We start from the raw sequence: 42,609 nt of genomic DNA, 5'->3' as shown, positions 1-42,609 counted from the left end.
TAGTAAACTCTTAACTTATGTTAGATGGGAACGGATGGAAATATACGATATTTATTACAATACTGGATCAAGACTTAAATACACAAATACAGGAAAAAGCAGCCAATAACAATATGGATAGATAATTAGCATAAAAAGGATTTAGGTACAATTTTAAAAAAAGAGTTTATTTAAATGATAATATCCGATAGAATTTCTGATATTTCAGCTCTTTAATAAAGCGATTTTCAATAATGTCTAACAATATCTTGAATAACGTTATAAGGGGTGTGATTGTATGGAAGACAAATCGAACTATTTATTGAATCCTTTTCAAATAGATATTGATCCTATGGAAAAATTGCTGTTAATCAATTTTGAAAAAGATCCCGATGATACGTATCTTGGATTCGAACCGCAAGTATTCGAAGAGGGAGAAAACGGCAGGGGACATCTGATACTTGGATGGAGAAAAGATGGTAAGGTTGATGTCTATCATCAGCCGACTTTAAAACTGGATCCAAAAAAATACGATATTGCCGGTAAGGGACTAGCCAATATGATAGAAAGAGAATTAACTGGTGCCTACTATGAAGTGAATAATGAGGGGGTTCAAGCTTTTTACCAATTCAAGGATATTTTTGACAGAGAGATTTTAATTGAAATCAAAGAATTTAACAAAAGTAAACGTAAGCCGTTCAGTCTGCTCGCTCCAATGGGAGAAGCAGCAGAAAATCCGTCAGCACTTCCGTTGATTTTACTTTATGATTTTTACTTTGTCCGAAAAAAGCAGACTGATATCCGCATCTCTATAAATGGTAGATCACATAAACCTGATGAATTGCCAGTGCCGATGGATGGAAGACGGATGCTTTACTCTCGATACAGTCCCAAGCCACTTATAGTGAAAATCAATCCTGAGAAAAATGAAGAAATCAAACTACTAAAAACCACCCATTTGGAAAAAAAGATAAAAACAAATGACTGTGACATTGAAATGAAGTGGACCGATTATCTACCGTCCATTAAAACAATCACACGCAGAAATCCTGTCTATCCTGTTACTCTGACATTTGATCCGTCCTTCCCAAATATTATAACGCTTGAGGATAAGGATGTTATAGAAGGCGAGTTTGCGATCACGGCCCATCCGTCTTCCGGAAGCATAGGCGGTATTTATAAAGTTGAGAAAAAGGGAAGCGTCACGCAGGTTAAATTGCATCCTTCCAATGGATGGATGCCGATTCCTAAGAAAATGTCTTTGAAATTTTTATATAGTGTTGGGAAGATTTTTAAAAACTGGCCTAAAACATATGAATGGACAGGATATATTAAAGAAAATGAACAGCAACTTTTTTTCATCGAGTCTGAGTGGAAGAGAATAAATGAAAATAAATTCTATAAAAAAGACTAACTATGAGTGTTTAACTGTATCAAAGAATATCTCAGCCTATTAACTTTAATTATTAACTATAAACAGATAATGCGAGGAGTAGTACTATGGAGAAAATATTATTTGGTATCGTTGGATGGAACATTGCTGAAACGACAAGAATGATAGAAATTGCAAAGGTTCTAAAAGACAAGTATGAGTGTCATTTTTTCGCATACGGCGGGCAATTTGAGTCGCTGGTTGAAGAAGCGGGATTCACACTTCACCACCTTGAACCCGTCGAAGATGAAGAAAAAATCGAACACTTATGGAAAGTCGATCGTGGAGAAACATTCAAGCAACCCTGGACATATGCGGAACTGGTTCACAGAATCAATAATGAGATCCAGCTTATCGCAATACTTCAACCCAAAGCAGCATTTCTGGGTTCTGTTTTAACTTTTTCTATATCTTGTCGATTGACCAATACAAAACTTTTCAACGTGATTCCTTTAGCCTTATCACGCCCTTATTTAAAAGCTGGTCTTCCAATCAGTCCTTTTTATCCTAAGTGGCTGAATAAATTTGCTGCAGTGGTGCTTTTGAATGTTCCACTTTTGTTAACAAACTTCCGAAAAGTTGCTAGAGATTTTGAATTAAATAAACCGAAAAGTATTTTTGAATTTTGGGAAGGCGATATCAATATTGTGGCTGAAACACAGAAACTGAGCTTATTAAAGAAGCTGCCAGATAATTGGTATTTCTCAGGTCCTCTGTTTGCTCATCTTGATAAGGAAATACCAAACGAAGTTGAGAAACTGCTTGCTGAATCAAATAAAACGAAAATATTCTTTGCCATGGGAAGTTCAGCGAATAGGACTGTTTTATTGAATGTGCTCCGGGCATTTGAAAACTTGGATGTGGTGGTTATTGCCCCTATCAAGTCTCACCTCAAAGAAGGAGATCATGTACCTGGAAATGTCTATGTGACAGATTGGCTACCAGCTCTAGAAGTGACAGGGAAAGTTGACATGGCCGTAATACATGGGGGACAAGGAACCGTTCAAACCACGGTAACCGCTGGTGTTCCTTTCGTGGGAATAGGAATGCAGCCGGAACAGGAATTGAACATTCTACTTTACAAAGATTTTGGTAATGCCATACAATTAAACAAGAAAAAAATAAATGCTATGGGACTTCAGGAAGCTATAAATGAAATCAGAGACAATAAATGCTATCAAGAAAAGGCTACAGAAGCTAAAACTATTTTAGAACGAGTCAATACAACGGAAATTATTCGAAGGATTGTTGAAGAGAACATTTAAAAAAAAGCTACACGGTTCAGTATCGGTTAACTTTATTGAAATCACAAGTAGCTTTCACTTGTGATAGCAAGCTGAAAATTCATTGAGTGACTGTAATAATCAAATACAGTAAGAGGCGAAGAGAAAAAGGAGGAATTAGCATATGAATGTTAAAAAACCTCTTAAGCCAATGCCATTATGGGAGTCCTTGTTATTTTTTGGTATACCCACTGCTATTTTTTGCTTCAGTATCTATATAGTTATGCCCTTATTGGGCGAGGCTGGAGTAAACCCGATATCAAATTATTCTGTAACCTTAATGGGACCCGTTTGTTTATTATTCATTGCATCGTTTGTAGCGCTAAAAATGGATGGCTACAAGTTGAATTGGAAGACAATCAGGGAGAGATTCCGACTGGCGCCTTTAAGAAAAATGGAATGGTTATGGACGATTGGATTGTCCTTATTCATGGTCTTTGGAAATTTTCTTTTATTGCCTACTCAGAAATGGCTGCTTGATACTGTCAGATTTAATCCTCCTGACTACCTGCCGTCTACGCTGGATCCTCGAGTAATAATAAATGGCATACCGTCCGAATTTGAGATGACACCTATAGTGATACTAATTGTCTTTCAATTATTCTTTTTATTCTTTAATATCTTTGGAGAAGAGTTTTGGTGGAGAGGTTATATACTACCAAGGCAAGAATTAGCTCACGGTCAATATACTTGGGCTATTCACGGGCTCTTGTGGACGTTATTTCATGTCTTTTGGTGGTGGAACCTAATCTCTCTCCTGCCAGGCGCACTAGCTGCAGCGTTTGTGGCACAAAAGTTCCATAACACCACGATTATCATTGTGGCTCATTTGGTTGTAAATACACTGGGTGGGACCATTGTGATGCTTTTAAATAGCTGAAATCAAATGTATCAATCCATAGTAATGATGACAAAAACAAAGCGATATGTGATATAGCAGTGTAGTAATCCAGATGGTATACATCTGTCTTTAAATAACTTTGACTTTAGAATTCAGTACACCTATAATTCGAGTTGAATGGAATAATCATTAAAATTTACATTAAATATTAGAATGAAAAGGAGTGTTTTGCATGTCAGACAATAGATTTTTGGAGAATGTAATCAACAGGGAGGTAGAGACAAAATAATTTGTTGTAATAACCTCTCATAAGTTGCTTATAAAAAAGCTTAGGAGGAAAATAATTGAGTGAAATAGACATGGAAAACTTAGGTCTTGATGCAAAATTCGTGAAAGAGGCCACTTCATATATAAATCTCTATATCGGAAGAGTGATTTCTCAATCTAAAGACGTATATAAAGTTGCAACAGAGAATGTTGATCTGTTGGCACAAATTTCCGGAAAGTTTCGTTATGATGTGGTTGATTCGTCTGATTACCCGGCAGTAGGCGATTTTGTCATGCTTGACCGAAATGAAGATGCCAGTGGGAACGCAATTATTCACAAAGTGCTAACGAGAAAAAGTGCCTTTATCAGAAAAGCTTCGGGAACATCGCATGACGAACAAATCATAGCTGCAAACATTGATACTGTTTTTATTTGTATGTCGTTAAACAAGGATTTTAATCTGCGAAGAATAGAGCGTTATCTTGGCATTACCTGGGATAGCGGAGCAACTCCGGTAATCGTGCTAACAAAAGCTGATTTGTGTGATAACCTCAAACAAAAACTCTTAAAGTTAGAAACCGTTACCTGTGGAGTTGATGTGCTGGTCACATCTAGTGTCGATGTTGATGGACATTCATCTGTCCAAAAGTATTTTGGCGTTGGAAAAACCGTCGCCTTTTTAGGTTCGTCGGGTGTTGGAAAATCGACGTTAATTAACAAACTGACAGGTAAAAATACCATTAAAACAAATGAACTTAGAAATGACGATAAAGGTAGGCATACGACTACCCGTCGAGAAATTATCATACTCCCAAACGGCGGAGTAGTTATTGACACTCCGGGAATGAGAGAGATAGGTCTTGAAAGTGCTAATTTATCGAGAACTTTTTCCGATATTGATACATTAGCAGCTGAATGTAAATTCAATGACTGCTCACATATGAGTGAACCAGGCTGTGCAGTGAAAAAAGCTATTCGTGAAGGTGAACTTACTGAGGAAAGATTTGCCAGCTATTTAAAATTAAAAAAAGAGGCAAAGTACGAGGGGTTAAATGCTAAGCAAATTGAAACAGAAAAGTTAAATGAGATGTTTAAAGAAGTAGGCGGTATGAAAAAAGCTAGAAAGTTTATTGAAAAGGGTAATAGAGAAAGATGATTAAATAAAAACGAACTGGGAAGTTAGATCGTCACATCTAACTTCCCAGTCTTTTATTATATAAAACAATAAAAATGAGTCTCGTTAGACGATAGAGTGAGTTGTTGTAAAGCTGAGATTAGTAATAAATTCATCTTCACATTTTTCTGTAGTCGGTTGACAAACGAAAGAAAGAGCCTTAAAATATAGTTAGCCAAACTAACTATATGGCTGTATGATTGGAGGCTGAAATGAATAATATGCTTATAGATAGTGCGGATATAATAAGTCTGTTTTGTCGGTTGCAATTGACTACGAAACCCGACATTCCCATTAGATCTAGCGAGATGGGTGTGCTTATTTTCATACAAAAACAAGAGTCTGCAGCGACGCCAATGAATATCAGCCAGTTTTTTAAAATCACCAAACCTTCGGTAACCTCTATGGTAAATGCACTTGTGAAAAAAGAGTATGTATTAAAGGAACAGTCAGTGGCGGATAAAAGAAGCTATGTTTTGAATATAACGGGTAAAGGGAATAAACTTGTTGAATCAACGTTCAATGACTATTATAAGTCGATTGAATTGCTTCGAGACAATATGGGTAAAGATAAATTTCATCAGTTCATTGAATCAATGCAGTTAGCCAATGATATATTGGAAAAGGGGAAGTAAATGAAAAGTTTAGTTACAGGCGCATCTGGCAATGTTGGAAGATACGTTGTTGAAGAATTAAGAAACATGGGCGAAGAGGTTGTTGCTGCAGGAACTGATGAATCTAAACTTTTTAAATTGTTTGGAAACGAAATCGATACCGTGATTTTGGATTTCAAAAAGCCGGAAACATTCAAAAATGCATTACAGAATGTTGACAGAGTATTCCTGATGAGACCGCCACATCTCGGAAACCCGGAAGATTTATATCCATTCATAGATCATATGAAATCATGCGACGTTAAGTTGGTGTGTTTCCTTTCTTTAATGGGCATCGAAAAGAATCCGATTCCGCCTCATCATAAGATCGAAAAGCTTATTGAGAGATCAGGGATTCCCTATTCACATATAAGACCGGGCTTTTTTATGCAAAATCTGTCCGGTGTTCATTCCAAGGAGATAATAGAAAACAATGAAATATTAATTCCTGCCGGTAAGAGCAAGACGAGTTTTATTGATGCTAAAGATATCGGTTTATCGGTAGCAACTGTTTTACATGAAGCTGAGAAGTATAAAAATACGACTTATACTATAACCGGACCAGAGTCGCTCAGTTATTTCGATATAGCAGAAATATTAAGTCAAGCGACTGAGAGGAATATCATATATAGGAATCCAAGTTTTATAAAGTATTGGCTGTATTATGTCAATATAAGAGGGCTGGATAAACAATACGTGAATGTAACGATAGCCCTTTATTTTATGACAAGGATGGGGGCTTCAAAAATGGTAACAAACGAATTTGAACAGTTAACTGGCAGACCGCCACACTCATTTAAAGAATTTGCAGCTGATAATATCGACTCCTTTATGGATGGAAAAGAAAAGTAATAGTCAAATAAGTGATTTCGTGTTTATGCTGACGGGAATAATTCAGCTTTCACAGATACGGTAGTAACGATCAAGAAAAAAATGAAATAAAACAAGTAGGTGTCTACATGAGGGTATTCATTGCCATAGAGATTGACGAGCAAACAAAAAGACAGCTGAACAGCACACAAGATATGATAAAAAACTATGTGAACAAAGGGAACTTCACTACAAAGAATAATTTTCATGTAACACTGCGGTATATTGGAGACGTTGACCAGGAAGAAATAAACGGACTGAAACAGGCCATCGATGAAACAACTTCAAAAGCGAAAAAATTTACATTGTGTCTAGATACTTTAGGACATTTCCCCAGAAAAAAAAAGAAATTATTTGGGCAGGAGTGAAGGGACAGTTAGATTCTTTAAACGAGCTCAAGCGAGACCTGGAGGGTGAACTGGAAAAAGCAGGATTCACAAAAGAAGAGCGTGAATATAAGCCACATATCACACTGGTACGCCAGGCATCATTAGACAAACCGTTTGAAATCGTCAAAGAAGAAGTGAGTGTGCCTCATTCAGAAATAATAGCCGGAAGTATTTCTTTAATGGAAAGTACACGAATCGACGGTGAATTGGTTTATAGAGCAATCTATAATAAATCAATATAAGAATTCAGAGTAGAAATAATAAGGCTTTCGGTTTTAATATATAACTTTAAACGCAAAAAAGGCGCTAGTTTAAACTAGCGCCTTTTTTAAATGTTTACTTACTGAGGTTGCATGACTCCTCCGAAAGCCAACCAGGCTAATACTGATTTTGCTACAAGGCTTAAAACGATATAACCCTTTTCTCCATAAAGGTAATTGTTCCATTTACCTATTTTTTTATATTGTAAGATCATATTGATTGGAAACAGGTTGAAAAAGGCAAAATAGCTGCCTGCAAGGGCATAAACAAACCAGGGCACTTCTGCCGGGTTTGAGTTACCGAATGCATAAAGTAGGATGACGACCCACGGAGCCAAACCGGCAACACTGCCGAAAACAAACGGTTTCCAATTCGTTTTTTCCGTATACTGATTTATTTCTTCCATGTCTAACCCGAATAGATTCATGGAAGCATTTGCTGCTACAATTAAAATAAGTGCCCCGATATCGTAGACTCCAAATAAGAGTGCAATGAGTACAATCATCAATGAAGAGCTGATCGAGTATTCGTACCAACGGAATTTATTGATCCCCTTTTTTAAATCACGGTTATAAATAGGATTTCCCCATGGACTAATAATTATGAAATGAGCAAGAGCAGAAATAAATAAGAATAAAGAGACCGCTATACCAAATGGAACGTCGAAAAGTTGATTGGTTTCGGTGACGAGTCGCATTTGTGTTTCATCAAACATGAGGAAATTGGACATCACGGGTATTGTGAAATCCGCTATCCTTTCAATAAAAATGGCAAAACCTAACATTAAGAATCCTTGTACAAGATGTAAAAATCCCATCACTGTATTAAATTTTTTCAGTGACTTAAGGGTTGTTTCTTTGGACATAATGAACACCTTCCTTTCATATAATATGATACAATAGTATGGAAATATCTTTCGGACTTGTTTTGACGCATCCCCCCCTCTACTAAACTGTCAAAATGAAATTATGGTGAGTATTATAAACAGTAGTACATTTTATTATTAAATATATTCTATCACAAAAGGATATTTAAGTCTTTTTTATGCAACTGAATATGTATTAAAAGTTATCCATTCACAAAATCCAGAATAATCTGTGCTATATTAGTAATGACTAGTATCATTTCAAATGCCTCTCAAATCAATAATATACCGTTGAAGATACACTGAACTTGAAACACCCAATCTGCTTAAGGAGCGAAAAGAAGATGTTGAACGTATTTGAGGAATTAACACTTCCAAATGGAACGCGAATTAAAAATCGGTTTCTAAAATCTGCGATGAGTGAGATAATGGCGAATCGTCAAAATCAACCGACCGAATTACATAACAAGTTATATCAAGCTTGGGCCAGAGGTGGTTCAGGTATTGTGGTCACAGGAAACGTCATGGTAGACCGAAAGGCTTTAGGCGAACCAGGTAATGTCGTTATTGAAGATGAGCGAGATCTTGACAGGCTGAAGCAATGGGCCCAAGCAGGAAGTGAAAATAATACACAGCTATGGATGCAGATCAATCATCCTGGTAGACAATCACCTCGGTCTCTTTCAAAAGAACCTGTGGCCCCTAGTGCGATTCGATTGAGTAATTATTCCAAGCAATTATTTAGTAAGCCAAGAGCGCTAACTACAGAAGAAATAAAAGAACTGGTAGAGCGATTCATCAAAACAGCACAAATTGCAAAAAAAGCGGGGTTTAAAGGAGTCCAAATACATGGCGCCCATGGCTATCTGGTCAGTCAATTTTTGTCTTCTCATGCAAACCAGCGAATAGATGAATATGGCGGATCACTGGAAAATCGAATGAGATTTTTAGTTGAGATATACACGGGAATGAGAAGGATGTTAGGTCCAGATTTTCCTATAAGCATAAAGATGAATGCTTCTGATTTTAATGATGGCGGTTTTAGTGAAGCAGAATCACTTCAAGTGGCAGAGAAGTTGACCGATTTAGGGATCGATTTAATTGAAATTTCTGGTGGGAATTACGAAAATCCCAAGATGTTTAAAGAGACGGAAGAAGGAAAAGAAGAAATATTTTTTATAAATTATGCAGAGAGATTAAAAGCATTAATCGATATACCTGTGGTCGTCACGGGCGGGTTCAGGTCATTAAATAGTATGGAAGAAGCGTTACTTCAGAATAAAACATCCATGATTGGTTTGGCTCGTCCGTTGGCGTTAATGCCAAATTTGCCTAATCAAATGTTTACAGGAGAACTAAGAAATGTTGATACACCGAGGTTAACGACGGGGAGTAAATTCTTGGATGAAAAAGTCGGATCTCTCGTAGGAATCAGTTACTATGAACAGCAAATGTTACGTATTGCAGAAGGGAAAGAAGTTAAACAGCATCGTAACGCCTGGCGTCCGCTTTTTCATACTCTGAAATCACATGGATTGAATGGTCTATTACCTAGACGCTAAAAAAGCGAAACAATAATAAATGATCGGACTGACATTTCATCTTCCTTTATTAATAATGTACATTTCAAAAAGCAGGCTTCAATTGACAATCATTTTTGGTATGATAGACTTATTTCAAAATAAACACAGCATTGTATGGAGGAAAAATAATTGGTGATAGCAATATTAACACTCATAGTATTAATTTTAGTTAATGGTTTTTTCGCAGCATCCGAGTTGGCATTTGTTAACTTGAATGATAATAAAGTTAAACGTCTGGCAGATAACGGAGATAAAAAAGCCCAGAAATTATATAATCTCATTTCTAGACCAAGTCTGTTCTTGAGTACGATTCAGATAGGTATCACGCTCGCCGGATTTCTATCCAGTGCGTTTGCTGCTGATTTTTTTGCTGATCCAATGGCACAAGCTCTGAATGATTTAGGCGTGCCCCTTTCAATAAACACGCTAAGTACAATTTCAGTCGTGCTGATCACTGTGATACTATCTTATTTCACCTTAGTTTTTGGTGAACTGGTACCCAAACAACTGGCCATGCAAAAAGCCGAAGCCATTGCTAACATCGCTGTGGGTCCAGTGTCACTGCTGGCAAAAATAAGTGCACCTATTGTCAGATTTTTGACCTTTTCAATTAAACTCATCTTTAAATTGTTCGGTGCCGATCCAAATGCCGAAAATGAAGAGGCAACTGAAGAAGATATAAGGTTGCTGGTTGATCTGGGTCGGGAAAGAGGAACGATTCACCCAGGGGAAAGAGTGATGATTGAGAATATATTCGAATTTAATGATACGACAGCTTCTAACATAATCACGCACCGGACAGATATGGTTGTCTTAGCAGTTGATTCAAGCTTGGATGACATCCTTAAGCTAGTTAATAAGTATCAGTACACACGTTTTCCCGTTTATGAAGAACATATTGACAACATTGTTGGAGTATTGCATGTGAAAGATTTATTTCAATATATGAGAAAAGATAATGGTGCATCATTTATACTTAAGGACGTCATGCGTTCCCCTCATTTCGTACAGGATTCGCAGACCATCGATAAATTATTTGCAATAATGCGTAAAGAGAATACGCACTTGGCTATAGTACTGGATGAATTTGCTGGTACCCAAGGACTGATTACGCTTGAAGATGTCATCGAAGAAATCGTAGGCGAAATTACGAGTGAAAGTATTGAACCAGGAGTCCATGATGACGAAATGAAAAAGCTATCTGATAATCAATACAGGGTAATTGGGACTTACCGACTGCGTGATTTAGAACATATGTTCAATATGAGTTTTCCAACGGATGAGTTTGATACTGTTAGAGGGTTTTTGATCAATGAATTAGGACATGTTCCCATGAAAGAAGATAAAGCTAAAGTTAGGTATCAGCATCTGACGTTTGAAGTGGAAGATATCAACGAAAACCGTATCGAAACGGTATTGATTACAGTAGGCGAGTCGAATGAATAAAACACTCTAAAATATAATGATAGATAGCAATTCTTTCTCAAAGAGCTGAACTAACTTATGAGTTCAGCTCTTTTGTTCATATAATTTTTTTTTTTAGACTTGTTATGTTAATACTTAAAACAAATAAGTGTATTAAGTATCAGGGTAATCAATTATAAGTTTTTTTCATTGATGGTGGAATGATCGGAGGTATAAAATGTAACGACCTTTAAAAATTGAAGTATTGTTATGTAACATGTGTGTGGTATTGGTGTAACTAGTCATTAAAAGTCCTGTTATTTGGTATAGTGCTGAATGGAGGTTGTAAATCATGTCACTGCTAAAACGAGTGCTACTCAGTCTGGTTGTACTTTTGGGAGTAATTGTAGCAAGTTCTATAGTAGCCAACACTCTCTTTAAACGAAATGTAAGAGCTGAAGTCGAACAACTTTTTGATAATGTAGACAATAAAAGTGAAGTTGTTACAGAAGAAGACATCATCGATTTACCAACAAGTGTACAAAAGTGGCTTCAATATAGCGGTGTTATCGGAAGAGAAAAAATAGTCTCTGGCCGTTTAAAACAGCAAGCAGAAATGAGAATGGAAGCTGATGGTCAATGGATGGCAGTTGAGGCGAAGCAATACTTCACTTCTAAAGAACCTGGATTTATTTGGAGTGCCACGATTAAAGCAGCGCCGTTCATTCACATTGCAGGTAGAGATAAATATTTGAACGGGAAAGGCAGTATGTTGATCAAGCCGATGTCTTTATTCACTGTTGCAGATTCGAAAGGCGAAGAAATCGATCAAGGCACGTTACTCAGATATCTTGCAGAAACAGTGTGGTTTCCTTCTGCTGTATTAAATGACTATATCAGCTGGAAAGAAATAGATGATAATAACGCGAAAGCTACGATGACTTATGGTGAGATATCTACGTCAGGCGTCTTTACCTTTAATCAAATGGGAGAAGTTATAAATTTCGAAGCAGAACGTTATGGTGATTTTAATGGCGAATTCAGTTTAGAAACTTGGTCGATTTCCATGAGTGAATACAAAGCATTTGAAGGAATTAAAGTACCCACTGAAGGAAAGATCACTTGGAGATTAGACGAAGGAGATTTTAACTGGTTTAATTTTGAAGTGTTGGAAATTGAGTATAATAATCCAACGATATATTAAATGAGTGTTGTTGATTATAATGAAAAATCAGTGAACTCACCCTTGATTTATGAAAATCATTAGGCTTCATAGAAAAGTATTTCCATCCAATTCGTGTTAGTTATATAATCAAACAATGATTAATGGTAGGATAAATGAGAGATAGTAATTTAATTGAAAATATTGCCTTCAGAATGCTCAAGTTAAAGGTAATGACTAAAGAGGAGAAAATGATAATGGATGGAACAAACCGTGCAGATATCGCACCAGGTAAAAAAGTGAAAGTCGTACAGAAACAGGATCAGCGTTCAGGCAAATTAACTGAAGGCGTCGTCAAAGATATTTTGACCAATTCCAAGTCGCATCACCATGGAATAAAAGTAAGACTTGAAAGTGGGATCGTCGGCAGAGTGAAAGAAGTGCTGAATTAAATAATTGTACAAAAAGCATCTGTTATTTAAATGACAGGTGCTTTTTTGGTGTAGAATAGAGGCATATAAGAAGTCTCAAGAGGATCATCTACTAAGCAATTCATTGTTTCAACAAATACCTAAGGAGAATGCGTATGAGTGATAGACTAAATTAACCTTGGCTGCAGCAGTTGAACTATGACCCGATCCCCCTTTTGTTGAAGAGTGCTAATGAATGCTTAAAGTTGAAAACTATCAATACCTTATTGGAAGAAGAAGTCAGTTTCGAATCATGCTGGACTTCAAGAGAAGTTTTACAATTAGTGAAAAAGCAGCAACCTGAAGGGTATTGGAAGTATCCGCAAAACCGAAAGAACATACAAATGGATAATTTAGACCAATACCAGACATACCGCAATTTGGGGAAGTTAGTTGAGATGTACAATCTTGATCGGTCTCATTCAGCAATTCAAAAAGCATCGGACTATTTTTTTTCGGTTCAAACAGCCAAAGGGCATTTCCGAGGGATATATGATAAACAGTGTACACCAAATTATACCGCGGGTATTGCAGAGTTACTTATTAAAGCAGGATTTAAAGAGAATCCTAGAATCCTAGAATCATTGTGGCATTGGAATGGTTACTAAATAATCGTCAAAATGACGGAGGCTAGGCACTTCCTTTCAGAACTAGAAAACATAATATTGGGGTCTCTTATGACTATCATGAAACGATTCAGCCCGATTTCAATCAACCCTCATCTTACATGGTCACGGGTGTGGTATTGCGTGCATTTGCGGTACATCCTTTATTCAGAGAAAGACAGGACGTTAAGGAAGCTGGAGCATTAGTCAGTGCTTATATTTTTAAAAGAGACGTATACCCAGATAGGCAAGATAAAAAACATTGGACACAATTTGTTTACCCGTTTTGTTATACGGACCTGATATCTGTACTGTACTCTTTATCCCTATTGGGTTGTTCACCGTTGCAGCCTGACATTGAAAAAGGACTGCAATGGCTTATTGACGGACAGCTGGAATCTGGTTCGTGGGATTTGAAAATCACTGCTGGTCGAGACAGAGAAACGCTGCAACTTTATTTGGATTTAGCTATTTGCAAACTTTTTAAACAGTTTTCATTAAATTGATTCACCAAATAAATCAGAGAAAGCAGGGATAATAATGATAATCAATTATGAATTATTAGAAGAAGATTTTCTTGAATTTAATTTACATCATATTGAAGAATCTCCCTCTCAGAAAAAAATATACTGGGTCTTACGCATTTTGCTGCCGCTTTTGTGTGCAGTGGCTATTTATTCGGTGGGTGCAGCTTTATTTGATCAATCATCGGTATATTGGTCTATACTAGCGATAGGATTCTTTATCATGTGGGTGATCTACTACCCCACGCAACATAAAAAAATCCTTTTAAATCAAACCAGAAAACTTTTGTCAGAAGGAGACAATTCCTCATTATTTGGTAAGAAGACGATGACGATTAAAGAGGATGTCGTAACTGTGACTGGTGAAGATGAACAAGTACAAATAAAAAGAGAAAACATTAACACTATAAAACAGTACGAAGAGCTGATATTACTTTATAATAGCAGCGTTTCAGCTATAATTATTCCAACGAGAAATTTAACGCCGCATGAAATAGAACAACTAACAAATCTGAAATCACAAAATAAACAGTGAGTACAATAATTAGATAGTCATGATTTTTCCGTATTTAAATAACATAATAATGGGCTGAATCAGCTTAGAAAGGTTGAAAAAAATTGAAAATCAAGTATATTTCTTGGAAAAAATGGCTATTAAGCTTGTTTATTGTAGTTGTTTTAATAATTATTTCCGGATACATTTTTTTGAGAATGAACACCTATAAAGCTATGCCAGAAGCGACAGCTCTACTTGAAGAGGATAACGTCACTCAAGACGAGCGGTGGATCACCATCACACCTAAAGAAATTGAAGGCCACATTGTTTTATATCAAGGAGGGTTAGTGGAGACAGAAGCCTATCTTCCTTTAGCTAACGAATTAAGTGACGAGGGATATCAGGTCTTTATACCGCAAATGCCTCTCAATTTAGCTATACTTGATATTGATGCCATTGACAAAATTAAAGTGGCTTATCCGTCAGAGAAGGAGTGGTGGCTGGCCGGACATTCTCTAGGTGGCGCGAGTGCTTCTATCTATGCAAAAGAAAATTATGAAGAAATTGAAGGATTGATTTTTCTGGCTGCTTATCCGAGTGATAACAGCGACTTATCTGCGTTACTGCTCTCTGTACTATCCATCACAGGTTCAAATGATGCCATTTTAAATTTAGATCAGTACGAACAGACAAAAGACTTATTGCCTGAGGACACAACTTATGTGACGATAGATGGAGGAAATCATTCCAATTTCGGTCATTATGGATTCCAAGCAGGTGATATGGAGAGTGATCTTTCTCGAGAAGGACAACAGGATGAAATCGTTCATTATATCAGTGATTTTTTAAATAATAAGAGGTGAATAAAATGAATAAAGAGTTTGAAATGAGAAGAACGCTATCTACAGATGAAAAATCAGAACTGTTAGCTGTTTTAAAAACACGTTTTGATAAAAATATGAAGCGGCATAAAAATATGGAATGGCATGACGTTCTAGATAAATTGGAATCAAACGAACAGGCTTTAATTTCCCTACAAGCTATGGAACAGACCAAAGGGGAACCCGATGTTATTGAAAGTGGATCTGATTCTGTTGAAATACTATTTATTGATTGTTCTGAACAAACACCCTCAGGCCGTAGAAAAGTGTGTTATGATGATTTAGCTTTAGAATCCAGAAAAAAATATCCACCCGAAGCGAGTGCTGTAACAATGGCTAAAGAAATAGGGGTTGAACTGCTTGATGAAACGCAATATAGAACACTTCAAAAGTTGGGTGAATTTGATACCAAAACATCGAGTTGGATTCAAACACCAGAAAAAATCAGAAAGTTAGGAGGCGCACTATTTTGTGATAGGCGTTATGATAGTGTGTTTGTTTATCATAATGGTGCAGAATCGTATTATGCCTCAAGAGGATTCAGAGGAAGCTTGAAGGTCTGAAAAGTCTGAAACGTTCAAAAATATTGTTACAAATTTGTTTGTTATTATACAAAAGTAATTGAAACATGTTAAAATATATGAGAGATTTACCTTAAGAAAGATTAGCGAAGGAGATTTATGAATGACTTTTAAAAAATGGATGGTGACGACTAGTCTTGTATCAAGTGTTTTATTGTTGAATGCTTGCGGACAGACTTCTGAAGAGGAACCATCACCTGATGAAACAGCTCAAGAAGAAGTTAATCAAAACGAAGAGTCACAAACGACTGAAGAACCTGATGACGAAGATCAGATTGAAAATGATGAAGACTCAAATGGTTCGAATGCTTCAGATAACGAAGATGGCGAGCCATCTGACTCAGTAGACAACGGAAGACCACAACTTGACCTAGAAGAGGATGTCTTGGAACCCGCTAGTTTTTCAGTTTTAGTAAATAAACAGTACAGTCTACCTGAAGATTATGTACCGGACAACTTAGTCACAGTAGAAGTACCGACAGTACTTCCAAATCCTGAAATAAAACAGATGAGACAGGTTGCTGCAGACGCGCTCAAAGAAATGTTTGATACAGCAGAAACTTCCGGTATTATTCTTCATGCGCGGTCAGGTTACCGCTCATATCAGACACAAGTTCAATTGTTTAATAATTACGTTAACAATCACGGTGAAGAAGCAGCGAACAAATACAGTGCCCGACCAGGTGAAAGTGAACACCAAACGGGACTGGTCATGGATGTTACCAGTGAAAGTGTAGGCCTTCAGTTAACTGAAGAATTTGGTAACACTGAAGAAGGTACTTGGGTTAGGGATAACGCGCATGAGTTCGGCTTTATTATCCGTTATTTGGAGGGTAAAGAAGATATAACGGGATATGTTTTTGAACCATGGCACATTCGTTATCTTGGTCCTGAATTAGCAACAGATGTTTACGAGAGTGGACTTTCTTATGAAGAATATTTAATCGATAGGGGGATAAACATTGAGATCTAATAATAGAAGAAACAAAAAAAATACTACAATGATTCTTGCGATTATTGCTTTAGTTGTTATATTAATGGGAGCCGGCATTTATGTATGGGCTAATCCGTTCCAAAATGATCAGGAAACAGCGGAGACAAATGAGGAAATGGAAGGAGATTCAGGAAATACTACTGAAAAAGAACCAAACAAGGATGGAGAAACAGCTGAATCTGATTCAGATGAACAAGCTGAACAAGAGGCTGAAGAGACTTTCATCGATATCCGTATTTCCGCAGTAGGGGACGTAATGGGTCACCTGAGCCAACTTATCGCTGCTCACGATGCTCAAACGGATACGTATGATTTTAATTCGGTTTTTGAAGATGTGAAACCTTTTATTGAAGAAGCGGATTTGGCACTTGCTAATTTGGAAACCACATTGGCTGGACCGTCGGTACCATACAATGGGTATCCGATGTTTAACGCGCCTGATGAATTGGCAGATGCGCTCAAATACGCTGGGTTTGATACCATAGTTACATCTAATAATCATAGTTTGGATACACGAGACGAAGGTTTGAGAAGAACGGCTGAAGTTATTAAAGGTAAAGGTATGGATGTAGTTGGAACGTATGAATCAGCACCGGATCCAGACGAACGTTTTTTAATTAAAGATGTAAAAGGAATAAAAGTTGCCATCCTTGCGTACACTGAACACACAAATGGACTGGATGCACAATATTCTGCTGAAGAAGTTCATTCGATGATAAATATTATTGATGAAGCACAAATGGTAAAAGATATCGAAAATGCTAAAGCACATGATCCGGATATAATCGTTGCTTATACACATTGGGGAAATGAATACACAAGAGATCCTAATGAGGTTCAAACGACAAATGCAGAGATTCTTGCCCGTGAAGGTGTAGATATCATCTTTGGTGGTCACCCGCATGTGATTCATGAAGCTGAATTTATTGAAGTGGATGGCAACGAAGCCTTTGTGATTTATTCCCTAGGTAACATTTACTCAAATCAACGTAAAGAGACGTTGGGTGAAGGATTTGAACCCACAGAAGATGGGGTTATCACCAGCGTGGATATTCAAAAAAATGAACAGACCGGAGAAACAACCATAAAAAGTGTCGATTTTGTTCCAACTTGGATGTATCGCCACAGCGATACTGGTGGAGCTCCTTACACTTACCGTATATTACCTATCGAATCACACTTGGAAGATACCACAATCCAAGAATCGTATAAAGAGCGTATGAGAAAGTCATATGAAGAAACAATGGAAAGAATAAATATGCCGAATTCAGAAAATGAGTAAAGTGTTATGGAATATTTAATTTAATATTTTAAAAAGGTGGAAGCAGGAAAGTATCTGTTTCCACCTTTTCTATTGCCTCGCTTCATTTATTGAGTTTTCCTCTGTACTTTATTGTGGGAGAAGTGGACGATGCGCCGGGCGTTATCATAGTAGGTATGATGTTTATTTCTGCACCAACAGTCATTGCAGTATTTGCGGCAGTCCTTCAGAAATTAATGGGAAATGCGCTTGAAATTAAACGGGACAATGACTTAACGATATAAGGAGGTTGCTATGGCCATACAAGTGAATTTGGATATCATGTTAGCTAAAAGAAAGATGAGCGTTACTGAACTTTCGGATAAAGTTGGGATTACAATGGTTAATATCTCCATCTTGAAAACAGGAAAAGCAAAAGCCATAAGGTTTTCAACGCTGGATAAAATCTGTCGAGTTCTTAGCTGCCAACCTGGTGACATTCTCGCGTATACTGATAAAGGTGAGAACCAAGAGTAATTGATTGTCTATGGTTACGTATAATTGTTATAAATGAAGCTCAAACAATTCAGTCTAAGCACATTTACTTAATATAGAATGGATCATAGAACTGTAAACGAAAACATAAAGGAGAAATAATCATGTCAAATAACAAGAAAAACTTAACAATCATTCAAATGAATGATACGCATGCTTACTTTAACTTACATCCTGAATGGTTTTTTGAAGAAGGTCAATTTGTATATCGAAATGCTGGAGGGTATGCCCGTATCGCGACACTTTTAAAAGAAATACGCAATGAAAGCCCCAATGACGTATTGTTCTGTGATAATGGGCACACCTTAAACGGGACGATGCCAGCAGTAAGAACAGAGGGGGCTGCAGTCATTCCCATCATCAATGAACTGGGTATTGATGCTATGGCATTACACTGGGAGTTTGGATATGGACCTGAAACGTTAGTTGAAAAATCAAAAGAGTTGAATTTCCCACTGTTAGCGAATAACGTGTATAAAATAGAAAATGAAGAGCTTCTGTTTCCACCTTTTAAAGTTAAAGAATATGAAAATTTGAAAATAGGCATAATAGGGATTGCATCTAATATCGTTGATAAAACCATGCCGGCATCGTTTAGTGAAGGTGTCAGATTCACGTTAGGCAAAGACGAATTACCGGGAATAATCGAGACACTTAGAGAACAGGAACAGGTTGATCTTGTGGTGCTCGTTTCACATTTGGGTTTTCCTCAAGATATGAAATTAGTATCAGAAGTAGCAGGCATAGATGTTTGTTTAAGTGGACACACGCACAATCGTTTAACTGAACCTGTTGTCCAGGGGGAAACAATAGTGATACAATCAGGTTGTCATGGTTCGTTTCTTGGTCGTCTTGATTTAGAGATAACTGATGGTAAAATAACGCAGGTTGAACATGAATTGATCGAAGTCTCAGAAGATATTAAACCGGATGCTCGAATATCTGAAATCATTGACCAAGAACTCTTACCTTTTAAAGAAGAGATGGAAACTATTGTAGGTGAAACGAAAACGGCCTTGAACCGTGCAACGATGCTTGAGTCGACGATGGATAATTTTCTTTTAACTGCCATTCTTGAAAGTACAGGAGCAGAAATGGCATTTTCAAACGGATGGCGATACGGAGCACCGATCGTTCCGGGACAAGTGACACTCAATGATTTGTATAATATTGTACCGATGAACCCCCCCGTTATGACTGCAGAAATAACTGGTCAGGAACTTTTGGATATGATAGAAGAAAATTTGGAGCGTTCAGTTTATTCAGATGCTTATCAACAAATGGGCGGATTCATTAAACGTGCGTTAGGCTTGAAAGTATTTCTGAAAATAGAAAATCCTAAAGGACAAAGAATCCAATCCTTATTTGTCAAAGATGAACCGGTTGACAGAACAAAAAGCTATCAGGTTGCTTACATTACGTCCCAAGGAGTTGGGTCTGAATACGGTCAGAATAAGAAGGAATCATCTATACATGCTGTGCAGAGTATGAAAGATTATTTGGAAAAATACAATCCGATTTCAATAGACTACTATAAAACGTATGAACTTTTATAGGAATGAATGGAGAAAAAAATGTTTGATGAAGTAAATGGAATAAATAGCGTACTCTTAGCAATGATCGGATGTATAAATATCTTTACATTTAGCATTTATTACGTAGACAAACGTCGTGCAATAAAAAGGAAATATCGAATTTCAGAAAAAGCATTGCTAATGTCTTCTTTTCTTTTTGGAGGAATCGGCGCCTGGCTGGGCATGACTTTATTTAGACATAAAACGCAGCAAGCTTTATTTAAATATAGCTTGCCTGTGGCTGCAATAATAACACTCGGTGTGATTTACTTGATTGTAAGACAAAGCATTTCCTCGTTTTTTTAGAAATAATGTTGAATAACACTCTAATTTGTTAATTATGATGGGGGTAGAGTGGTGTTTTTTATTACAATCAATGTGGTAACCTGCAAGGCGAAAATTGATTTAGTAATAGAAGCATATCGCTACGACATATATATTATGAAATATGTTTACATTGTCATTAGAATACAGGTGGACGCTGACTACTTATGTGCTATTTACGTTTGAGAAGAGTTTCTAAAAGCATAGAAAATTTTAAAATAAGAAATTACTGGGAACACAGATAAAAAAACCAGCCTCTTTCGAAAGTCGAAAGAGGTGGTTTTTAGTTTTCAGTAAATATTGTTTATTCAAATACGAACCATAAGAAATTAAATTTGAGCCGATTTCCTGGAAAAGCTAAAAAGTATGATGGATTAAAATTGACCAATATTGATTTTTTTATCTATCAGGGGATCCGGAAGTGGTTTGCCAAACAGGTAGCCTTGAAACAATTCATACCCTTGATGCTTTAACCAGTGAAAATCAGCAATGTCTTCAATACCTTCGGCTAAACATAGGCCTCCATAACTGTGAGCTTTCTCTAAAAACGATTTAGCTATTAGTTGTTTTTCTTTGGAATGACTGACCCCTTGGGCAAAAGCCATATCTAATTTAATGAATGGCGGTTCTAATTCTCCTAACAAATCAAGCGTATTATAACCGGAACCCACGTCATCTAGGGCATAGCTAAAACCATTTTTTTTATAGTAGCGAAGGATTGATTTTAAATGCTCGATATCATCAACTTTTTCAGTCTCCACGACTTCAAATACAAAACGGTCACTCGTTATATTCAAACTGTGTGCCAAGTCTGTCGTGGCTCTCAGACAGTATTCGGGTTGATAAATAGCGGTAGGTATAAAATTGATGAAGGCTTTTTGATTGCCATAAAGGCGTTTGATCTGTTTAACGGCCTGCATGCGACATAACCGGTCGAGCGCAAATGTCCGTCCTCGTAATTTAGCTGCCGGAAAAATTATATCCGGATATATAATAGCTTCTTCTTTATCAAAAAAACGTGCCAGTAACTCATAACCGTATATTTCTCCTGTTTGAGTGATGATAGGCTGAAAGTACATTTTTATACTTTTCTCTTTTATAAGTTCATCCAGCCATGATGTTTTTCTGTAGTCATCAAACGTATCCAGTGACGACCATTCTTTGTGAAGGGGGGCAAAAGTTACACCGGATGTAAGATTCATTTCTCTCAAAAAATCAACCATATCATTGCTGGCAGCTTCAGATGTATGTAAGATATTTTCTTTCCAGATATATGAAGACGTATCATGAGAAAATTCTTTAGTAATTAAACTTTTCAATTGTTTTGGAATGTTAAAGGTTAACTCACGTTTATGTATAGTACAATTTAAACAGTCCATGCTCATCCTCCGTTGTTATATTTAACCATCTAATAGGAACAGTTATAGAAACATAAAAGAAGTGTTCTAGAATCATTCTAGAACACTTCTTATTAAATTTAAGCTACTTTTTTACTATTTTTTTCTTCCTGTAACCATATTCCAAATGAAAACAATGAGTGCAATGACGAGCAGAATATGGATAATTCCACCACCGATTTCAAAAACCAAACCTAGAACCCAGAAAAGAACTAATATTCCAATAAGTGTCCACAACATAATAAAACCTCCTTAAACTTTGATAATTTTATTATAGCAAATTATTATTGAATCGCTTAATGATATGCATTGAATAAATAGTTCTAATTATTCGTTTGAAAAGATTGAGAATGGTAAACTTAGATTATAATAGAAGACTGAAGAGGAGTAAATCATGAATATAGGATATGCATGTATAACAAAAGGTTTAGTTGAAACTAATTACAAAACGTGTCGCAAGATAAACGCAACTGAAGAGAATCTGAAACTGCTGATTGAACATAACTTAAATGTGTTAGAGAAAATGATTGAGTACAATAATCAAGTAGGTATTAGACTATTTCGGATCAGTTCAGATATCATTCCGTTCGGATCAGACTCTGCAGTGAATAATTTAGATTGGCCAACTCTGTTCGAACCCTTATTTACTCGGATTGGAGAAAAAATCAGGCGATATGGTATTCGGGTTTCGATGCATCCTGGTCAGTACACGGTACTGAATTCTCCAATAATAGGAGTGGTGGAGCGAGCGATTGATGATTTGAATTACCATACACTATTCTTAGATTTATTAGGAGTTGGTTCAGAAAGTAAGATCATCTTGCACGTCGGTGGCGTATATAACGATAAAGAAGCTGCCATAGATAGATTTATCCAGGTGTATGAAAAACTTGACCAAAAAATTAAAGACCGGCTCATTATTGAGAATGATGATCGTTCTTATACCATCAAAGATGTATTGGATATCAGTAAAAGAACAGGCGCACCGGTCGTATATGACAACTTGCATCATGCATTAAATAGTGAGGGTGAAACGTATCCTGATTCTTACTGGATAAATTTAGCAAAAAAAACGTGGCAAAAGAAAGATGGACGTCCCAAAGTTCATTATTCACAGCAACAACTCATTGGGAGGGAAGGGTCTCATTCACAATTTATCCGAATCGATGAATTTATGACTTTCTATCGGGATGTAGAGCCGTGTGAGGTTGATATCATGTTGGAAGTTAAAGATAAAAATTTATCAGCAGTAAAGTGCCTATTAGCGACAACAACTGATCCAAAGATGAGTGACTTGGAAAAAGAATGGGCAAAATACAAGTACACGGTACTAGAACGGTCACCAGCGATTTATGACAGCATAAGAGAACTACTGAAAGACAAGTCATCATATCCGGTTATTCCATTTTATCGGTTGATTGAAGCGGCTCTTGACCAAGATCTCAATATTAGTACGGCAATAAATAGTTTGGAACATGTTTGGGGATATGTTGATCAAGAAGTTACAGACAAAGAAAAAGAAAAATATCAAGATTATAAATCGAATTTGATGGAAGACATAAAATACTTAGAGAGAGTTAAGCGCTTCTTATATAAGTTAGCATTAAAGTATGAAGTAGATTATTTAATATACTCTTTATATTTTGAATTATAGAATTTTGAGGAGGTTGTCATGATGAGAGGTAAAAAGCAATTAGGTATTATTTATAGCCTGTGGTTCATTTTAATGTTGGTCGTCAATTATATTACTGCAACAGATGTGGGAATGGTTGCTGATCAGGATCCTGCAATAATCCAACCTGCTGGATACGTATTTTCGATATGGGGCATTATTTACCTACTATTATTCGTCTGGATCGTACGCTTGATTTTTTCTAAGCATAATAAAAATCGCATATACGAAAGTGTACATTATTGGCCCATTGCTAATTTTATTTTGAATGGGTTATGGATCATCGCTTTCACAGAGGGTTGGTACTTAGCTTCAGTTATAATAATAATCGCTTTACTCATTACTTTGATTTTTATTTATAAAAATATTTCCCGCGTTTCTTCTCACTGGTTTGATCGTTTACCCTTCTCTATTTATTTTGGCTGGGTAACGGTAGCAACACTCGTCAACATCATGACGTGGATAAATGAGATGGGTATCGAGGAAGTATTTGGATTTGATGAATATCAGTTGACGCTTGCTTTACTCATTATGGGGACAATGATCGCGGTATTTGTTTCACTGATCAATCGAGACTGGTTATACCCGCTGGTGTTTGCCTGGGCGTATACGGGCATCATTGTAGAGACCGATTATCAGTTGTTCTGGCTAACGGTTGTATGTGGAGCAAGTATTTTTTTCCATCTTTTAGTATCAGTTCTTACGGGAATCAAACGAATTAGACAGTGAAATGAGTAGTCCGAAATCTTCAGTTATAGCTTGGAGCAGTATTGATTATACTGTATCTATAAGTGAAGATTTTTTCTTTTTGCTTAATTAGTTTTTCAGTTAAGAATAATTAAATAAATGGTATAATGATTCAAGAATCGTTTGGAAGGATGAAAAGTTTGGAGATTAGTTTGAAAAAGTTACCTGGAATTGGATTGTCTGGAATCATTGCTATAATTGCACTTTACATAGAAACGATATTACCCGGTCACTATATTGGGGCGACTGTAATTGCCATGTTTTTAGGTATTTTTTTTCGTACAGTCTATTATAATGAAGAAGTATTGCAAGAAGGTGTGCAGTATACCTCAAAGAAAATATTGAAAGGTGCAATTATATTACTAGGCGCTTCTCTTAATTTTTCTATTATACTAGAAGTTGGAAGTCAGACCCTTTTAGTCTTGTTGTTTACTCTGTTTACGGCTTTTGGTGGAGGACACGTATTAGGGAAATTATTTAAAATCAACTGGAAGCTCAGTAATATGATTGCTGCCGGAACGGCCATCTGTGGAGGGTCAGCTATCGCTGCGATGGCTCCGGTAATTGAAGCAGAAGATGCAGATGTGTCTTATGCTATCTCTTCTACCTTTTTGTTTGATATGTTGATGATAATCTTGTATCCGATCTTCGGTCGTTTATTGTTACTTAGCGATACTTTTTTCGGTTACTGGGCTGGAACATCTATTAACGATACATCGAGTGTCGTCGCTGCCAGCTTTGCTTTCTCTGAAGTAGCCGGTGAAGTCGCAACGATGGTAAAACTGACACGAACGTTAGCTATTATCCCGACTGTTTTAATCTTTTCAACTATATATTACAGAAACAAACGCAAAAAACCTGATCTTAGAAAGGCTAAAGTCTCTCTTTCGGGTTTAATTCCCTGGTTTATAGTGGTTTTCGCATTGATGGCTTTACTAAATTCAATAGGCATAATCAGCCCGAGTGTTGCTGGAGTAATGAAAACTATCAGTCGTTTTCTGATGGTTGTGGCTTTAGCCGCAATTGGTCTAAAAACGAACATGGCAGTTTTTGTTAAAACCGGTTGGAAACCTTTTATACATGGTTTCATATTATCCTCTTTGGTCGTCATCGTCTCTTATGTTGTTGTTCTATTTATCATTGGGTAATAGAGTGTTTTGAGAAGGAGAGAATATAAATGAAAAAAACAGTTAAAATCATTGGTATTTTACTAATCAGTGTCTTTATGCTTTGGTTTTTACTCTTTTTATTCCCTTTATCTTCAAAAAGTAGTCATGCTTTTTTTGAAGATAAAGAAGGTCCCTTAGTGATTGCTCATCGAGGGGGGAAAGCAATCGCTCCTGAAAATACTTTAGCAGCCTTTAGAAATGCTGCAGAGCTGGATGTAGATATTCTGGAGTATGATGTACATATCACTGCCGATGGACATCTGGTAGTGATTCATGATGACACCGTAGATCGAACGACCAACGGTTCAGGAAGAGTCAATGAAATGACTCTTGAAGAAATAAAAGCTTTGGATGCAGGGTACCAGTTTAAAGATGCGAAAGGCGATTTTGTCTTTCGCAACTCAGGGGTTAAAATACCAACAGTACAAGAAGTCTTTTCAGAATTTAATGATAAAAAACATTTAATTGAAATTAAGGATTCCAACGATCCAGTTATGTATGGTGATTTAATTGATGAAATGTGGAACGAGATTCAAAAGTTTGATATGAAAGATAAAGTATTGATTGCTAGTTTTGATCATGATATAAACCTGAGATTCCAGGATGTTTCCAATGGCGAAGTAGCCATTGGCGCAGGGGAAGAAGAGACGAGACAATTCGTCACAATGCATAAGGCTTTTCTTAATGCGCTTTATAGACCGAAAGCAGCAGCTTTTCAGCTGCCAACTGAACAGGAAGGTTTTAACTTAGCTGATTGGAAATTGATCCGAGGGGCAAATAGCCGTGGCATGCACGTCTACTATTGGACGATCAATGAAGAAGATATGATGGAAAAACTGATTGATCTTGGTGCTGATGGAATCATGACAGATAACCCTCGGTTACTCTTGGATGTCTTATCAAACAACTAATATTAATTGACTTTTAAAATCAAGTTACAGAAAGGAACATTTTAATGGAGTTCACATTATTTGAGACAAGTGACGTGCATGGGTATCTTTATCCTACTGATTATCAGTCACGCAAGCATGAGCAGGAACAAGGCTTATTTAAAATAGCCACTCTACTAAAAAGAGAACGTCAAGCGACAACAGGGCCAAGTCTTACTATAGAGAACGGTGATATTATTCAAGGATCACCGTTTACTCATTACTTAGTTAAACATAAAAAATCGGCTAAATATTTAACGGATGCAGTCAATCAACTGAATTTTGATGTTGGAATAATTGGAAATCATGAATTTAACTATGGGTTAGATTACCTCAACTCAGCAGTGGAAACCTCAAAGTATCCTTTTTTATGTGCCAATATAGTAAAAAGTGATGGCAGTTTAGCTTTCGGCCAAGCATATAAAATATTTGTACAGGATGGAATCAAGGTGGCTATATTGGGGTTGACGACGCAATATATACCTAATTGGGAACACCCCGAAAATTATAAAGGGTTAACCTTCTTATCAGCGACAGAAACGGCAAAGAAATATATACCCGAGTTAAGAGAACAAGCTGACATCGTTGTCGTCAGTTATCACGGAGGATTTGAAAAAGATTTTAAAACTGGTAAAGAGACAGAAGTACAGACAGGAGAAAATGAAGGCTATAAAATATTAGAAGAAGTTGAAGGCATTGATGTCTTACTTACCGGTCATCAGCACCGCTTGATAGCTGAAGTCGTCAAGAATACTGCCGTAATCATGCCCGGTCACAAGGGAGAGTATTTAGGTAAAGTTGTGATAGAACTTGAGAAAAATAACGACACTGTCACAATCAAAAAAATGAAACCTGAACTTCTTTCAGTCGATGGGGTACCCGTTGATGAAAAATTGTCCAATCAATTAAAATGGTTGAATGATGAAGTAGAAGAGTGGCTAGACCAGCCTGTCGGGCAGGTTAAAGGGGACATGCAAATATTCGATGTAGAAAAAGCAAGACGAGAAGAACATCCTTATATTGAGTTTATCAACCGTGTTCAGATGTATTATACTAAATGTGATATATCGGGTACTGCTCTTTTCAATAATACGGTTAATGGGTTTGATGAATCAGTATCGTTGAGAGATGTGGTGCTTAATTATATTTATCCAAATACTTTAGCCGTTCTCAAGGTAACAGGTGAAGACTTAAAAAATGCTATAGAACGATCAGCAACGTATTTCAAAGTAAAAGATGACAACCAAATAACCATTAATCCTGAATTTATGAATCCCAAACCTCAAATGTATAATTACGATATGTATGAAGGCATCGACTATACGATAGATGTCGCTCAGCCTGAAGGAGAAAGAGTGGTGGAATTTAAATATCAGGGTAAAGATATTTTGCCCAATGATGAACTGGAAATTGTAATCAACCAATACCGAGCGGTGGGTGGAGGCGATTACGGTATGTTTGATGCAACAAAGATCATTCGGGAAGTGACGATCCCAATGAGTGAACTTATCGGTGACTATTTTGCACAATTTTCACCGATTGTAGCTGAAGTGAATAACAACTTTAAAATTATTTCTACAAAATAAGAAAAGACGGATTTCTATGAATCATAGAAATCCGTCTTTTCACATTTGTTCTTCGTTGAATTGATTGATCAAACCATCAGGTTCGACATGAACGTCTGTATGCATGACATCAAATTTTTCATAAAGCAGTTTTTCGATAGTCTCGGTTATATCATGGCTTTCTTGTACCGTCATGTTACGATCAACTAAGATAGTGACATCCACATAAGTATTAGCCCCATACATGCGAGCTTTTATGGAAGCAACGTTTTTAACTTCTGGTATCATCTGTATTTTAGTCTTATACAAAGATAACTGTTTGTCTTTAAATCCGTCAGATAATAAAAAGGTACTTTCTTTAAAAATATCAATACCTGTTTTAACTATAATGAGAGCGACTATGGAAGCCATGACAGTATCTAACCAGACCAAGCCAAAAGAGGCACCTAAAATGGCAATGGCTGTTGCTATACTCGTCAGGCTGTCGGCTAGATTATCTTGAGCCACAGCTCTTAATCCAGTACTTTTAGCTTCTTTTGATAATAACAGATTGTAGCGGTAAAGAAAGAGCAATACTATTGCACTAATTATGGCAATGACAGCAGCGAGTTGATTGGGTGCTACCAATTCACCTCTATATAGACGAACAATACTGCTTTGAAAAACTTGGAATCCGACAAATAACATGATAAATGACGTAATTAAACTGGCAATGGGTTCCGCTTTCCAATGCCCATAAGGGTGATTGGCATCAGCCGGTATCCTTGCGGTTTTTAAACCGAATAGGACAGTAACAGAAGAAAAAACATCCGTTAAGTTATTCAGTCCATCGGCGGATAAAGATGTTGATCGCAGGAAAAAACCGACGGCTATTTTTACTATAGCTAGTATCACATAGACACCAATCGAGACTTTTGCACCTTTTTCTGCTATTAGGACACGGTTAATTTGACTTTTCAAGACATCCCTACTTTTTTTTATTGCATTCATAGATTTACAGTATACTTATTGATTTTAAAAGAATAAAGATGAAAATACAATAAAAAACTGTGATTGAAGATCAATCTTAATATGTCCCTAATTATTAAAGAAGTTGTACTTGGTGAAGAAAAGAAGATCCCTTACCAATTGTTCACATCTTTTCGTTCACCTTTAAAATTATTCTGTTTTTCATGTCTTGAAGCTAATACAGTTTCGACATCTGATATGGACACTCCGGTTTGATAGAGTAGAACACCGAGATGATATAAGACGTCAGCTGCTTCGTTAGCGACTTCTTCTTTGTTGTTATTCTTCGCTCCTATAACGACTTCAAAAGCTTCTTCACCGAATTTTTTTGCTATCTTATCGATGCCTTCGCTTAGAAGATAATTTGTGTAAGATTTCTCTTCACCTGAACCGTCCCGAGCTTGTATCGACGCTTCAATATCTTTCAATGTAAAAGAGGGGCCGAGATTGAAACAGCTCTTTGACCCCGTATGGCAAGTAGGACCAACAGGGTCGATCATAACGAGCAAGGCGTCTTGATCACAGTCTAAATACATGTCTTTGACGAATTGAACATTACCGCTTGTTTCACCTTTTTTCCATAACCGATTTTTTGAACGAGAAAAAAACCAGACCACTTCGTCCTTTTTCGTCTGTTCAAAAGCCTCTTCGTTCATGTAGCCTACCATACGGACATCTTTCGTTGTGTAATGCTGTAGAATTACCGGAAGTAATCCTTTTGAAAAATCTGGTTGTAGTGAATTGTATTTAGACATGGCGCATAGGCACCCCTTTTAACTGACATAAGTTTTTGACTTCTTGAATCGAAACATCTTCATCATGGAAAATAGAGGCAGCAAGTCCTGCTGAAACATCTGTATCCAAGAAAAGATCCGCAAAATGCTGAGCATTTCCTGCTCCACCCGAAGCAATAACTGGTATATTCACTGTTTCTTTAATTTTTGAAAGCAATACATGATCGAATCCCTGCTGCATGCCGTCATAATCCATACTGGTAATTAATAATTCTCCTGCGCCACGAGATTCCACTTCTTTTACCCAATCCAATGTTTTTATATCTGTTTTCTTTTTGCCTCCATGTGTGTAGCAATACCAGTCTTGTTCCGCTCCCACCCATTTCGCATCCACTGCGATACAGATACACTGGGAACCGAACTTTTCACTGGTTTCGTTGATCAATGAAGGGTTTTTTAAGGCTGCTGAATTCAGACTCACTTTATCTGCACCCGCATTTAATACGGCTGAGATATCTTCTGAAGATTTCAATCCGCCACCGATAGTCATCGGGATAAAAAGTTCTTTGGCGGTTTTTCTGATCACATCAAGCATCAAGGCGTTGCCCGTATCTGTTGCTGAAATATCGAGAAAGACTAACTCGTCGGCGCCTAATGTATTATAGCGTTTAGCTAATTCAACGGGGTCTCCAATTTCACGGAGTCCTTTAAACTGAATACCTTTAACCACAATGCCATCTCTGACATCGAGACAAGGAATGATACGTTTTTTAATCATTTGATACCCTCCCAAAAAGCATCCGTATTAGCCGCTTTTCCGACAATAGCTGCTTTTACGCCGGCCTGTTCTAATGTTTTTATATCTTCTAAACTGCGTATGCCACCTGAGGCAGTGATCGGATGAGGGGTAAGACCCACTAGTTTTTTTGTCAGTTCGAAGTTAGGACCCTGCATTTTACCGTCTTTGGAAATGTCGGTGTAAATAATGCCGCCTAAGTCTAGAGAAGCTGTTTCTGCAGCAACATCATAAATGGTTTTTCCAACTGATTCTGTCCAACCGTTGACTGCGACCTCTTCTTTTTTTGCGTCCAGGCCTAAATAAACTTTGCCTGGGTAGAGAGTGGTTATTTTCTTGAGCCAAGCGCTATCTTGTAAGCCGCGTGTGCCAACGATGACGTATGACGCACCGCTCGAAAGATAATAGTCGATCGTTTCTGTTGAACGAATACCGCCGCCAATTTCGACGGGATAGGTACTGGACGCAATCAACTCTTTGATAAATGTTTTTTCTGTCGGTTTCTGATGAAGTGCACCCATCAAATCAACAATATGGATGCGTGTTACTTCCTTGAATTGATTGTAAAAAGCAATGGCTTCTTTAGGAGAACGTCTCATGACTTCCTTCGAAGCGTAAACACCTTCGGTCAATCGCACGCTTTGGTTATCAATTAAATCTATTGCTGGCCAAATTTCTATCACAGATTGAACCCACCTTTTATCGCTTGATTTAGTATTTGCAGTCCCAGGTTTCCGCTTTTTTCAGGGTGAAACTGAATACCGATTAAATTTTCTTTCTGGACAATAGCTACCACTGGTTCTTCATAAGTTGCTGTAGCAACAATATTTTCTTCTGTATGAACTTTATATGAATGAATAAAATAAACGTCGCCCTGCAGAGAGGGAAGTGGGGCGTCTAGCTGATTCCAGCCTAAATGAGGTACCGGAAGAGATCCGGTTATTTTTTTAACTGTTCCAGGTAAATAACTAAGTCCATCTACATTTCCTTCTTCACTCTTTTCAAAAAGAAGTTGCATACCTAAACAAATACCAATGAAGGGTTTCTTGTCTTTCAATTCATTTAATACAGGTAATAAATCAAGTTCTGATAGACGATTCATCGCATCTTTAAAATGACCGACACCAGGGAGTATGATCGTGTCTGCCTCATTGAGTTCTTTTTTATCATGAGTGACGATAACGTCATGACCCAAATAATGTAAAGCGTTTGATAGATTAGCAATATTGCCCAATCCATAGTCTACGATAGCAATCACTCTTCGATGACCCCTTTCGACGAAGGAAGGCGGGAAATGTCAGAAGTCTGTGATGCTTTTTTTAAAGCCTGTGCAAAAGACTTGAATAGGGCTTCAATTTCATGATGGGTATTTCCACCGCGAATCAAATCGAGATGAACAGTCAAGCGGGCATGTATAGTGAGTGCATAAAAGAATTCCTTCACTAGCTGAACGTCAAACGTCCCGACTTTCTGGCTGGAAAAATCAGGTTCAAAAGATAAGAATGGACGACCACTGATATCGACAACTGCACGTGCCAATGTTTCATCCATCGGAACATAGGCAGTTCCATAACGTTCAATTGACGACTTATCCTGAGTTAACTCAGCGATGGCTTGTCCTAACAAAATCCCAATATCTTCTGTAGTATGGTGATCATCCACATCCGTATCACCATCGACAGTGATATTCAGAACAAAATGACCATGAAAAGCAAACAGGTCCAGCATGTGATTTAAAAAGCCTACGCCTGTATCGATATTAGATTCAGAAAGACCTTTATCCATGCTTAGTTTGATACGTGTTTCTTTCGTGTTGCGTTCTTTGGTTATGGTCATTGAGATGCTCTCCATTTCCTTAAGATTTTTCTCAGTTCATCCAGTTGTTCTGCGGTGGCTATTGAGTATCTGACCGCTTCTTTAAGTGTGGGTTGATCAGATTCTGGATACATTCTGGGCTGGAAGCCATTTTGTCGTACAAAGGTTCCTAATTCTAATGCTTTTTCTCCATAGGTAAATAAAAAATTAGTGTGACTCTCTAGCATATTGATAACATCTCCGACTTCTTCTTTGAAGAGCTGGTGCAATTGTTTGGCCAGTTTTTGATTCAAAGAAATAAAATCAGTCAGTCGTTCAGGTTGATTTAACAAATAATGAGCGATGTTTAAGGAAAGAGTGTTGAGTGGGTAAGGATGTGCGATAGAGTTTAACACTTTCATGGTGTTCTCAGTTGAAAAAGCGACACCAATGCGCAATCCCGCTAAACCATATACCTTTGAAAGCGTACGAAAGCGAATGACGTGATCGCCTTCGGGATATTTTGGGATCTCATCTAAAAATTCGGCATAGGCTTCATCAATAATAATGTAACCCTTAACTTCCCGCATTAATTCAGCTGCTTTCTCGATGAAATCAAGGGGGTGCATCATACCAAATGGATTATTTGGTTGTGAAAAAATAAAAACAGAAGGACGATATTCTTTTATTTTCTGAAAAACTTCCTCATAATCAAATGTCATATCCGGTTGAGCGTCAACTTTTATGAGCGGACGTTTGAACTGCATGGCATATTCTTCATACATCACAAAATCCGGATCGAGAACTAAAGCGGGTCCTTTACCTAAAATAATCATTGCTTTTTGAATCCATTCATCTGATCCGTTTGCAAAAGAGACCAGGTTTGAATCCAGGTGATTATAGTCAGCATAACTCTCTTGTAAATGCTGATATTCATTGGTCGCATAGTGATTGAAATGTGTATCTACAGCAATTTTGCTAATCTCTTCTTCAGTTAATGCTCTATACGGGCTTTCATTTTTATCTATACGTATCATTTCAATTCCCCCAGTCGACAGGCTAATGAATCATGGTGGGCTTGGAGTGATTCTTCCAGGGCTATACGCATACCGCTGGGAGCCATCTTTAAAAATGACTCTTTTTTTAGAGCAATAATAGAGTTGGTTCGTAAAAAGTCATTGACCGTTAAGCCGTTGCTAAATCTCGCTGTTCCTCCAGTTGGTAAAACGTGACTAGGGCCTGCGACATAATCACCAATAGCTTCAGGTGAATAGTCGCCTACAAATAAAGCACCAGCAGTTTTGATCTGATCAATGTACGACTCTGCATCTTTTGTTTGAATCGAGACATGTTCCCCGGCAATCAAGTTGACGCATTCGATCGTCTCTTCTTTATTAGCTGTAAGAATAGAATAATGGTGGTCCTTTAGACTGGCCTCTATTATTTGAGCGCGAGTTTGTTTGTTTGTCAAAACAGCAACTTTTTCTTTTATTTCTAATAGCTTTTCTTTGTTTTCACTTATCAAAAAGGTACGGGCCAATACATCATGTTCAGCTTGTGCGAGTAAATCGTAAGCAACAAATTCTGCCCGCGTCGTTTCATCAACGACAACGACAATTTCACTTGGACCGGCAATAGAATCGATGCCTACATCTCCATAAACCATTTTTTTAGCTGAGGCGACATACTGGTTCCCTGGTCCGGCAATTTTATCTACCCGTGGAATGGTTTCTGTACCATAAGCTAATGCAGCGATGGCTTGAGCGCCACCCACTTGAAAGACACGGTCCACTTGAGCAATGTGACAGGCGGCTAAAATAGCCTGATTAACGCCATCTTTTTGTGGAGGTGTAGTGGCAATGATTTCATTAACGCCGGCAACCTTGGCTAATACGGCTGTCATTAATACCGTTGAGACCAGAGGGGCAGTCCCGCCTGGCACATAGACACCCACACGATTCAAAGGGTGAACTTTTTGATATAGTTCTGACTTTGGACTGTCGGAAATTTTTATGGATTCCTGGTAGTCCCAGATGTTTTTATAGGCCATTTCTAAAGCTTCTCTTAATTCATCGTCGATTGACTGATACGCTAATTCGAGATCAGAAGGTTTTATTTCCAAATCAGTCAGCGTTACGTTATCAAATTTTTCGGAATAGTCAAATAATGCTTTATCTTTCTTCTCCTGGACGGTTTGTATGATAGTCATGACTTGCTCTAACTTACTCCAGTCTGTTTCGTTCGTTGATGCATATATTTGCTTGAAAGTATCCATTGTATACATTTATATTCCACCTACTTTTTTAATTTGTTAACGATTGACTGTATTTCTTCATTTTTAGAGAAAAAAGAGTGTTTATTTGCAATAAGTCGCGCATTGATATTGTCTAATTGCACTTGTTCTTCCAGTCCGTTTTTTCTAAGAGTCGTTCCAGATTGAACGATATCCATAATGGCATCGGCCATATCGATAGTAGCGGCTAGTTCAACAGAGCCTTTTAGAGGGATGATTTTGACAGGCTGCCTAATAGAGTCAAAATAATCTTGTGTAAATTTCACGTATTTTGTAGCGACAACAGGATACGTTTCTTTTGGAGATTTCGCAGCTAAAGCAAAATGACAATACCCAAATGGCAGGTCCATCAGGTTGTTTATTTGTCGATTCTGTTCATACAGAACATCACTCCCTGTAATCCCTAAATCAGCGACACCTTCTTCTACATATACGGGCACATCTTCACCTTTCACCAATAAAAAGCGCGTGTCTTCTGTTTCGACTAACAGTTCTCTTGAGACTGATTCGAGTGCAGTGTGCCATTGGGTTAACTGCTGCTGCTTTAAAAATGAAATGAAATCTTCTAACTGTCTTCCTTTAGATAATGCAATTGTGATCATTTCAACTTTCCTCTCTCTATAAGCCAGCCGTTAAGGGTAAGCTTGATAAATTAATAGCCATACCAAAAGCTTTGGTTGGGCTTGAATACTGCCCACCCGTAACGATGGGCTCAACAGATTGTTTGGTATAAAACTGTAAAAATATTCCTTTGTAATAGGATTGATTTGGTGAGGAAAACAGGTCGCAATAGACGACTGGTATCTGATTGTTCTCTAATTCAGATTGCCAGTGTTGTATTTCTTCAACGGGCTTTTTCAAATCCGGGAAGTGTTGTTTAGCATAGGCGAGCTGATTAGGTACGGGTTGGGTCATTAATAGGACTGCCGGGTGCGAAGCTCCTAATCTTTTGGTTAAATGATCTAAATTACGTTCACTTAGGTACATCATGATTTCAGGATCTCGTCTTTCTTCTGTGGATAATAACTTCTTCAAAAGAGAGTAGTGACTGATTACGGCCACAGTTAAGGAAATGTTGAGATGATCGCGAATATAATGTAATAAATCTTTCATCGTGATAATTTGTATTGAAATATCTTGGGTAAAGACTTCCATTCCAAACTGCATTTTTTCTTTATCCACAGGAAATACTGGACCTGAATAAGCGATTTTATCTGTTTTTAATTTATATTTTTGGCGGTAACGGACAATGGCATCTGTCCAGTCACTTCTTAGAGATAACAGTGATTGGTTTGACTGCCAAGTATAGCGATGTTTCATCATTTTTAAATCGTCTTCTGAAAGTCTATCCCATTCAAATTGTTCTAGAATAGATAGATCAAGTAGATCATAGCCTAATAAATGAAAATGATGAAGAAACTCCATTTCCTTGCGCTTTTTCTCCAGCAACTGCTGATTGTTTTTTTCGAAATCCATTATTAAGTTCCTCATTTCCATTTATTAATAAGTTTGATACAATGATTGTACTTTAAGAATTGAAAACAGTTTGATTAAAAAATTTTAACATAAATAACCCGACAGTGAAAGTATTCAAAACTAAAACTGAAGAAGGAGGAAATTCATGCTATCTGATAATCACGTACACACACAATATTGTCCTCATGGTAGTGCGTATGATATGGAAGAGTATGTCAAAACAGCTATTGATAAGGGACTTGAAAGTATCACGTTTACTGAACACGCACCTTTGCCGATCGAGGATACGACACCTGAAAAAGACAGCTCTATGAGAGCAGAAGATGTTGAGGGATATTTGAATCAGGGGAAAAAATTAAAAGCAAAATATGCAAAGGACATCGTTGTAAATACTGGATTTGAAATTGATTATATCGAAGGGAAAGAAAAGGAAACCCTTCTTTTCTTGAAAAAATATTCTGAAACAATTCCTTATTCTATTATAAGTGTTCATTTTTTAAAAATACCTGAGCATGGTTATTTTTGTATTGACTACGATAAGGAGGTATTCTTAGAAAAAATAAATCAAATAAGTTACGATAGACTGACAAGATTATATGAAGAAACCCTATTAAAAGCTTTATCTTTACCATTTGGGAAATGGACACCAAAAACGATTGGCCATATCACACTGATATATAAATTTATCAACGCACATAATCGAGAGGACGAAATCGATTGGGACAGGTTACTGAAAAAAATAAGAACGAATGACTATATTTTGGATTACAACTTTTCAGGTATTGATAAACCTTTTTACAACAGAACATATCCATTTGACTCACTTGTTGAATCAGCTTTAAATGAAGGAGTCAAATTAGCCTATGGTTCTGATGCGCATCATCCAGATGATGTCGGAAGATATTTTGAGAGGGGTATTAATCATGGATAAAATCTCGTACGAAGTGGTTGAACATCTCGCCGTCCTTTCTGAAACACCTAAAGGATGGCGTAAAGAATTAAACTTAGTGAGTTGGAATAACCGTCCTCCAAAGTTTGACATCAGAGAATGGAGCCCTGACCACACTAAAATGAGTAAAGGCCTCACATTCAATAATGAAGAAATAGTCCAGCTGAAAAAAGCGCTGGCCGAAATAGATGTATAACCAAACTAGAGTCAGGCTGGTCCCTACAGTTGAAATGGATAGAGTAAACGAACTACATGAGGAGAGAAGAGAGTCGATGGAAAGCGTACAGTTGAACAACGGCACACGTATGCCATACTTAGGAACAGGAACAAACACATACGGGAAAAAAAACAATGAATACAATGGCGAATTGACTGGTGATTTTTCTACGCTAAGATCCGCGATCGAGATGGGTTATCGATTGATAGATACTGCTATTTCTTATAGAAATGAAGCAGGTATCGGGAAAACCGTTAAAGAGAGTGGCATTGACCGTGAAGCATTCTATTTAACCACTAAAATACCCACAGAAGATGCATATATAAAAGATAAAGAGACGGTCAGAAAGACACTGAACCAAAGTTTGATAAATCTTGAAACGGATTATATTGACTTGTATCTTATTCATAAACCGATTGAAGACGAGGAGAAACTGAAAATAACATGGGAAGTAATGGAAGAATTTGTAAGTAAAGGTAAAATCAAAACCATTGGGGTCTCCAATTTTTCTAATGAAGATCTTGAAAAATTAGATAAATTCGCGACCATAAAGCCAGCTGTTAATCAAATCAAATCGAATCCGACCCAATGGAATAATGAGTGGATAAAAGACATGTTGGATCGTGACATTAGACCACAAGCTTGGGGACCGATGAAGACAACTGATCAGCATAAAGAATATCTAAATGAAATTGGCGAGAACTATGGTAAAACATGGGGGCAGGTCTTGCTCCGCTATCAAACACAAAGAGGCGTAGTGGCTATTCCTAAATCTCATAACCCCATAAACCAGAAAGCTAATCTTGAAAGTCTGGACTTTTTATTGTCCGATGAAGATATGGCTAAAGTTGCTCAACTATAAAAGAAACCGAGAAGTTCTCTATGATTTCAGAGAACCTCTCGGTATTTTCTCGTAATAATAATAACTGATCCAATTAGTTAGCTAATGCAATTTTCGCCAATTCATCAGCTCTTTCATTGTATTTTATTCCAGTATGGGCTTTAACTTTCACAAATGAGACGTCAATTTTTGTACTATAGGCTTGATAATACTTTATATAATCTTTTGAGACTGTTTTGTTGGCTTTCCATTGTCCCGTAGCCCACATTTCAATACCTAAATAATCATAATGGATGATTATTTCTTTGTACTTATGTTCAATGGCCCATTTAATAGCATTGAGGGCACCAAAGCATTCACCCGCAATCTGGAAACTTTCTGCATACTCAGGTTCACTTGCCGCATTACTTAATTCCTGAATAACAGTATTATTTTTCAGCAAGACAACACCATAACTATAGGTCTTTTTCTTTTTATTAAAAGAACCATCTACGTAGGCAACGAGAGACTCCGGTGCTATGTAACTACTCTTTTCCGTTTTATCGGCTATAAAAGCTTGTGCTTCAGTTTCAGTTTGAAATGATTTGAATTGGGCATTGTTAAAGCCTGTCACTTGTTTTTGGGCTTCCGGCCAGGTGGTGTATACACCTGGATTGCGTCCTTTTTTTACTGCGTAATATTTGGTTGGCATAATTTCTCCTTTTTAGTGAAAATAGTTCCTGTATTACTTTAGAAGAAGAGGGGGAAGATGTCAATAAAAAACAAATAGGTCGTTAGCATTTAAGAGTTAAGGGTTACTCTTAATGTCCTTTAGTCAGAGAGTGACAAACAACTAAAAAAAAGGCATACTGAGATAATATAAGGAGGAATTGATTTGAGCAAAAAATTACTTATGTATTTATTTAAACGACGTATTTTACTCACCTTTTTCATCATCATTCAATTTATCGTTTTTGGAATCATTATTATGCAATCTTTTGCCTATTCTATTGTATTAGAAACTATTTTTACCTTGCTCTCAATTGGAGTGGCTCTGCACGTCGTATGGAAAAAAGGTAAAGAAGCCTATAAGGTCACGTGGATTTTACAAGTCTTGATCTTTCCTATTTATGGCACCCTCTTTTATCTTATGTTTAACAGACAAACGCAGACAAAAAAATTACAAGAATCATTGGAAAATATTTACAGATTACATAGACCGTATAAACTGGATGATGAATCAGTATTGAATGAAGCGAAGAACCAATTCAAAAACCACGGGAAACTCATGCATTACTTGTCCAACACAGGGGAATATCCAGTCTACTCGGCAAGAGAAGCGACCTATTATCCCTTGGGAGAAGATTATTTCAAGGCAATGCTGGAAGAAATGAAGAAAGCTCAAAGATACATCTTTTTCGAATTCTTTATTGTTGCCGAAGGTAAAATGTGGTAGGAAATGCTGGTAGTTATGGAAGAGAAAGCAGAACAAGGTGTGGATGTTCGTGTGATGTATGATGATATCGGCAGTTTTGTCACCTTGCCAAAGAACATTCAAGCAACGCTTGCAGAAAAAAATATTACGAGCAGGGTTTATAATCCGTTCCACCCGATTGTCACATCGTCACAGAATAACAGAGATCACAGAAAAATTTTATCCATCGATGGTGAAGTGGCATTCACTGGAGGGGTCAATGTGGGTGATGAGTATATCAATGAAATCGAGCGGTTCGGGCACTGGAAAGATAATGGCATTAAGTTGGAAGGAAGGGGAGCCTGGGGACTGACTTTGATTTTCCTAGAGCTATGGCAGACGATGGATGACCACTTACTTCCGGATGGAATTAGTGATCTTAAACCAAAATATAATGATGAACAAAAAGAAAGCGGTGGATTTGTTCAACCGTTTGCAGACAGTCCGACGGATACCATGAATATCGGAGAACATGTATTCATTAAGTTGATTCATGCTGCAGAGAAATCAGTTTGGATATACACGCCTTATTTAATACTTGATGAAAATTTAGAGATAGCACTCGTATTGGCCGCGCGGAGTGGTGTGGATGTCCGTATAGTCACTCCTAAAAAATGGGATAAATACCTAGTTCATATTACAACACGGTCATATTACACAGACTTGATGGATGCGGGAGTGAAAATCCACGAATACTCAAAAGGATTTATGCATGCAAAGACAATACTCATAGATGGTGACGTTGCAGAAGTCGGTACGATTAATTTTGATTACCGAAGCCTGTATTTACATTTTGAAAATGCGGTCGTCATATACGGAACGGATGCAATAAAAGAAATTGAACTGGATATGGAAAGTACAATTAATCAGAGCGAGCGAATAGCATACACGAATGTGAAACAGTCGTTAGCAGCCAAAGTAATTAGAAGTATTTTGAGGTTGTTTGCACCACTAATGTAAAAAATGGTTATATTACAGATGCCATTGTGTGTTAAAATAAATGAAGATAATATGTGGTGTATTAAATAAATGTATGAATAATAATTATTAATAGTCAATAGTGCTATGGATATCATTGAAAGGAAAGAATACATGTGATTAATGAAAATGAGAAAGACAAGCAATCTGAACTGTCTACTGAAGCATTAGAAAAAGTGATCAATCCTGAAGATAAGGTCGTAAAAAAAATAGATTCAGAACATCTTCTGATCAACAAAGAAAAATATAAGATTATAACGAATTACAGAGAAGGTTTGGATACAGATTTATTAGAAGAAAGATATAGCGACTTTTTAGAGAAATATGATTATCTGGTAGGTGATATGTCATACGGCAAGCTTAGATTAAGAGGGTTTTATCGTGATGAAGTGAAGAAAATCCCAATTGACATGCGTATTTCTTATTTGGAAGATTATCTTTTAGAATATTGCAGTTTTGGTTGTGCCTATTTTGTGTTGGAGAATATTGAACTTAACAGAAAAAAAACTGAGCATCAATATGAATCAAACAATAAAGCTCAATCACCAAGCAGACCAAGTAAGCCAAGCAAGCCAAGCAAGCCGAGCAAACCGAGCAAACCGAGCAAACCGAGCAAACCGAGCAAACCAAGCAAACCAAGCAAACCAAGCAAGCCGAGCAGACCAAGCAAACCAAGCAAACCATTCAAGAAAAAGGCACCAGCTCAAACCGTTGATAAGGAAGAAGCGTCTTCTAATCTTGCAGGGAACGAGAAACGCTCATTCACAAAAACGCATCGAGACAAAACAAACGAAGTGGATCAAAAAAAAGATGAAGTGCAAGAAGTGAAAAATAATACTGGGAAGACACGTTTTCAAATCAGGAAAAAGAAAGAATAGGTGTTAAGTCATGCAATTCAAAAAGTATCAAGGTTACTTTATAGATCTGGATGGAACAATGTATATGGGTTCAAAACCCATAGAAGAAGCGCCAGCTTTTGTTGAAAAACTCAAGTATGCAAAAATACCATATTTATTTCTTACTAACAATTCTACTAGTACCCCGCAAGAGGTAGCAGAAAAATTGCAAGGTAAGTTTAATATTTCTGCGAAAGCAGAGGACATTTATACGAGCGCACTGGCCACAGCCGATTATGTCAAGCAGCTGAAAGGTAACCGCGTATATGTTGTTGGAGAACATGGATTAAAACAGGCATTGGAAGATGTCGGGTGTCAACTTGTAGAAGACGCTATTGATCATGTCGTTGTCGGACTTGACCGAGATTTGACCTATGACAAATGTGAAATTGCTAGTTTGGCTATTCAAAGTGGTGCGACATTCATTGCAACGAACAAGGATACGAACCTGCCTACTGAGAGAGGACTAGTACCTGGAGCTGGATCAGTAATAGCACTGATAGAAAAGTCAACTCAAACGAAACCGACTTTTATCGGTAAACCCGAAAAAATCATGATGAAATCTGCACTAGATAAAATACATCTTTCAAAAGAAGAGGTCATCATGGTGGGAGATAATTATGAGACAGACATTTTAGCTGGAATCAACAGTGATATAGATACCTTATTAGTTTTAACTGGTTTTACGAAGAAAGCTGATTTGAATAATAAAACAAAACAACCAACTTATATTATTGATACGTTGGATGAGTGGGGAGACTAGTGTGCGTTACTTAAAAAAAATAACAGGTTTAAGTAGTTTGTTTTTATTCATTATCACAGTGAGCATTGCGTTTGTTATTTTGTTTACCCCTTTGTATTATTTTTCAGTCTGGTTGCATGAGCTACCGGCACAATTAAATATGTCCTTCCAAGCTTTAATTGATAATTACCATATCCTGTTAAGGTATTTACATTTCCCATGGGTGACTGAATTGAACATGCCGGATTTTCCGAGTTCAGAAAGTGGCTTGTTTCATTTTTGGGAGGTAAAACTCTTATTTTACCTTAACTATGCTGTATTAATTATTTCTTTGATAGGAAGTTTTTTCTATGCCAGAGCTTTAAAGAAAAACAGACGGATATGGACACTACAAAAACCGTTTTTTATTGCTAGCCTCGTACCGCCTTTATTACTAATGTTTTTGGCTATAAACTTCGATAGAATGTTTTTGTTGTTTCATGAAATTTTCTTTAATAATGATGACTGGTTATTCAATCCGGCTACTGATCCTATTATATTAGCAT

General features: G+C 37.1%; 49 protein-coding genes and 1 pseudogene. 36 read left to right on the top strand and 14 right to left on the bottom strand.

All coding sequences use genetic code 11. The features are described 5' to 3' along the window. The first annotated feature begins 277 nt into the window (after nucleotides 1-277). From AX762_RS05195 to AX762_RS12395, 8 genes are all read left to right on the top strand, one after another. A complete protein-coding gene (locus AX762_RS05195) occupies nucleotides 278-1,393 on the top strand; it encodes a hypothetical protein (RefSeq protein WP_071848097.1) in 1,116 nt (371 codons plus the stop codon). 86 nt (nucleotides 1,394-1,479) lie between these two features. Further along, nucleotides 1,480-2,676: a nucleotide disphospho-sugar-binding domain-containing protein gene (locus AX762_RS05190; protein ID WP_071848096.1), complete on the top strand. Its 1,197-nt coding sequence runs from the start codon at nucleotides 1,480-1,482 to the stop codon at nucleotides 2,674-2,676. Between the two features lie 361 nt (nucleotides 2,677-3,037). Beyond that, the gene (locus tag AX762_RS05185) at nucleotides 3,038-3,574 is read left to right on the top strand and encodes a CPBP family intramembrane glutamic endopeptidase (RefSeq protein WP_177244040.1); all 537 of its coding nucleotides are present in this window, start codon (nucleotides 3,038-3,040) and stop codon (nucleotides 3,572-3,574) included. Between the two features lie 305 nt (nucleotides 3,575-3,879). After that, nucleotides 3,880-4,959, top strand: coding sequence for a ribosome small subunit-dependent GTPase A (gene rsgA, locus AX762_RS05180; RefSeq protein WP_071848094.1), 1,080 nt, complete (start codon nucleotides 3,880-3,882; stop codon nucleotides 4,957-4,959). A 230-nt stretch (nucleotides 4,960-5,189) separates the two neighbouring features. Continuing rightward, a complete protein-coding gene (locus AX762_RS05175; protein ID WP_071848093.1) occupies nucleotides 5,190-5,612 on the top strand; it encodes a MarR family winged helix-turn-helix transcriptional regulator in 423 nt (140 codons plus the stop codon). Next, nucleotides 5,613-6,482, top strand: a complete 870-nt coding sequence (locus AX762_RS05170; RefSeq protein ID WP_071848092.1) for an SDR family oxidoreductase — start codon at nucleotides 5,613-5,615, stop codon at nucleotides 6,480-6,482. It abuts the gene before it with no gap. 107 nt (nucleotides 6,483-6,589) lie between these two features. Then, a complete protein-coding gene (gene thpR / locus AX762_RS12400; RefSeq protein WP_083432822.1) occupies nucleotides 6,590-6,868 on the top strand; it encodes an RNA 2',3'-cyclic phosphodiesterase in 279 nt (92 codons plus the stop codon). Beyond that, on the top strand, nucleotides 6,865-7,131 hold the full coding sequence (locus tag AX762_RS12395; RefSeq protein WP_177244039.1) for a 2'-5' RNA ligase family protein: 267 nt from the start codon (nucleotides 6,865-6,867) through the stop codon (nucleotides 7,129-7,131). Before thpR ends, AX762_RS12395 begins: the two co-directional genes overlap by 4 nt. Nucleotides 7,132-7,229: 98 nt before the next feature. Here AX762_RS12395 and heR read toward each other — a convergent pair whose 3' ends face one another. After that, nucleotides 7,230-8,015, bottom strand: coding sequence for a heliorhodopsin HeR (heR, locus tag AX762_RS05160; RefSeq protein ID WP_071848091.1), 786 nt, complete (start codon nucleotides 8,013-8,015; stop codon nucleotides 7,230-7,232). 344 nt (nucleotides 8,016-8,359) lie between these two features. On the opposite strand from heR, the gene AX762_RS05155 reads away from it, so the two are divergent. The 15 genes and pseudogenes from AX762_RS05155 (at nucleotide 8,360) to AX762_RS05090 (ending at nucleotide 20,390) form a co-directional block, all read left to right on the top strand. Further along, nucleotides 8,360-9,577 (top strand): NADH:flavin oxidoreductase/NADH oxidase family protein, encoded by a 1,218-nt coding sequence (locus tag AX762_RS05155; protein ID WP_071848090.1) that lies wholly within the window; start codon nucleotides 8,360-8,362, stop codon nucleotides 9,575-9,577. A 153-nt stretch (nucleotides 9,578-9,730) separates the two neighbouring features. Then, a complete protein-coding gene (locus AX762_RS05150; protein WP_256244447.1) occupies nucleotides 9,731-11,044 on the top strand; it encodes a hemolysin family protein in 1,314 nt (437 codons plus the stop codon). A 310-nt stretch (nucleotides 11,045-11,354) separates the two neighbouring features. Continuing rightward, on the top strand, nucleotides 11,355-12,206 hold the full coding sequence (locus AX762_RS05145) for a DUF6544 family protein (protein WP_071848088.1): 852 nt from the start codon (nucleotides 11,355-11,357) through the stop codon (nucleotides 12,204-12,206). Between the two features lie 215 nt (nucleotides 12,207-12,421). Further along, nucleotides 12,422-12,616, top strand: a complete 195-nt coding sequence (locus tag AX762_RS05140; RefSeq protein ID WP_071848087.1) for a YwbE family protein — start codon at nucleotides 12,422-12,424, stop codon at nucleotides 12,614-12,616. Nucleotides 12,617-12,840: 224 nt separating this feature from the next. After that, a complete protein-coding gene (locus AX762_RS12390) occupies nucleotides 12,841-13,242 on the top strand; it encodes a hypothetical protein (protein ID WP_143139303.1) in 402 nt (133 codons plus the stop codon). 137 nt (nucleotides 13,243-13,379) lie between these two features. Next, entirely contained in the window at nucleotides 13,380-13,745 is a 366-nt protein-coding gene (locus AX762_RS12385; protein WP_083432819.1) for a hypothetical protein, read from the top strand. 34 nt (nucleotides 13,746-13,779) lie between these two features. Then, nucleotides 13,780-14,298, top strand: a complete 519-nt coding sequence (locus AX762_RS05130) for a YcxB family protein (protein ID WP_071848086.1) — start codon at nucleotides 13,780-13,782, stop codon at nucleotides 14,296-14,298. An 83-nt stretch (nucleotides 14,299-14,381) separates the two neighbouring features. After that, complete coding sequence (locus AX762_RS05125; RefSeq protein ID WP_071848085.1) at nucleotides 14,382-15,122, top strand: alpha/beta hydrolase; 741 nt, start codon at nucleotides 14,382-14,384, stop codon at nucleotides 15,120-15,122. 5 nt (nucleotides 15,123-15,127) lie between these two features. Next, the gene (locus tag AX762_RS05120) at nucleotides 15,128-15,703 is read left to right on the top strand and encodes a DUF4256 domain-containing protein (RefSeq protein WP_071848084.1); all 576 of its coding nucleotides are present in this window, start codon (nucleotides 15,128-15,130) and stop codon (nucleotides 15,701-15,703) included. Nucleotides 15,704-15,824: 121 nt separating this feature from the next. Next, nucleotides 15,825-16,694, top strand: a complete 870-nt coding sequence (locus AX762_RS05115) for a M15 family metallopeptidase (RefSeq protein WP_071848083.1) — start codon at nucleotides 15,825-15,827, stop codon at nucleotides 16,692-16,694. Beyond that, nucleotides 16,684-17,997, top strand: coding sequence for a CapA family protein (locus AX762_RS05110; protein WP_071848082.1), 1,314 nt, complete (start codon nucleotides 16,684-16,686; stop codon nucleotides 17,995-17,997). The genes AX762_RS05115 and AX762_RS05110 overlap by 11 nt, the downstream gene beginning before the upstream one ends. A 56-nt stretch (nucleotides 17,998-18,053) precedes the next feature. After that, a pseudogene (locus tag AX762_RS05105) lies at nucleotides 18,054-18,260 on the top strand (DUF2975 domain-containing protein); the annotation flags it as partial. 10 nt (nucleotides 18,261-18,270) lie between these two features. Further along, nucleotides 18,271-18,492 carry a helix-turn-helix transcriptional regulator gene (locus AX762_RS05100; protein WP_071848081.1) on the top strand — a complete coding sequence of 74 codons (222 nt, stop codon included), beginning with the start codon at nucleotides 18,271-18,273 and terminating at the stop codon, nucleotides 18,490-18,492. 122 nt (nucleotides 18,493-18,614) lie between these two features. Next, complete coding sequence (locus AX762_RS05095) at nucleotides 18,615-20,066, top strand: bifunctional UDP-sugar hydrolase/5'-nucleotidase (protein ID WP_218162465.1); 1,452 nt, start codon at nucleotides 18,615-18,617, stop codon at nucleotides 20,064-20,066. A gap of 18 nt (nucleotides 20,067-20,084) precedes the next feature. After that, nucleotides 20,085-20,390 carry a DUF1294 domain-containing protein gene (locus AX762_RS05090; protein WP_071848080.1) on the top strand — a complete coding sequence of 102 codons (306 nt, stop codon included), beginning with the start codon at nucleotides 20,085-20,087 and terminating at the stop codon, nucleotides 20,388-20,390. 392 nt (nucleotides 20,391-20,782) lie between these two features. Here AX762_RS05090 and AX762_RS05085 read toward each other — a convergent pair whose 3' ends face one another. After that, nucleotides 20,783-21,787 (bottom strand): EAL domain-containing protein, encoded by a 1,005-nt coding sequence (locus AX762_RS05085; protein ID WP_071848079.1) that lies wholly within the window; start codon nucleotides 21,785-21,787, stop codon nucleotides 20,783-20,785. A gap of 114 nt (nucleotides 21,788-21,901) precedes the next feature. After that, complete coding sequence (locus AX762_RS12580) at nucleotides 21,902-22,045, bottom strand: lmo0937 family membrane protein (protein WP_143139302.1); 144 nt, start codon at nucleotides 22,043-22,045, stop codon at nucleotides 21,902-21,904. Nucleotides 22,046-22,199: 154 nt separating this feature from the next. Here AX762_RS12580 and uvsE point away from each other — a divergent pair, with 154 nt between their 5' ends. The 5 genes from uvsE to AX762_RS05060 all read left to right on the top strand — a co-directional run bounded on the left by uvsE (nucleotide 22,200) and on the right by AX762_RS05060 (nucleotide 27,908). Beyond that, complete coding sequence (gene uvsE, locus AX762_RS05080; protein WP_071848078.1) at nucleotides 22,200-23,459, top strand: UV DNA damage repair endonuclease UvsE; 1,260 nt, start codon at nucleotides 22,200-22,202, stop codon at nucleotides 23,457-23,459. 18 nt (nucleotides 23,460-23,477) lie between these two features. After that, a complete protein-coding gene (locus AX762_RS05075) occupies nucleotides 23,478-24,206 on the top strand; it encodes a tryptophan-rich sensory protein (protein WP_083432815.1) in 729 nt (242 codons plus the stop codon). Between the two features lie 170 nt (nucleotides 24,207-24,376). After that, nucleotides 24,377-25,372 carry a YeiH family protein gene (locus AX762_RS05070; protein WP_218162464.1) on the top strand — a complete coding sequence of 332 codons (996 nt, stop codon included), beginning with the start codon at nucleotides 24,377-24,379 and terminating at the stop codon, nucleotides 25,370-25,372. Nucleotides 25,373-25,401: 29 nt separating this feature from the next. Beyond that, complete coding sequence (locus tag AX762_RS05065; RefSeq protein WP_071848075.1) at nucleotides 25,402-26,304, top strand: glycerophosphodiester phosphodiesterase; 903 nt, start codon at nucleotides 25,402-25,404, stop codon at nucleotides 26,302-26,304. A 44-nt stretch (nucleotides 26,305-26,348) separates the two neighbouring features. Continuing rightward, nucleotides 26,349-27,908: a bifunctional UDP-sugar hydrolase/5'-nucleotidase gene (locus AX762_RS05060; RefSeq protein WP_071848074.1), complete on the top strand. Its 1,560-nt coding sequence runs from the start codon at nucleotides 26,349-26,351 to the stop codon at nucleotides 27,906-27,908. 39 nt (nucleotides 27,909-27,947) lie between these two features. Here AX762_RS05060 and AX762_RS05055 read toward each other — a convergent pair whose 3' ends face one another. The 10 genes from AX762_RS05055 to AX762_RS05010 form a co-directional block, all read right to left on the bottom strand. Next, nucleotides 27,948-28,847, bottom strand: coding sequence for a cation diffusion facilitator family transporter (locus AX762_RS05055; protein ID WP_256244442.1), 900 nt, complete (start codon nucleotides 28,845-28,847; stop codon nucleotides 27,948-27,950). Nucleotides 28,848-29,008: 161 nt separating this feature from the next. After that, on the bottom strand, nucleotides 29,009-29,650 hold the full coding sequence (hisIE, locus tag AX762_RS05050; protein ID WP_071848072.1) for a bifunctional phosphoribosyl-AMP cyclohydrolase/phosphoribosyl-ATP diphosphatase HisIE: 642 nt from the start codon (nucleotides 29,648-29,650) through the stop codon (nucleotides 29,009-29,011). Beyond that, a complete protein-coding gene (gene hisF / locus AX762_RS05045; RefSeq protein WP_071848071.1) occupies nucleotides 29,643-30,407 on the bottom strand; it encodes an imidazole glycerol phosphate synthase subunit HisF in 765 nt (254 codons plus the stop codon). The genes hisIE and hisF overlap by 8 nt, the downstream gene beginning before the upstream one ends. Next, nucleotides 30,404-31,108, bottom strand: a complete 705-nt coding sequence (gene hisA, locus AX762_RS05040; protein WP_071848070.1) for a 1-(5-phosphoribosyl)-5-((5-phosphoribosylamino)methylideneamino)imidazole-4-carboxamide isomerase — start codon at nucleotides 31,106-31,108, stop codon at nucleotides 30,404-30,406. The genes hisF and hisA overlap by 4 nt, the downstream gene beginning before the upstream one ends. Then, complete coding sequence (gene hisH / locus AX762_RS05035) at nucleotides 31,105-31,683, bottom strand: imidazole glycerol phosphate synthase subunit HisH (protein ID WP_071848069.1); 579 nt, start codon at nucleotides 31,681-31,683, stop codon at nucleotides 31,105-31,107. Before hisH ends, hisA begins: the two co-directional genes overlap by 4 nt. Then, nucleotides 31,680-32,261 carry an imidazoleglycerol-phosphate dehydratase HisB gene (gene hisB / locus AX762_RS05030; RefSeq protein WP_071848068.1) on the bottom strand — a complete coding sequence of 194 codons (582 nt, stop codon included), beginning with the start codon at nucleotides 32,259-32,261 and terminating at the stop codon, nucleotides 31,680-31,682. The genes hisH and hisB overlap by 4 nt, the downstream gene beginning before the upstream one ends. After that, nucleotides 32,258-33,256 carry a histidinol-phosphate transaminase gene (locus tag AX762_RS05025; RefSeq protein ID WP_071848067.1) on the bottom strand — a complete coding sequence of 333 codons (999 nt, stop codon included), beginning with the start codon at nucleotides 33,254-33,256 and terminating at the stop codon, nucleotides 32,258-32,260. Before AX762_RS05025 ends, hisB begins: the two co-directional genes overlap by 4 nt. Then, on the bottom strand, nucleotides 33,253-34,503 hold the full coding sequence (hisD, locus tag AX762_RS05020; RefSeq protein WP_071848066.1) for a histidinol dehydrogenase: 1,251 nt from the start codon (nucleotides 34,501-34,503) through the stop codon (nucleotides 33,253-33,255). Before hisD ends, AX762_RS05025 begins: the two co-directional genes overlap by 4 nt. An 11-nt stretch (nucleotides 34,504-34,514) precedes the next feature. Next, nucleotides 34,515-35,114, bottom strand: a complete 600-nt coding sequence (hisG, locus tag AX762_RS05015; protein WP_071848065.1) for an ATP phosphoribosyltransferase — start codon at nucleotides 35,112-35,114, stop codon at nucleotides 34,515-34,517. Between the two features lie 16 nt (nucleotides 35,115-35,130). After that, nucleotides 35,131-35,988: an ATP phosphoribosyltransferase regulatory subunit gene (locus AX762_RS05010; RefSeq protein WP_071848064.1), complete on the bottom strand. Its 858-nt coding sequence runs from the start codon at nucleotides 35,986-35,988 to the stop codon at nucleotides 35,131-35,133. 145 nt (nucleotides 35,989-36,133) lie between these two features. Here AX762_RS05010 and hisJ point away from each other — a divergent pair, with 145 nt between their 5' ends. From hisJ to AX762_RS04995, 3 genes are all read left to right on the top strand, one after another. Further along, on the top strand, nucleotides 36,134-36,919 hold the full coding sequence (hisJ, locus tag AX762_RS05005; protein ID WP_071848063.1) for a histidinol-phosphatase HisJ: 786 nt from the start codon (nucleotides 36,134-36,136) through the stop codon (nucleotides 36,917-36,919). Then, nucleotides 36,912-37,133 (top strand): YdbC family protein, encoded by a 222-nt coding sequence (locus AX762_RS05000; RefSeq protein ID WP_071848062.1) that lies wholly within the window; start codon nucleotides 36,912-36,914, stop codon nucleotides 37,131-37,133. The genes hisJ and AX762_RS05000 overlap by 8 nt, the downstream gene beginning before the upstream one ends. Before the next feature lie 76 nt (nucleotides 37,134-37,209). Further along, nucleotides 37,210-38,016, top strand: a complete 807-nt coding sequence (locus AX762_RS04995; RefSeq protein WP_071848061.1) for an aldo/keto reductase — start codon at nucleotides 37,210-37,212, stop codon at nucleotides 38,014-38,016. A gap of 73 nt (nucleotides 38,017-38,089) precedes the next feature. Here the strand turns inward: AX762_RS04995 and AX762_RS04990 are convergent, their stop codons facing one another. After that, nucleotides 38,090-38,686: a viroplasmin family protein gene (locus tag AX762_RS04990; RefSeq protein ID WP_071848060.1), complete on the bottom strand. Its 597-nt coding sequence runs from the start codon at nucleotides 38,684-38,686 to the stop codon at nucleotides 38,090-38,092. 183 nt (nucleotides 38,687-38,869) lie between these two features. Between AX762_RS04990 and AX762_RS12380 the strand changes: the two genes are divergently transcribed. The 5 genes from AX762_RS12380 to AX762_RS04970 all read left to right on the top strand — a co-directional run. After that, nucleotides 38,870-39,430 (top strand): PLDc N-terminal domain-containing protein, encoded by a 561-nt coding sequence (locus AX762_RS12380; RefSeq protein WP_083432813.1) that lies wholly within the window; start codon nucleotides 38,870-38,872, stop codon nucleotides 39,428-39,430. 15 nt (nucleotides 39,431-39,445) lie between these two features. Beyond that, on the top strand, nucleotides 39,446-40,408 hold the full coding sequence (locus tag AX762_RS12375) for a phosphatidylserine/phosphatidylglycerophosphate/cardiolipin synthase family protein (RefSeq protein ID WP_177244038.1): 963 nt from the start codon (nucleotides 39,446-39,448) through the stop codon (nucleotides 40,406-40,408). A 134-nt stretch (nucleotides 40,409-40,542) separates the two neighbouring features. Further along, complete coding sequence (locus AX762_RS12740) at nucleotides 40,543-41,304, top strand: YutD family protein (protein ID WP_071848059.1); 762 nt, start codon at nucleotides 40,543-40,545, stop codon at nucleotides 41,302-41,304. 10 nt (nucleotides 41,305-41,314) lie between these two features. Beyond that, the gene (locus tag AX762_RS04975) at nucleotides 41,315-42,085 is read left to right on the top strand and encodes a TIGR01457 family HAD-type hydrolase (protein ID WP_071848058.1); all 771 of its coding nucleotides are present in this window, start codon (nucleotides 41,315-41,317) and stop codon (nucleotides 42,083-42,085) included. 1 nt (nucleotide 42,086) lies between these two features. Further along, nucleotides 42,087-42,609 (top strand): TIGR01906 family membrane protein (locus AX762_RS04970; RefSeq protein ID WP_071848057.1); only part of this gene is annotated, 523 nt, incomplete at its 3' end.

It is taken from the genome of Alkalibacterium sp. 20 (genome assembly GCF_001885615.1).
Taxonomy (GTDB): domain Bacteria; phylum Bacillota; class Bacilli; order Lactobacillales; family Carnobacteriaceae_A; genus Alkalibacterium.
Note: the sequence above shows the minus strand (reverse complement) of the source record. Positions and strands in the feature narration are given on the sequence as shown.

What these genes read in the sequence shown, in the direction of transcription:
- AX762_RS05115 (WP_071848083.1), top strand. Translation starts at nt 15,825, where the DNA reads ATGACTTTTAAAAAATGGATGGTGACGACTAGTCTTGTATCAAGTGTT.
- hisB (WP_071848068.1), bottom strand. Translation starts at nt 32,261, where the DNA reads ATGACCATAACCAAAGAACGCAACACGAAAGAAACACGTATCAAACTA.
- AX762_RS05000 (WP_071848062.1), top strand. Translation starts at nt 36,912, where the DNA reads ATGGATAAAATCTCGTACGAAGTGGTTGAACATCTCGCCGTCCTTTCT.
- AX762_RS04995 (WP_071848061.1), top strand. Translation starts at nt 37,210, where the DNA reads ATGGAAAGCGTACAGTTGAACAACGGCACACGTATGCCATACTTAGGA.
- AX762_RS12375 (WP_177244038.1), top strand. Translation starts at nt 39,446, where the DNA reads ATGGAAGAGAAAGCAGAACAAGGTGTGGATGTTCGTGTGATGTATGAT.
- hisG (WP_071848065.1), bottom strand. Translation starts at nt 35,114, where the DNA reads ATGATCACAATTGCATTATCTAAAGGAAGACAGTTAGAAGATTTCATT.
- AX762_RS05060 (WP_071848074.1), top strand. Translation starts at nt 26,349, where the DNA reads ATGGAGTTCACATTATTTGAGACAAGTGACGTGCATGGGTATCTTTAT.
- AX762_RS05095 (WP_218162465.1), top strand. Translation starts at nt 18,615, where the DNA reads ATGTCAAATAACAAGAAAAACTTAACAATCATTCAAATGAATGATACG.
- heR (WP_071848091.1), bottom strand. Translation starts at nt 8,015, where the DNA reads ATGTCCAAAGAAACAACCCTTAAGTCACTGAAAAAATTTAATACAGTG.
- AX762_RS05065 (WP_071848075.1), top strand. Translation starts at nt 25,402, where the DNA reads ATGAAAAAAACAGTTAAAATCATTGGTATTTTACTAATCAGTGTCTTT.
- AX762_RS05195 (WP_071848097.1), top strand. Translation starts at nt 278, where the DNA reads ATGGAAGACAAATCGAACTATTTATTGAATCCTTTTCAAATAGATATT.
- AX762_RS05010 (WP_071848064.1), bottom strand. Translation starts at nt 35,988, where the DNA reads ATGGATTTCGAAAAAAACAATCAGCAGTTGCTGGAGAAAAAGCGCAAG.
- AX762_RS05075 (WP_083432815.1), top strand. Translation starts at nt 23,478, where the DNA reads ATGATGAGAGGTAAAAAGCAATTAGGTATTATTTATAGCCTGTGGTTC.
- hisD (WP_071848066.1), bottom strand. Translation starts at nt 34,503, where the DNA reads ATGTATACAATGGATACTTTCAAGCAAATATATGCATCAACGAACGAA.
- thpR (WP_083432822.1), top strand. Translation starts at nt 6,590, where the DNA reads ATGAGGGTATTCATTGCCATAGAGATTGACGAGCAAACAAAAAGACAG.
- AX762_RS04990 (WP_071848060.1), bottom strand. Translation starts at nt 38,686, where the DNA reads ATGCCAACCAAATATTACGCAGTAAAAAAAGGACGCAATCCAGGTGTA.
- AX762_RS05130 (WP_071848086.1), top strand. Translation starts at nt 13,780, where the DNA reads ATGATAATCAATTATGAATTATTAGAAGAAGATTTTCTTGAATTTAAT.
- AX762_RS05190 (WP_071848096.1), top strand. Translation starts at nt 1,480, where the DNA reads ATGGAGAAAATATTATTTGGTATCGTTGGATGGAACATTGCTGAAACG.
- AX762_RS05145 (WP_071848088.1), top strand. Translation starts at nt 11,355, where the DNA reads ATGTCACTGCTAAAACGAGTGCTACTCAGTCTGGTTGTACTTTTGGGA.
- AX762_RS05085 (WP_071848079.1), bottom strand. Translation starts at nt 21,787, where the DNA reads ATGGACTGTTTAAATTGTACTATACATAAACGTGAGTTAACCTTTAAC.
- AX762_RS05120 (WP_071848084.1), top strand. Translation starts at nt 15,128, where the DNA reads ATGAATAAAGAGTTTGAAATGAGAAGAACGCTATCTACAGATGAAAAA.
- AX762_RS05155 (WP_071848090.1), top strand. Translation starts at nt 8,360, where the DNA reads ATGTTGAACGTATTTGAGGAATTAACACTTCCAAATGGAACGCGAATT.
- AX762_RS05170 (WP_071848092.1), top strand. Translation starts at nt 5,613, where the DNA reads ATGAAAAGTTTAGTTACAGGCGCATCTGGCAATGTTGGAAGATACGTT.
- hisIE (WP_071848072.1), bottom strand. Translation starts at nt 29,650, where the DNA reads ATGTCTAAATACAATTCACTACAACCAGATTTTTCAAAAGGATTACTT.
- AX762_RS05140 (WP_071848087.1), top strand. Translation starts at nt 12,422, where the DNA reads ATGGATGGAACAAACCGTGCAGATATCGCACCAGGTAAAAAAGTGAAA.
- AX762_RS04975 (WP_071848058.1), top strand. Translation starts at nt 41,315, where the DNA reads ATGCAATTCAAAAAGTATCAAGGTTACTTTATAGATCTGGATGGAACA.
- AX762_RS05025 (WP_071848067.1), bottom strand. Translation starts at nt 33,256, where the DNA reads ATGATACGTATAGATAAAAATGAAAGCCCGTATAGAGCATTAACTGAA.
- AX762_RS05100 (WP_071848081.1), top strand. Translation starts at nt 18,271, where the DNA reads ATGGCCATACAAGTGAATTTGGATATCATGTTAGCTAAAAGAAAGATG.
- AX762_RS05090 (WP_071848080.1), top strand. Translation starts at nt 20,085, where the DNA reads ATGTTTGATGAAGTAAATGGAATAAATAGCGTACTCTTAGCAATGATC.
- hisJ (WP_071848063.1), top strand. Translation starts at nt 36,134, where the DNA reads ATGCTATCTGATAATCACGTACACACACAATATTGTCCTCATGGTAGT.
- uvsE (WP_071848078.1), top strand. Translation starts at nt 22,200, where the DNA reads ATGAATATAGGATATGCATGTATAACAAAAGGTTTAGTTGAAACTAAT.
- hisF (WP_071848071.1), bottom strand. Translation starts at nt 30,407, where the DNA reads ATGATTAAAAAACGTATCATTCCTTGTCTCGATGTCAGAGATGGCATT.
- AX762_RS12580 (WP_143139302.1), bottom strand. Translation starts at nt 22,045, where the DNA reads ATGTTGTGGACACTTATTGGAATATTAGTTCTTTTCTGGGTTCTAGGT.
- AX762_RS05175 (WP_071848093.1), top strand. Translation starts at nt 5,190, where the DNA reads ATGAATAATATGCTTATAGATAGTGCGGATATAATAAGTCTGTTTTGT.